Source organism: Marinobacter alexandrii (genome assembly GCA_039984955.1).
Lineage (GTDB): Bacteria > Bacteroidota > Bacteroidia > Cytophagales > Cyclobacteriaceae > Ekhidna.
Map to the genome: position 1 here is coordinate 634,385 of JBDWTN010000007.1, position 57,671 is coordinate 692,055.

Consider the following 57,671-nt stretch of genomic DNA (forward strand, 5'->3'; position numbering starts at 1 on the left):
TCCTAGACGGAAGTCATTTCCAGCAGATGCAATACTTGACCTCAGCATGTCTGCATGCTCATGCACAGCCTTAATGGTTGTCACAAAGAAGGTTAAGAAAAGTAAATTGTCTTTCGCGCTGCTGCTTGGCTGATAAAGATTTACACCTGTATCCGTGACAAGCGACCAGTTGTTATGCTTACCACTTCCATTGAGTTCAGCAAAAGGTTTTTCATGAAAAAGAACTCTTAAATCATGCTTATTCGCCACCTTATCCATCACATCCATCAACAATTGATTTTGATCTGTGGCTTCATTCACAGAGCCATACATTGGAGCTGCTTCATACTGCGCAGGAGCAACCTCATTATGTCGTGTCATCAATGGAATACCCAATCTGTGTGATTCAATTTCATAGTCTTTCATGAAATCGTAAATACGACTTGGAATAGATCCAAAATAGTGATCGTCTAGTTGTTGCCCTCTTGCAGGGTTGTGGCCAAACAATGTTCTTCCTCCCATTACCAAATCAGGGCGAGCATTATAAAGTGCCTTATCTATTACAAAATACTCTTGTTCCCATCCCAACGAAGCATTTACTTTTGATATGTTTCGGTCAAACAAGCGGCATACCTTAACGGCAGCTTTATCTACTGCTTCTAGTGCTTTGAGCAAAGGTGCCTTGTGATCTAGCGCTTCTCCTGTGTAGGCAACAAAAATGGTTGGGATACAAAGCGTCTTCCCGTAAATGAAAATAGGAGAAGAAGGATCCCAAGCTGTATACCCTCTGGCCTCAAACGTACTTCGAATACCTCCATTGGGAAATGATGATGCATCGGGCTCCTGCTGTACTAATGCTTCTGCTTTAAAATTTTCTATGCCTTTGCTTGGATCAAAGAAGGAATCATGCTTTTCAGCGGTTGCTCCCGTCAGTGGTTGAAACCAGTGAGTATAATGAGTTACACCGAGTTCCATGGCCCAATTTTTCACTGCAACAGCTACTGCGTCGGCCGTTTCAATGTCAATCTTCTTTCGGTTCTGAATACAATCGGTTACTCGCTTAAAAACATCTGGTGACAAAGCGGATTGCATTTGCGACTTGGTGAAAGCCATTTCTCCAAAATAATCGGAGATGCGTTTTGAAGGTGCCTGAACGTCTACCTTCTCTCGGGTTTGAACTAAATTAAGCGCTTGGTGTCTAAGTAATGCCATGGTTTATTATTTTCCAATAAATTTTACACTCAAAATTATGCATTTTTTGCAAATCAAAAGTTTTTAGGTTCATTTTTAGATCAAAAATTATTGAATTTGCAAAAAATCATTCTTTTAAAATCAAAAAAGAGACATTAAATGGCCATTTTTTACGAAAAAGAGCTAAGTAAAGAGAATAATTCCCTCTCAGAAGAGGAATCCAGACACTGTTCTCAGGTTTTAAGGCATCAAGAAGGGGATGAAATCATGATTTATGATGGAAATGGCGGTAAACATCGTGCGAATTTGACTCGAGTCTCAAAAAAGGTATGTGATTTTAAGATTATTGAATCCAATATCACACCTGAGAAAGAATTCGAAATTCATCTGGGTATCGCTCCAACTAAAAGCATTGACAGAATGGAATGGCTGATTGAAAAACTAAGTGAAATAGGAGTAGATCAAGTGACATTCATTCAAACCAAACATAGTGAGAGAAAAAAAATACGATTGGATAGGCTAGAAAAAAAAGCTGTGAGTGCGATGAAACAATCTGGTAATCCCTTTTTAATGAAAATAAATGAGCTCATTTCTATAGATCAATTCCTCAAGAACGACTCAAGTGATATTAAATTAATAGCTCATGTGGATAAAACTCATCAATACATAACAAAGGAAGTAGAACCTTCAAAATCAATTTCTGTTTTGATAGGACCAGAAGGGGACTTTTCAATAGAAGAAGTTAACATGGCCAAAGCAACAGGTTTTAAAGCAGTCTCAATTGGAGAGAATACGCTAAGAACAGAAACAGCAGGCTTTGTAGCCTGCTGTTTCGTCAATACAATCAATCAGTATTAGTTATCTAATAACTATTTTCTTCTTCTTAGTGTCGTCTCCTTGCTGAATTACCATGAAGTAAACTCCCGGAATCATTCGCTCATCAGGTAGAATTTGTTCATCCATATTCAAAGAACTATTCATCGTTCGACTATAATGAACTTTTCCTTTTAAGTCAAAAACTCTAATATTAATAGGAGTATGATCATCTCCAGTTTGAATTCTTAAGTGAAGATTTTCATTCGTTGCAGGATTTGGATAAATGGTTACATCCATTGACGCTCTAAAGTGATCATTATATACCCTGACGATATCGTAAAAAGTCTCGGTACCATCAAAATCCACTTGCCTCAACTTGTAATAGTTATCCCCTAAAGCTGGCTTCTCATGTGTGAATCCATACTCTATCAGTTCATTGGTAGTTCCATTACCTTCTACAGTTCCTATTGAAACAAATTCCACTCCATCTGTTGAATGGAATAGTTCAAAATAGTCATTGTTCAACTCGGTGACCGTTGACCAGAATAAATTCACACGGTTTTCAATAGCGATTGCCGAGAAGTCCAGGAGTTCAACCGGTAATACAGTTTCGGGAGCATATCCAAGAGCTACTTGTCTAGTACTAAAAATTACACTGCTTTCAGATGTCACAGTACCAGAAGATGCAGTTCCTGAAATCTGACCTCCTTGGTTTTCCCATCTAGCTTGAGCTGCATCGACATCACCATCTGCTATTTCAGCATCATCCCACCAAACAAGTCTTATACTTGCAGAATTGTCAAAACTGTTATGAGATCCATAGGTAGCCTGAACTTGTGCCGAATTAGACCCTGCACTGGAAACCTCCCATCTATCAGTACTCAGTACTCTTATCAACGCATTGAATCCAGAACCAGGATCATCTGTATCGAAAGATGAATTTGGATATGTAGCGCTTGTAGAAGTGTAATATTCGGCTGTCCAATCATCGCCACCTGTATCTACATTAACAACCGATACTGGTGCATATCTTACCGATTTACCCACTGGAAATTCATAAGTAGAAGTCGCTGCAATATCTTCTTTTTGCATTGGTCCAGTGACATAACTTGCTGTGCTAGCTCCTGTCCAATCACCAGAAGATGTTAGTGTCAATGTTTCTGAAGAGGTAGTGTTCACCAAACCATCTGTCAATGTAAGTGTACCACCTATCTCTACATCTCCACTATTTACCGTCACACCTGTACCTGAATTATTTATCGTTAAATCATCAAAACCTGCTACTCCGATAAATGACCCATCTACTAATTGCTCACTAGACCCATTTAATGTTACATCTGTCCCATTCCAATTTAGGGTTCCTCCAGACAAGGTCATATCATCGGTCACATTCAAATCAGTATTCTCTGTCCCTGTAAATGTTCCTCCAGACAACTCAAAGTCACCAGTTATATTAATGCTGGAACCATTGGATAGAATGACAGCCCCTGCCTGAACATTGAAAAGATCCGTATCGGCATCCCCTACTGCATAGGTAAGACCGGAGTTAAGGACAACCGTTGGTCCGTTGATTTCTAATGTATCACAAACGGTTAGAAGATTATTAGGCAATGTTCTTGATCCAGACCCATCTAAAATAACTTTTCTTACTTGGGATATACCTGAAAGCACGTTGTATGAAGTAGTCCCTGAATACTGAAGAGCTCCCCCATCGCATTGAAAGAAATCAGTGTACTCACCTGTAGGAAGTAATTCATTGTCTTCTAAAACAATAGTGCCTGATCCTGTCACCGTTCCTAATCTTACTCCAACCGTGCCTGAAGGCACTCTCAAAATTCCGCCTGCTTCAATTTCTGTTGCATATAAACGAATGTTATCAAGATTTAAAGTAAGATCATCTCCACTCCTCACAATTATTTGAGCTCCTACTGGTCCAACACCATCTGTCACAGTCGGAGATCCACTCAATGGATTCCAATTGCTTGCCAAACTATAATTACCTGTTCCAGCAAAAGAAGTCTCATATTGAGCTAACTGATCCGGAATGGCTCCTTCAATGTCGTTATTAACACCGTCTGAACTACCTACTCCTGCTGTATAATCCCCAGTGATCTCAGAAGCAGAAAACGAACTTAAAGGAACCTCAAACGTTTGATTTACGCCCCTAAACAAAGTAGGAGCAAACTTATCCCAGTTTACATCATTCGATAGAAGTCTTGCAGAAATGTAATGTGTTGTATCGTAAGGCGCAGTTACACTTATATCATCATGATCATAAAAGAAAATAGCTGAACCACTTGCGTTAGTCACATTCTCAGAAACGACTATCCAATGATAGTTTAAGACATTTTGAGTATCGTCAATTTCGGTCTCAGTCATTGGCTCTGCGTCATCCACTATGGTCGGGTGAGGCTCATTTGCCGGCCTTACTCTGATACTACCAGTAGTCGTTCCAGCATCCAGGTCAAATTCTACGGGAGTGTATTTTAATTCACCGATTGGAAAAAAGACTACTGTGTCTGCTGCAACTGTAAAAAATTCAATTCTTAGACCGTTATCAGTAAATGAGCTGTTGGTTTGCACCATGTTATTTACATTAAATGTAGAAACTTCAGTCACTGGAGCTCCAGAACTCAATGTAACCAAGCTCCCTCCGATATTAAATACACCTCCATTGAGTCTAAGTTCCTGGGTGATGTTAAAATCGAACCCATTTCCATCTGGGATATCGACTCCTGACGGATTGTTTATGGTTATCGTTCCAATGTCAATGGCATTATTGGTTAAGCCATTTAAGTCTTGATTTGCCGTACCATTGAACATTAGTCCATTTCCTCCGCTATTTAGAAAAGTACTTTGTACAAATGCATCATTTTGTAGGCTCAATGAGTTAGAACCTACATCGAACGTGCCTGATGTAAGGTAAAAGTCACTATCTAAATCTAATGCGACATTTGATGTGGTGGTACCTGAACCATTTTTACGTAAAGTAAAGATCGTGAATGCTCCCGATCCACTTATGGTTTGAGCTCCTGAGCCAGCGAAAATTGTTTCAGAATTTGTATTACCGTAAGTTCCATTATTTGTAAAATCCCCATTTAAGGTTAGGTCGAATCCATTCGTCAAAAGAGATTGATTGGCATTTATCGTTAAATTATTCACCTCCAAATCCCGATTAAAGAGCTGTACATCTGGAAGATCAATGGTGTTAGCTATAATCAGATCGTTTAATAGTATTGAAGACGAAACATTGAAGAAGTTAGCACCATAGTCTCCTCCTAGGTTTTCAAAAATGGTGATCGTTGATCCCGAGATATCCGTAGTTGTTGGATCTAATTCCAACGAGATATTTGCATCCCCTGTAACTCCCCTTTCAATATTAAATGTTCCGCCAGTAAGTGTAAATTCACTCCCGCTGTTAAGCACTTCAAACGCTCCTCTCGAAGAAGTGGAAATTCCATCTGTAGCAATATCTACGTCACCTCCGGTCTGCCTATATTTGAGTATTCCTGTTGTAGATGACGTTGCTCTTCTAACTTGCCCACCGACATTCAATGTACCACTGAGCACATCTATCAATGAAGTCCCTGAGTTTGTGTATTCGATATCACTTGTACCAAGATTCACAGTCCCTCCATTAACCCTCAATAAACCGTCTAGGATGATATTTGAACCTGTAGTAGAAATAGTTCCCTGCAGAACCTCTACTCCAGCTGATGCAGGAATTAAATAGTCAATACCATCAGCCACAACCGCATTTATCAAAGCACTATTTATAATTAGTTTCCCGTTTTGCAATTCTACTGCTGGTGGCTCAACTGAATTATCTCCGCTTATTAACACGGGTGCATCAAGGCTAAATGTACTTGTTGTATCCACACCCTTATTTACTACAATACGATATAACTCAGGAACTATAGAAGATGTGTTCGTAAAAGCATGTTGTCCTGTCCCAGCCAATTCTAAAATAGCTTGAGAAGAAGGGTCTGCGTTTGACAAATCGAACAATGCACCTTGTACCAAATTTAGTCCTCCATTAACCCTTAAAGTGTGGATATCCGCACCAGCATCAACTACAGACACTCCGTTATTATTGTTACTTGTCAAGATAAGTGAATCGCACTCAAAGATTACGTTAGACCCAACTGCTCCCCCGGCCGCAGCACCAAAAATCAGTTCCCCACCTCCATTCAATCCTATCCTTGCTGTTCCATTTATCGTGAAATTATGGTCAAGAAATAGATCTGCATTATTATCAACAACTAACCCTTTTGCTGTGACATCCTGTGTGTAGCTTACATCTCTACCTCCCCCAAAAACTCTGAGGGTCGGAAATTCAAATCTGTCAGATATCACTATTGACGTACCACCTGTTACTTGTAGAAACCAGCCGTTATCCTCGTCTTTATTAAATTCATTGAAGTCCGCATTAATTGTTCCAATATTACTAGCATTTACTCTTTGAAACATTGTACCACGACCAGTTACCCTAGCAGCATTTAATACAGCAGTCTCAAATACCCTAATACGAGTATCATTGTTGCTTAATGCGTTAGCTGCAGGATTTTGATCAAAAATAATTTCTGCCACGGTTATCGTTTCACCGGATCGTACCCTATGATCATGTCTAACACTATTCACAATCGTACAAGGATTACACGTATTGAAATCTTCTCCAGCATCAATTCCTCCAAACCCCACTACCGCAACATCACTAGTACTATTCTCACCAGGATAAGAGCTTGCCGCTTGTCCAGCATGCTTATTTACATCATCTGTAGACCAACTAAACCGTGAAGTCCAATTTTTCTGATCATCTCCTACTTGCTTTCTGGAATAAAAAACAGTTACTCCACCAGCAAAGGCATCAGCCTCACCTGCAGTATAATTAGCAGCTCTTGCCGTTGTTCCTAATATAAATGTAATCTGATTACTAGCTACATCTGCAGTGCTCCCAACAGCAGTTCTTGTGAACGAATCTGCATCCAAATCTGCATCGGTACCATCCTCCACAAATCCTGGCTGAAGATTTCCTTCGGTTCCACTAACGTCAGCTGAACTATATGAAAAAACATAGCTATTTACTGTTGGTAAATCAACAAAATCAGACACTCCAATTTTCCAATAATAATTCAGAAAGTCAATAACACCTGCTCCGTCATCTATGGTACCTAATTTATCATTTACTGGATTTGTTCGAATATATCCAACATCACCACTTGTAAGATTTATATCGGCAACAAGTGGTGTGTAATTTCCTGAAATCCCGAATGGATATGTCAAGGTCTCATCAGCATCAAAAAGGTATTCTAATCCCCCATCAGTAGGATTTCCACCTGTTTGGATCATTAAACTTGTACCAAAAGTGCCTGTTGTTAAAACCTCAGCACCTGTTGTCAGCTTGGATGTATTGATATCAAAAATTCCATCGTTAAGATTCAATTGATTGATTATCCCAAAATCACCATCTAAGCTTACGCCGTTTGTGTTATCAATTTCCAAATCATAAATAGCTCCATTGGTAGATGTGATCGATTGAGTGGCTGCTCCGTTCATATAGATTTGGCCAGTACTTATTGCTGTTCCAATGGTATCTAAAGCATCGATGTTGCCATTGACAGTAATATCAAACGTGCTTACATCGAAATTACCACTAGCAACATTGAGTAAATCATCGACTTGAATGGCTGTAGACTGACCATTTGTAACAATAACATTTACATTCTCATTGTTCTTGTTAATTTCTAGACTGTCTAACACCAGAGTGGATGCAATACCTATGTCAATGTTTGAGGAGCCTGTACCCTCAAACGTGAGATTCATATTGCTTAAATCAACTGAAGATCCATTTTCGATTAATAAGGATCCAGTAATACCTAAGTCTATTCCCCCTGCATTAAAAGTGGTTGTATTCCCACCGCTGTTATCAATATGCAAGTCATTAAGCACCTGGAATTTATCCATGTTGACAGTGGTCAAACCACCGCCAGTTCCTGAACTGCCGTTGGATACTAGAACACTAGCTGCAGAAGCATTCGATTCTAATACATTTAAGTTAAAAAATGGAGCCCTGGAAGTGATCGTTAGGTTATTACCATTGGTAACATCCAAATTAACCGTACCACCAGTAACGCTTATGTTTTCGTCTGAACTATTGATGTAAATGCCTCCGGTTGCATTCGCGCCAGAAACATTGATAACCCCTCCAGACATGTTAAAGACATTACCTGGGTATGTTAGACTGAATGTATAATAATTTGCACTGGTGTTTTCTCCGATAATGTTAAATATTCCTCCTGTCATCACTAAACCTCCCAAAGCAGATACTCCATTAATGGAAGTTCTGAACTGGTTTACGGTGACAGTTCCTCCTTCTATTGTTAATTGCCCATTATCTCTAGTTGTAATTCCACTATTGATTGGTGCATTAAGTGCACCAGATGAAACTCGTATTGAGCCATATGGTACTATTGCAGTTCCAGCAGTCTTTTCAACTGTACCTCCGTCTACCCATATTTGAGCACCTTCAAAAATGCTGTAATTTCCTCCTGCATTGAGAGGAGATACTGTTACATTATTGCCAATCTTCGCTGTTCCATAAATTAGCCCAAAAGCATTGTCATTTGTTGACCCTTGTGGATTGTCGATTCCTTGATTTGCGTAACCATACAAATTGAAAAAACTTGGATCATCGGCAATAAATTCCACTATATATGTATCATCAACTCCTTTGTTTATCTCTACCCGATAAAAATCAGTTACATTCTGAAGGACTACTGTTTGATCTTGGCTTGAGCTTAAAAAGTTAACGTCTACAATACCGTTCGTTGCTTCACTTCCTGTTGCCTGAGAAGTTCTATTTGTAAAATCCACATCTCCTTGGTTGGTGAAGTTTCCATAAAGATTGAATTCATGTCGGGCGTTAGTAGTCCCAACATCTATTCCACCGGATGATTCAATTAGCACATTTCCATCAACGGTTACATTTAAATTACTAGTTGATAAATTGTCATTGAACTGAAAAATCCCTCTACTTATTGTCAAGTTACCATTTAAATCAAAATCGGCTAAAGTAGTTACCATATCTGTTGTATTAATCATATTGATCAATAGATTATTGGCGCTTCGATCTGAATTGACTGAAAGTCCGGCTCCATAGTACTCCAGTGTACCCCCTTCATCAGAATCGATAAACAATGCATCATTCGTAACAGGGTAATTTTCATTACCTGCTGCACCTGAAAGCCTTAATGTTCCAGACCCATCAAGTACGCCGAATATATGACCTGTAGTAGCTACCAAGTCTAGCGTTCCAATAATTTCTAAACGTGTTACAGCAACGTCATTAACATCCATGGTAACCGTTCTACCGGTATTAATCACAACAGAATCACTTACTCCCGGTACTTCACTAGAGGGGTTCAGATAAAGAGGGGAAATAGCTCCATCTAATGTCCATGTATTTGGGTCGCTCCAATCATCTGATATGTAACTATACCAGATTTGTGATGGTGTACCAGGCTCAAATGAAATTGCAATTCTGTCATTTGTATTCAAATCAATATTTACGAATGCTCCTCCGGCCCCATCTGAAATCATAAGATAAGGAGTAGCATCCGAGAAGTCTGCATCATTATTCGTATCAACCAATAGATAGTATTGAGGATTAGAAATTCCTGTGCTGGGCAATTCACTTCCATCAACTTGTACGGTAACAGATCCTGTTTCGCCATTTTCTTCAATTAACCATTCTCTAGCAAGTCTTTGCTGTGCTCCTGGCACTTCGCTAGCTACCCAAACTGAAGCATCACCATTGTCATGGCCCCAAAAAACCCAATCATTATCATCAAAATCGGTTGATTCCGAGATTCGCATCAAATCGGAAGATGCTGTAGTAGCTTCAGAGCTGTATGCTAAATCTTGTCCTATACCTGCTAGGCCATTGGAGTAAGTTGCATTATCAGTCCAAAAGTCGTTACCTGAAAGTGTTATACTGTATTTATTGGCAAGGTAATTCTCAATCACTATTCTCTCAGCCTGAGTTAATCCATTGCCATAAATGATCACCTCCGCCAGATATCCATCGAAATAGGTCCCATAATTATTGTTAAGTGCGCCAAGAATTAAGTCGGAGGAGGCATCAGTAAGGTTACCTGTTTCGCCTCGTGTATCTGGTGCATTACTATTGATAGAAGTATATTGAAAAATTTCATCATATACAGCTGAAAGAATATAATCTGTGCTTGCTGTGAGCGTAGTTGCATCACTTAGTCTATTATCATCCGTGGTTCGAACATCGAAGTTCATTCTAGAACCTGTGTGAGTAAATATGCTGTAAACCTCCTCTGAGCTGGAACTATTTCTTTTCGAAATTATTCCTCTTGGGTTATCATCTACTGTAGAAAAATTAGTGACAAGAATGATGGAGACCCCATCAGCAAAGCCATCTAATGTAGCATTATCTAGAATGCGTAAGTATCTTTCAGTACCATCAAATCGAATGGCATCTAATCCAGTTCCGAAGGCATTTTCAGCAAATGTTGGAACAGCATCGGCTCCCTGCTGAGTAAGATCGTTACCATTCCCTGATAAGTCACTCCATGTTAAAACATTTGCACCATCGCCAAGCCCCAAGGTTGAGGCATCTAACCAAAGGACGTTTCTTGGCCCATTGGTTCCAGTTCCATCTCCTATCCCTCCAGGCCCATTCTGGGCATGGGTAATTAAGGATGTTCCCCCTACTATTAGTAGGCTAAACAATAATCTTTCAATACGTCTCATGGCGGAATTCAATTAAATGAATCAATTAATGCAAAATAGCAAAGCTTTTCATCCTTAATTCAGTTTTTCGGCGAAATGCATATTGCGAATCTAAGAAAGTAAAAATGTCCAGTTGAACGCACTAAATATTTCGACTAATTGCTTTGAAAAACTTCGTTTGACTTGTTTTGTTTAACTCTTGAGATGTGATTGGGGTCTCTACACAAGAGCTTCCTAACGAAAAAGAAGTGAATCTGCAATGATACATCTCTATCTGAAAACAGACTCGCCTGCTCATCCTTAACAAGTTGAATCATAAGAAATACGACTTTTGATTAGCTATTCTTGATATCAATAGAATCCCTAATGTTATTCTTCGATCGCTGGGGGATTTTCCGCCTACTTAACAATCAACCTTTTTGTACTGGTAATATCACCTTGCTTGATAGTAGCTATGTAAATCCCTATTGGCAAATTCAAGGACAAAATTTTGCGATTTCGATAACCACGAGATTATCGATAAGGAAGATCGCAATAAACTCTACAAACAGTTTATTCGCCTATCAAGTAATCTATACTTTGACCATTAATGCGAAATCGTAATTGCTGGGAAGTAATTAGATCAACCATCCAAAAATCGCCTGACGAAAAGAGAAGTGAGTCAGTAAAGAGTATTCTACCATCTGGAAAGGACGCATCAGCTCTTCCTATATAAATAGTTTCAAATGAAGTGCAAGTCTGATTAGACACAAGTCTGGATATGTCTAGTGAGTCTCCAGTATTATTTTCTACCAATTCTATTTGCAGTTTCACAGAATCAGCGCAGCTTCCAGAATCAATAATCTGAATCCACGTTTTAGTTCCTGATTCGCCAGTAAGTAAACGCTCTACTTGATAGTCATATAAACCATCTGGTAGATCCTCTTCTGAACAGCTAACTAAAAATAGAAAAACAAAAAGGGAGATAAGCTTACCTCGCATTTCCAGTTCGATCAATCACTACATAGCCCAATTCATCCGAATCTAAAGGAAGTTGCTCTTCAGGATATAAGAATATGGTTAATTCTTGTGTTAGGTCATCAAACTTGAAATCGACAGGCTTTTTATCTACTGTCACCACCGTTCCCCAATTGAGTTGCCCAACTGAATTATAGCTGACAACAACTAGATTATTCTCAACAGCAGCAGAATTATAAATGTAAAAGCTCTCTGAACCTGAGACTGTTGGTATTGAATCACTTTCATATTGAATTTTTTCAGCTCCCGGGAGTTCAAATTCTTGCTTCCATTTTGTGATTCTATCCGGGCCAAAAGAAGCAACGTATCCTTTCTTCGCATTTAGATTTGCTCCATAGGCTATCACCTCCTCAGCTGTTTTTACTGGAACACCCATGGTCATAAAACCTCCTTCTGGAGCATCTTGAATAAACAATGGATACTGTATTTCTTCATCTTCCGCATCAAGTCCCCACCTATTCTTATCGAGCCAATATTCAACAGAATTTCCCAACCAGTCAACATTTCTTCTGGACCAGGTCTGCATATCAGTGACATATTTAGATGCGGTCACGTACTTCTGAAAAAAGCTTTCTATATAGTCTTCATATTTTTTCTTCGCCAACTCCAGGTCATCCGTTGTAATAGATTCCACTAACACATTCATGTTCTTCGCATCATCTAACGCACCTTGATAAATTTCCAATTGCGAACCAATAAGTGACGAATCCATTAGTGATGGATTCAATTGTAAATCCACTTGTTTGATGATTCTAGCTTCATACATCTCTATCTTCAATAGCTTTTCAGCTGTTGATTCAGGATCGTACTTATCAAATTGCTCTATCAGTTCTGTTGGAAAATATCCTACTTCCACATTCTGACTTTTCTTAGCCTTGGCTTTTTTCTCTCTGATCTCATCAGAATAATTCTTGATCATGGTCTTGAAAAGACCTACACCTCCTACAATTTCGGATTGTGCAGACCTTGCCCATTCTTCGAAATTCCAAATTTCGATAACTCCTGATCTTATATTGGCAGCATCCATTCCATCTACTCCAAATTGATCGATAGATTTAATTGTTGGCTCTGATGCATACTTAGTTGATGCCAACCTTTGCGCTTGTTCTTTTATACCTCTCGCACTTTCAGCACCTTTACGTCCATTGGATTCAATTTCCATTAATGTTGCTTGAATTTCCTGATCAGCAGCTATTAGCATAGCATTATATGCTGTAAACTGACTTGTAAGAGTTTTATAAGCTGCCATAGCTGCAGCTTGATTTTCCTCAATCAATACCACATTGCGATGCATTCCTTTTACATCTGCTACGCGAGTCTCAATGTTTTCAACCTTCTTTTCTATATCCAGATGTACATCTGAGACTTTTATTCCAAACTCACCTGTTCTCAAATCTCTTCTGAAGAAAGTTTGATAGTACTCATCTTTCTTTTTCAATTCCTTCTCATCGATTAAGCCTTTTGCTTTCTCAAAAAAGAATACCGCAGAATCTCCTACGAGATAAAGTTTTGATGAATCATCAACAATATCATAAGCCATAAAGCGATCCTCCAACCATAAAGCCATTTGAAGATTAGCATTCGCTTCTTCAGCATTCTTAGGGTCAGATAAAAAAGTTTTTAATTGAGGTCCTCCTTCCTCATAGTTTTTTGCCGCAAGTATGGGATACAAATCTTTGTATTTAATTTTTTGAGAATACCCAAAAACGGAAAGGACTAATAAAATAACTGTGACTGCTGATTTAAATTTCATGACTAAGTGGAGAGGTTTTCAAATGCTAATTTATAAAAATACTAAGTGGATTTATAAAAATACTATGAATCTGTATTTAGCATCCAAGTGGGAATCTTTTAATGTACTTGAGTGTATTATACTTTGAAACCCCCAATAGTGAAGCAAAAAATAAGGAAGGAGTTCATCGAATGGATTGTTATTATCTCAGTCTTTGGAATCATCTATTTGACTGGCTGGCATACTGAAGTAATTGGCAGAGTTCAACAAGTAGTCCTTTCATCTGGCATTATATCTCCAAATATTACCACTGAGAACAAATTAGCATCTTATAATTTTCGGATTGAAGATATGAATGGAAACAGAATTCTATTTAATCAATTCAAAGAAAAAGTGGTTTTTATTAATTTTTGGGCTACCTGGTGTCCCCCTTGTATTGCCGAGATGCCAGACATTCATTCACTTTATCAAGAAACTAAAAATAACGTGTCTTTTGTGATGATTTCTTTGGACAAAGATGAAAACAAGGCTAGAGAATTTATCGAAAGAAAGGAGTTTGACTTTCCCGTATATTTTTTAAGATCTTCATTACCTGCAGTATACGATACTCATTCTATACCCACTACATATCTTTTAGATAAAAAAGGAAGGATTAAGGCTGAGAATCACGGAATGGCGAAATATAATACTGAAGAATTCAAAGAATTACTTACCAAATTGAGTGAAGAAAAAATTACAAATTAAATGTCACTTTGATTGCATCAGTTTTTGGATCTCATCCATCTTGTTTTCAATGTCTAAATGAACATCTGAAACCTTGATTAAAAACTTACCACTTCTTAGGTCTCTCCTCAAGTATGATTGATAGTAGTCGTCCTTTTTCTTGAGCTCTTTTACATCGATTAGTCCTTTGGCTTTTTCAAGAAAAAACAAAGCTGAATCTCCAATTTGAGTTAATTGATTAGATTCATTATCATCTAGTTTCATAAACCTCTCATGCAACCACAATCCCATCTGTAAATTAGCGTTCGCTTCATTTATATTTTCTTCAATGGCCATATATTCAATTAATCGTGGAATGCCTACATCATACTGCTTTGCTGCAAGAACAGGATATATCTCCTTGTATTTAATTTTTTGAGCGGCCAAACTCCATGATAACACCGATAAAAGTAGGAAGGAAACTAATTTGATTTGCATTTTAAAAATTAAATTTAGTTTGATTTACTTTTCATTTAAAATCGATAAGCTTTGCTGAAACACCTGTCAAAGCAGCCAACCGATAAATAACTCTTGCTGCCACGTTAGCATCCCAAGGATGATTCCCTGCCTCACAAACATCAAACCCAATGATTTTTTTCCCTGATCTAACTACTTGTTCTAAGAGGTAAATGACTTGATTGAATTGTAAACCTCCAACGACAGGGGTTCCTGTATTGGGGCATAGTGAAGGATCTAATCCGTCCATATCAAAGCTTACGTAAACATCATCAGGTAAAGTCTTAATAATGTCACATACTTGCTTTTTCCATGAAATACCTTCAAGCTCATTTTTAAAGATGTCTTCATCGTAAAAAACATGAATGGGCTTTTTAGACCTATTCACATAATCTTCCTCCTCTTCGCAAAAATCCCGGATTCCTATCTGAGTCAAGGAAGTAATCCCCTCTTCTTTCAGCGCGTTGTTCATAATACTTGCATGAGAATACTTAAATTCTTCGTATGCATTTCTCAAATCCATGTGAGCATCTATTTGAAGTATTCCATAACTTCCTTTTTTTGCCAAGGCTCTCATTAAACCCAATGGGGAGGAATGATCACCTCCTATTACGCATACGATTTTGTCTAGTCTGAGCAATGAGGTAACAACCTCTTCTATTTTTTTATGCACGGAATCACAAAACTCATTTACAAATTCCAATTGATCAAGATCTGGTTTTTTCCCTGACTCTATTGCTTTAATTACATTGATGGCTCGTCCTCTGTGAATTTCATTCTGGGTATTGATAACCAAACGATCATACATGGCCATTTTCAATTTCCACGGTTTTTCGATTGAAAGAAGGGATAAATCCAACTGAGACGACTCATCCAAGATAATGTCCGGTGCTCTCGAAGTTCCCTGCCCATAAGATACCGTAACATCCAAATGAACCGGAAGAATGATCATATCGGATTCCTCTAAACCATAAGGTAATCCAAAAATGCTTCCTTTTACTCCTGCTTTGCTAGGGTTGTACATCAATGACTTGGATGATAATATGATTCAAAAATTCCCAAATTCTGAGAAATTTCACTCCAATTAAGTCTTTCAAATCTAATTCTTACCACTCCTGAAGGTTGCATATTTCCAATATTGGCTCCAGTCAAGTATTCCCCAAAATACGTAATGGTCGGGTTATGACCAATGATGGCAACTTCTTTGTGACTCTCATCAACATTGGTAAGAACACTCAGTATTTCTCTAACAGATGCATTGTAAATCACATCCTGATAGTCGATGATTTGTTCATTAATTTCTAATTCTTCGACAAGATTTATTGCGGTTTCCGTAGTTCTTTGAGAAGAACTGCACAGAATAATATCAGGATTAAAGCTTTCATTTATTAAATATCTTCCAAGTGCTCTGACAGTACTCTGACCTTCGAGTGTAAGATTTCTATCAAAGTCTTTCTTTCCATTAGAGTCTTCAGCATATGAATGCCTGATTAGGTAAAGTTTTTTATTCATTTGGTGAGTGGGTTATTAGGCGTACTAGAAGAATTATTTAATAGACAAATTTACTTTTTTTCAATTTTCTCTAGAACAGGATTTAAATAGTCGTGTTATGTTTACGCATTCAATGAGTTTTGCTCATTGCCGAATAGACTTAAACTTATCATCATGGGGAAAAATCTTGTCATAGTAGAATCACCAGCTAAAGCTAAAACCATAGAGGGATATTTAGGTAAAGACTTTGAGGTGAAATCATCATATGGTCATGTAAGGGATTTACCAAAAGACGATTCTGCAATCGACATTAAAAATGGATTCAAGCCCACATACGAGATTTCTAAAGATAAGAAAGATGTCGTTAAGGAGCTTAAAAAACTAGCAAAGGCAGCCGAAACAATCTATCTAGCATCGGATGATGACCGTGAAGGAGAGGCTATCTCCTGGCATCTATCAGAGGCTTTAGACCTTGACAATGCCAAAACCAGGAGGATCGTTTTTAGAGAGATTACCAAGAATGCTATTCAAAATGCTATTCAAAACCCTCGAGGCATTGATATAGACTTGGTTAATGCGCAGCAAGCGCGAAGAATTCTGGACAGACTAGTGGGGTTTGAGTTATCCCCTATCCTGTGGAAAAAAATTAAAGGTGGACTCTCCGCTGGAAGAGTGCAATCCGTGGCAGTAAGATTGGTAGTGGAACGTGAAAGAGAAATAGCAAACTTCAAACCCGAGTCTTCTTTTAGAATCACAGCTGAGTTTAATCTGGAAGGTGGGAAAATTCTAAAAGCTGAATTGCCCAAAAAATTTAAGACGGAAGAAGAAGCGATGAATTTCCTTCAGAAATGCACCAATGCTGATTTTTCCATTGAAAATCTTGAGACAAAACCAGCAAAGAAGTCACCTGCTCCTCCATTCACTACTTCTACTTTGCAGCAAGAAGCAAGTAGAAAAATTGGATTCTCGGTAGCCAGAACAATGTCTGTTGCTCAAAAATTATATGAAGCAGGTAAGATCTCTTACATGAGAACTGACTCATTAAATCTTTCTGATGAGGCCTTGACTGGGGCTGCTGATGCCATCAAATCAAACTATGGCGATAAATATGCTAATAGACGAATTTTCAAAACCAAAAATGCGGGTGCACAGGAAGCTCACGAAGCAATAAGACCTACGAATTTCGGTGTACAATCTGCTGGAAAAGATGATGCCGAGCAACGACTTTATGATCTGATATGGAAAAGAGCCATAGCCTCTCAAATGTCAGATGCTCAATTAGAAAAAACAACTGCTACAATTGGACTATCTACGACCGATGAAAAACTAGTCGCGAAAGGTGAAGTAATAAAATTTGAGGGATTTCTAAAAGTGTATATTGAATCGACTGACGATGAAAATACTGAAGAAGAAAACACCAATATGCTTCCTCCTCTTAGTGTTGGACAAGTGTTGGATCTAAAAGAGATATTGGGTAAGCAAGGATTCACACGTCATCCAGCAAGATATACTGAAGCAAGTCTGGTGAAAAAATTGGAAGAAATGGGAATTGGTAGACCTTCCACCTATGCTCCGACTATTTCAACTGTGCAAAAGAGAAACTATGTTGAAAAAGATGCAAGAGAAGGTCATGAGCGAATCTCTATCGAATGTCGATTAAAATCGGGAAAGATCAATAGAGAAGAAGTGACTGAAATAACGGGAGCAGAGAAAAACAAGCTTTTCCCTACGAATACCGCCATGGTAGTAAATGACTTTCTTGTTGATCACTTCCCCAATGTGATTGATTATCATTTTACAGCGGATGTAGAACAACAATTTGACGACATAGCACATGGTAAAACGGTTTGGAATAAGATGATTGACAACTTTTATGGTGGATTTCACTCTACTGTAGAAAAGTCAGCTGATCTTGACCGAGCGACTGTTAACCAAGTAAGAGAAATTGGAGAAGATCCTAAATCTGGTGAAAAAATTTATGCGCGACATGGTAAATACGGAGCATACGTACAGAAAGGTGAGCTAGTAGAAGGGGAAGAAAAACCCAAATATGCAAGTCTCAAGCATGGGCAATTCATGGATACCATCACCATAGAAGAAGCTCTTGAGCTATTTAAACTACCTCGCGAGGTAGGAGATTTTGAAGAAAAGCCTATGGTAGCAGCTGTCGGTCGATTTGGCCCATATATTCGTCATGATGGAAAATTTGTTTCAATCAAGAAAGAACAAGATCCATTAACTATTACAGAAGATGAGGCTGTTCAACTTATTTTAGAAAAACGAGAAGCTGACGCCAATAAGTATATCAAAACATTTGATGAGGATGAAAACGTGGCTGTCCTAAATGGACGATGGGGACCTTATATCAAGTTCGGTAAGAAAAATGTTAAAATTCCAAAGGATGTAGTTCCCGAGGAACTCACTTTTGAGCAATGTAAAGAGCTCGCCGAAAAAGCACCAGAAAAGAAAGGTCGTGGAGGTAAAAAAGCAGCTCCGAAAAAAAAATAACCGTTCGACTGAAATAAATCGGACTTTCTGAAAACTAACCACTGAGTACGTGTCAGAAGATTTCTTCAAATCGTATGTAGAAGAGAACATGTCCTTGATCATGCACATATGTAGGGCATATTCAAGAGGTGAGGATTCTCTGAAAGATCTGGTACAGGAAGTTTCGTTACAACTTTGGCGATCTCACAAATCGTTTAAAGGCAACTCTCAACTATCCACCTGGGTCTACAGAGTGACATTAAATGTTTGTCTTTCTCATTCTAAAAAATTGAAGAGGAAACCTGAAACGGTTCCTTTAGAATTTGGAGGATCAAAGTTTGAAGAAAATGACCCTGAAAAAGAGCAGATTGAAAAACTCTACACGGGAATTAAGAAACTAAATGAATCAGATAGAGCAATTGTACTACTCTACTTGGAAGACAAAAGCTACAAAGAAATGAGTGATATTTTGGGTATTACCGTTACCAACGTAGGTGTAAAAGTGAATAGATTAAAAGATAGGCTAAAGAAAATAATCAATGGCTGAAGATCTCGACATACAATCACTTTGGAAGAGAAGTATGGAGAAAGAAGATCCAGCTTCACTACATATCAATACTCTGAAGAAAAAGGGCACCAAAACAACGCTTTACTGGGTGAAGTTTATTCTTTGGATAGAATTCTGGCTTAGCGTTGTTGGACTTCCTCTAATGATCTACTATCAGCAAAATAGAAATGATCCTGAATGGTTTGTGGCTTTCTATGTAGTCCTGACAATTGGCTATCTCTTTTACTACCAATTCTTAATTAGAGCCATCAATAGGTTTAGTTACGATGGGAATGTAATTCAAAGTCTAAAAAAGGTCTATGGATACCTTCGCTTTTACATACTTCACTATAAAGTTGTTATTTGGATATCTGTGATTGTCGGATTGATTTATGGATTCTTAGCAGAAGAGAATAGAGAAGCCATGGAAAAACTTACTACAGCTAAGCATTGGTTGATTGCAATTGGCATAAGTTCCTTGATTATGGGAGCCATCGGTGGAATCATGCACTGGTTGATTCATCTGATTTACGGTCGCAAGATCAAACGATTGAGAAAAATGGTCAAAGACTTAGAAAGCGAAGAATAGCTATTTCCAACTCAATTAAACATTAGTATTTATTTATGACTTTCATAAGAAACATAAATAAAAATTAATAAGAAATATGTTCCAAATTTGTGCTAATAAATCTTAAGCATATGGAATTCGACATTATACCCAAAAGAAAGTCAACTATTAAAACCTCTTCCGAAGAGGATAAATTAGCTGGAAAAAAGGCTGGAGAGAGTTTACTCAGAGAGGCCACATCTATACTCAACCCTAAGTCTACAAAAAGATTTGTTTGGAAATATGAGCTTTCTTTTTATCTCGGACTAATTGGTCTTGGGTCACTTGTTTTTATGGCATTTACGACATCTGATGTCGCTACGAGAAAATTATTTGTTTCTCTAGCTATCCTTTTATCAATTAGTATTACTAAAAGGTTTTCTTAGACATAAAAAAAGTGACACTTCTCAGTGTCACTAATATTTCATATAATTCTGTGTTTACACCTGATTATTAAGCATTACAGGCATCACAAGCATAAGTATATCTTCTTCCTCATCTTTATCGTTTGGAGTGATGATACCTGCTTTATTAGGAGCGCTTAATTTTAGTGTAATATCATCCGAATCAATATTGGCAAGCATCTCAACTAAGAACTTCGCATTGAATCCTATTTCTAGATCCTCTCCATCATGTTCGCATGATAAACGCTCATTCGCTTCATTGGAGAAATCAAGATCCTCAGCAGAGATCATCAACTCACTTCCAGTAATCTTCAGTCTCACCTGATGTGTTGTCTTATTTGCGTAGATCGCTATTCGCTTCAATGAACTCAAAAGTTCATCCTTCTTTACAACGACGTTATTGTTGTTGTCAAGTGGAATCACGTTTTCATAATCAGGAAAACGCTCATCAATCAAACGGCAAATCATTTTCACTTGATTGAAATTAAAGAAAGCATTCGATGCATTGAATTCAACATTCACATTCGTAAGTTCAGAAGGTAGTGTAGCTTTCAAAAGTGTAAGTGCCTTACGAGGAATAATCATGCTGTGAGCCATATCGGCAACTACATCCACTCTTCTGTATCTAATTAATCTATGACTATCTGTTGCTACAAAAGTGGTGTTTGTTTCATCTAATTTTACGAATACTCCTGTCATAGCAGGCCTCAATTCATCATTAGAAGTAGCAAAAATTGTATTGTTGATCGCTCTGCCTAATACTTCAGAGGAAATATTTACTGAGTAGCCGTCTGATACTGTAGGAATCTTTGGAAAGTCTGTTGCATTCTCTCCAGCGAGTTTATAGCGGCCATTATCTGAATTGATTTCAATGCTATACGTATTGCTATCAATTGAAAAAGTGACTGGTTGTTCAGGTAAATTCCTTAACGTTTCTAGTAAAATCTTTGCAGGAATTGCAATGCTTCCGTCCTCTTTAGCTTCTACTTGAAGCTCAGTGATCATGCTTGTTTGTAAGTCTGAAGCAGTAACTGTTAGATTTCCATCACTGATTTCAAACAAGAAGTTTTCCAGAATTGGCACTACCGGATTGGTAGTAATCACACCATTGATAGCTGAAAGTTGCTTTAGTAGGTAAGATGATGATACTATGAATTTCATGTGAGTTTAATATGTTTTTCAATGGCATACATGGAATTTGCAAGAAAGAAACTATTTTCAATCAATGATCTTCCTGTCATACTCATTTCATGTGAGTTATAAAGCTTTGTGACAATGGACAACTGTCCTATTTTTTCGGGACGCTAATTTAAACACAAAAACCGAGATAAGTGCCTTGAAATCTAATCAGTTAAGTTTGTCTGGGTTTCTGAGTATTTGCTGAATTCTTCTAGCATCTACCACCATTCTTTGCCCATCGCTATCCACCACAAGATGAAAAGGTTGTCTTTGCTGATTTGAGTAAATTTTTAATATAACCAGATCATCATTTTTGATGTCGTCTATGGATAGCTCCGCAAAAGGTTCCAACTGAGAAAGACTATCTAGCTCAGGAAACCTCCCCTGTGACACCATTTCATTCGCCTGAAATTGCTGAAATTGATTTAGGTAATTGATTACTGCAGTACTGTCCACAGGTGGTTGGCCATTCACCATGAAAAAATCATTTTGAAAAGTAATTTCAAAATCTTCATCCAATCGATTTACGATCTGGATACGTTGAATAGTACGCCAGCTTCCATCTATTATTATCCTATCTCTCCATTGGTCAGGATGTAAAGTGAATATATCTACCACATTATCCCGATATCCTGGCACAGCTACTTCTTTTGCTTTGCCTTCAGTGATGAAATATGATTTTGTCTTATTAGCGTTACTCGCAAATTGAAATTTATACCTTGAGTTAAAATCAAATTCAACCTCCACAGTTCCCATAATCTCTCTATCCCACTCTTCAATCGTTCTTCCTACTTCTACTCTTTCCAAAACTGAAATGAGCGTGTTCATGAATCCTTCATCTGCTTTAAACTCATCATTTAATGTCCAACCTTGCTCTGATCTTTCGATTTTTGTTGTATCCTCATCGACCATAAACATTACTCTGCTAATACCCTGAATATCTTTCAAATTAAAGTAGTTCTCCGAGCTCACAGTATCATCGTCTGAACCTGTAGAGAATAGGATCAAGTTAGCTACCATAAGTGCTGCAATTGCAATGATGTATTTTGTCTTTCTAGTCAAGGTTTGCAAATTTTTTCTTTCTGAGATACCACTTGATTCCGCCAATCAACAATACTAAAAGTACTGGAATCACTAAGTTGATTACCTGCCACTTAGCCCGTTCTTTTTGAACTTTAACCCGATCAAGCGGGCGGATTTTCACTTCTCTTGATCTTGTTTCTATTAAGCCAGAATCATCCGTCATGTAATCCAGAATATTGAGAATGAAATCATCATTCGCATAAGTCGTCTTAGTAAAGGGTTCTACTCCCAGTCTTAATGGCTCTCCAGTATCTGGATCAAGGCCATTACGTATGACATCTCCGTCTCCAATCACAATAACCTTACCCGGCTGTCCTTTTTCAATAAATAAAGACTTATCAAATCCTTTCGGCACCAATCTTTTAGCATATAGTGAAGTGAATTTTCCTTCTAGTAAATAGCCTATCGTTTTTGGTCCATCTGTAAATTTCTCTGGTCTTAGCTTATCCCCTATGTCATTAAAAGCGACCCTTACCGGTGGGCCCAAAAGTTTAGTATACTGACTCGTACTGATCAGAGGAGTCTTTATGATCCCCTCCGCTTTCACCGTATCGATTTCTGAAACAAATTGACCTAAGATTGCATCTAAGTTCCTCACGGATGGGTGCTTAGAAAAATTTGTAAGCACTGGAAAAAATGGCCATGGGAGCATTTGAATCTGAGGTTGATTGCCCATATTTCCAGATACTACCGGGAACTGACCACTATTGACGTCAAGTACAAAATTCTGATTGATCCGAACACCATACCTGAAAAGCTGATCAGTTAAATTTGTTTCATAGGGAATTGCTACTGTACCCTCCCCATGAGCACTATCCATACTTACAGCCAAAGCATCTATAAAATAGATGAGGTTTCCTCCCCTCATGAGGTATTGATCTATCAAATATTTTTCTCGTTCAGTAAAAGGTTTCGTAGGCTTGCCAATCACAATTACGTCATATCCACCTAACTCTTGTGTACCCTCGAGAGAAATGTCGAAAAGCTCAAAACGAGACAAAACGGTATTCTTAAAGCCTGCAATATCCAATGAATCAAGAGAACTATGACCATTCACATAAGCTACGCGCTTACTACCTCCTCCGTTCATTTGAGAAATAGCAGATGCTAATTCATACTCCAAGCCTTCGATGCTTTGATTCAAAATACCTTCAGGCCCGGCCGCACTGCTTCCATTTAATAAATTGACAGGAATCTCATTTATTCCCTGAGAGGCCAGTGCTCCTGGGAATATCCACTTTTCCATTTTATCACCATCCGAATTCTTATAGTTTAAATTAGTAGCCTGAACTCCCTTATCTATCAGCGATTGGTAAAATTGCTTTCTGGCCTGCGTATTAGTAGCCTGTGCGGGATCGGTAAACTTGAATTGAATTCTATTTCCACTTTCAATGGCAAACTGCTCTAGCATTTCACCAATTGATTTTTGAAAGCGCTCAAAATTAGACGGGAGTTCTCCCGCTAGATACACTTCAAAAAAGACATCTTCTTTAAGATTTTTCAATAAGGTCTTGGTAGCCTCAGAAATGGTATATCTCTTTTCTTCAGTTAGATCTAATTGAATACGAAATCTATTTGCTAACTGATTAATCAGCAGAATTGAAAGTAAAACTGTGATGGTTTGTAACCAGACTATACCTTTCCCCCTATTCATCCTTTCTGTACGTTTAGTATTATCCGAGTGAGATAAATAAATAACACAATCATGGAAAGGAAATAGGTCACATCACTTAGATCAATCAAACCTTTGCTCAGAACCTCATAATGAGATAAGATTCCGATTTGTTCAATGATGTAAGAAGTTTCCGACCATATATTAATTGCGGCAATCGAATCAAATCCGGTGTAGAAGACAAAACACAAGAAAGCTGCTAATATGAATGATACAATTTGATTACCAGTCAAGGCAGATGATAGCACTCCTATTGCTGTGAAAATTCCCCCTAATAAAATCAAACCAATGTAGGATCCAATTATTCCAGCTGTATCTATATTTCCAACAGGATTCCCTAGATAAGACAATGAGAAGTAGTAGACCAAAGTTGGTAGAACTGAAAAAATCACCAGTAAAAATCCAGCAAGAAATTTCCCTATTACTATTTCAATATCTCTAAAAGGAAGTGTGTACAGTAGCTCAATAGTCCCTCCTCTTTTCTCTTCGGCAAAAGACTTCATGGTGATGGCAGGAATCAAGAACATAAAAACATAGGGTGCTAGAGAAAACAAAGTTTCCATACTTGCATAGCCATAATCCAGCACATTCGTGTCAGGAAAAATCCACATCAGCAAACCAATACCAGTTAAGAAAATACCGATTACTACGTAAGCAATGAGTGAATCTAGAAATTCATTTATCTCTTTTTTTAGGATAGTAATCATAGAATTAGTTTACTTGAATACACCCCTATAATCCCCTCAAGGGGATAATCGCCAAGTTCAAATAATTCATTAATAGAACGAATTCCTCCCTTGAGGGAGGTTAGGTGGGTGTCCAATTTACTTCTCATTGATTCTATGATAAATTTCATTAACCACCCATGTGATATTGTTCTTAACATCAAGATCATCAAATATTAAAACCTTGATTCCTTTAGATTCCAAATGGTTAGTCCTCTTCTTATCATAAGAAACCTTCCATTCATGCGTAGCTCCATTTATTTCAATTGCTAATTTCTTTTCATGGCAATAAAGATCAACTATGTAGTTAAGTATTGGAACCTGCCTATGAAATTGAACTCCCAATTGTCGCTTCCTCACTTCCTGCCAAAGAAGTACTTCAGAAAGCGTACTGTCCTTTCTTAGTGCTCGAGCTTTTTCTTTTAAGTCTTTCCTGTATGGAATTATTTCATTTCTCATTTCTCTTTGGTCAGTTCTTGAAAAATTCCTTCCAATGATTGCTCTTCTTTTAAGATATTAATCAAGGGTAGAGCATGCTCCCCTGATATTTTCATGATTTTCTTTCTAGGATCTTCCTTGGAGTTTATTTGATAAATCCATTCTTCCCTGAGGGTAATTTCGAGATCTTCATTTTCAAATAGATCTGTATCAATACCTTCTTCAAATTCTACTCGATACCCGACTTTATCGTTTGTAGATGATTTAAGGTTTCTCACCTCATCGTCTGCTACTATTTGGCCCTTATTTATAATCACCACCTTATCACAAAGAGCTTCCACTTCTTGCATGATATGAGTAGATAGTATTACGGTCTTGTCCCTACTAGCCTCTTTAATCACTTTTCTAATCTCAACAAGCTGATTTGGGTCTAATCCACTTGTAGGTTCATCTAGTATTAAAACCTTAGGATCATGTATCAGTGCCTGAGCTAATCCAACTCGTTGGCGATAGCCTTTTGAAAGTGTTCCAATCTTTTTTTGCTGTTCACGTTCCAATCCACACATTTCAATCATCTCTTTAATCCTACTATTCTTATTTTTTAATTTATAGGATGAGGCGACAAAACCAAGATACTCCTTGATATACATTTCAAGATACAGTGGGTTATGTTCTGGCAGATACCCCGTGAGTTTTTTTACCTCCAGCGGATCGACTGAAACGTCTATTCCGTCAACACATACTGATCCAGATGTCAGACCAATGTATCCTGTGGCGATTTTCATGGTGGTAGATTTTCCTGCTCCATTCGGACCCAGGAATCCTGTAATCTTACCTTTTGATGCCTCAAAAGATATATTATCTAGTGCTTTTTGTGCTCCGTAAGTTTTGGTTAGATGATCTACTTTAATAGACATTGAACTAAAAGTCGCTCTGACAGTTTACAGGTTTGATGTTTCTTTGCGATCAATAGATCAGAAAACGCAATTATCGGGCAAATATTTCTATATGCGCTCATAACTACAATATTGATTTTATAAAATCCTGTATGATCACTATAATCAGCGGTACAAACCGTAAAAATTCTATCTCAAAACAAGTTGCTCTTCAATATCAACAAATATTGAAAGATCATGATACAGACTCCACCCTTGTAGATTTGAAAGAACTTCCTTCAGACTTTATGGCGACTGCTTTATACGAGAATCAAGGTACAAATGTAGAATTCAATCCCTTGAGAGATCACATGAAACAAGCTCAAAAATTTGTATTCATCGTGCCAGAGTATAATGGTTCATTTCCAGGGATATTAAAGGTCTTTCTTGATGCACTAGAGTTTCCTGGTACATTAACAGGGAAAAAGTGCGCACTAGTTGGTCTTTCATCGGGCATTCAGGGAGGAGTGATGGCCATGAGTCATTTGACAGATATTTTCAATTACTTAGGAATGCACGTCATGGCTTCCAAGCCTAAGTTAATTCAGATCAATAATAAAATGGAAAACGGTAAGATTGCAGATGAATCTTACGTTAAAAGACTGACTGATCAAGCTCAAGCCCTAATAAACTTTTAATATGCTGGAAAATCTCATCAAACTTCTCTTGTACTACAAATCATTAGGAGAAAAATCTTTCGAATCATTATCCGATGAGGAGTTGCACCTTATCCCTGGAGATGGATCGAATAGTATTCCGACTATTGTGAAACACTTATGGGGAAATATGATGTCTCGCTGGACGAATTTTCTAACTGAAGATGGAGAAAAAGACTGGCGAGATCGTGAAGGAGAGTTTGAGATAACCATTAAAAACCGAGATGAGTTGATTGTAAAATGGGAGGAAGGTTGGTCATGTTTTCTTGGTGCAATCCAAAACTTAAATAAAGATGATTTGAATCGCACCGTATATATCAGAAATGAAGGTCATACGGTCATAGATGCAATCCATCGTCAACTTGCACATTACAGCTATCACATCGGTCAGATTGTGTATTTGGCCAAAATAATTAAAGGAGATGATTGGAAATCTTTATCGATCCCAAAGGGCGAAACTGAAAAATACAATCAAGAGAAATTTTCCAAAGAAAAGGATGCAAAGCACTTTACCGATGAGGTTTGAATAGTGATTTATCCACTTCATCGTCAAAGCATTAGGGTTTGTAGTAAAAGTCAAAAGAGGAACCACAGAATGCGATATCCTTGCTAACTTAAACAGTTAATAGCTGAAGGGTAAGTATGCGTAGAATAGGTTTAGTCACCACATTTTTCATCTTAATTTCACCACTTTTTGGACAGTCGTGTTTGCAAAAGCTTGATAGTGCAGAATATTTTAAATACTCTTATCCATTAAAGTCTAAATTCTACGCTAATTCACTGTTAACAGATCTTGACTCAGGACTCTGTGTGACAGAAATAGGTATTTCAGGACTCTATAATAACGTAGGACTCATTCTGTGGGAAGTCAACGATAAGCAAAGGAGTCTTAATGCTTTGCATAATGGCCTCACTTATGAAACTGAAAGTAAGGATTCCATAAATCAGGACTTATTAGGCATTTATTATAATCTATCAGCTCTGTATCAAGAACTAGGAAAGTTTGATGAAGCAGGTAAATATCTCAATCTGGCAGGGAGAGTTACAGAAAAACATCTCAGAAAAGAGGCCAAGGCACAAATCAGGTATTTATATCGGTCTGGTATTTATCATCGAGAAGTAGGGAATTTTCAAGAAAGTCTTACTGCTCTAAATGAGGCATTGGAAGTGGGGAATAGTTTCAATGATTCTTCTAAAATCGCTTTACAAATTGAACTTGGCACAACTTATCGTCATTTTGGTGATCTTCCAAAAAGCGAAGTTGAATTGCTAAAGGCCATAGAAATGGCTAAGGGGAAGGATGAAATTCAATATTTCCGAGCAATTGATCGTTTGTCCGCTCTCAAAATAGAGCAAGGAGAATACTCTGATTCTGAAAATTATCTACTTCACAACCTTGAGAAAAAAAGTGACAACTACAAGGACGATAAGGTAGTGATGCTGGAAACACTTAATGGCTTAAGTATACTCTATTACCGACTTAACGACTTAAAAACTGCGAATAACTATATGGATCAGGCTCTGAATGTAGCTGGTGATATTCGAACCATTCGTCCATACATGATTAATAACCTTGGAACGATATATAAAAGGCAAGGTGAGATTGAAAAAGCCGAAGAGTGCTTTAAGGAAAGTTCAGAAGGGTTTTTGAATCTCTTTGGATCAATGAATCCAGACTATGCAAGTAGTCTTAGCAACCTTGCTAGTGTGTATAAGGACAAAGGTGAATTAGGAAAAGCACTTGATTTATACATGAAAGTGCTAGACATGGACAAAGTAATTTATGGTACTGAGCATGCGAATTATGCAACCTCACTAAATAATGTAGCGCTCCTCTATCTTCAATTCGGGAATTACTCTCTAGCGGGAAAGCTCTTAGTGGACGCCAAAAGGATTCGTGCCAAAACATTGGGAAACTATCACCCATTGTATATCAAGACTGTAAATGATCTTGGACTTTATTACATGATTATAAAAGATTACCAGTCTGCCATGGAGTCATTTGATCATGCGCTTTCTGCCGAAATTAAACATATGCAGGATATTTTTCCTGTGCTTACGGACAATCAGCGAAAGTTATACTTTGATGAAACACGCTATAACATTGAACGATTTTGTTCACTTGCCTTTACTGATGAAAATATTGGAAGTGAATATGCTGAAAATGCGCTCAATCATTTTTTGAATACCAGGGGGATACTATTCTATGCTTCAGAAAAGATGAGAAAACTCATTCAAAATAGTGGGGACGATAGAATTAAGAAAGACTATAATACCTGGAGGGAAAAGAAATACGGACTAGCACAAGCCTATCTACTCACTGAAGAAGACAGAAGAAATAAGGGACTTTCTATCACATTACTAGAGGATGAATGTGCCCGATTAGAGAAAGATCTCTCAAGAAAGTTTAAGGTTTTTGCTGATCAGGAAAAAACCACCTATCATCACTGGGCTGAAATAAGCAATTCACTGGAGGATAGCACGGCGATGGTCGATATTATACAATATCGAGATTACAAAGTGGCTGTAGTAGATGCGAAAATAGATCAAGCCTTTGAGGACGAATCACATTATGTTGCATTTGTTATCAAGCGCGATAGCGTGCTAGCCCCAGTCAAGCTTGCTGCAATTGATTTTACGAAAGGGTTTGCAACCTATCGAAATGCGTTAAAGTATGGCGTGAAAGACAAACTAAGCTATGGGATTTTTTGGGAACCCATTGACAGGCAACTTAGCGATATAAATAAACTCTACATTTCTCCTGATGGAATCTATCACAAATTAAACCCTGTGGTTTTTTACAATGCAAACGCAAATGAGTACATGTCTGACAAGTATGACGTAATCAACATCACAAGTGGTAAAGATTTACTTTATCGAAATCAAAGGGATTTAGTTACAGATGCAAAGATCTTTGGTAATCCAGACTTTTCTCAAATCGAAGGTTATAACTTAAAACAACTACCCGGAGCTGAGAGGGAGGCTAGTGATATCAGTGAGATTCTGGATGTTAGAAGATGGAAGACAGATACCTATTACTTCACAGATGCTACAGAAGACCAGATCAAAAGCTTTTCAAACCCTGGAATTATTCATATTGCTACGCATGGGTATTTCATTGAAGATCCTAACCACACGGATCCATTGCATAGCTCGGGATTATTCTTAAGTAAAAATGAATCAAGCGAAAATGATGGGCTTCTCTCCGCATATGAAGCGATGAATCTAGTCCTAGATCAAACCAATCTTGTAGTGCTTGCGGCTTGCGAAACAGGTTTAGGAAAAGTTCAAAATGGTGAAGGGGTATTCGGACTTCAGCGTGCATTTCTAGTTGCAGGTGCAGAGAACGTTCTCTTATCACTTGTCAAAATTAATGACAATGCTGCTCGAACTTTCATGAACCTATTTTATAAGGAACTTCTGATTGTGAAAGACCCACAACAAGCTTTTTTCAATGCACGGTCTGCATTCAGAAAGGTGGATTCAAATCCGTATAACTGGGGTGCATATATTTTGGTATCTAAAGGCTAAAGACCTTTAGAATTTGCGAATAAATCAAAGTCTTCTTCATCCACAAAAGACTCGACGGGTCTTTTTACATTTTCGGACTCAAACACCCGTATCGTATTTCCAGCCAATATTTGACCATCAATATCTCCATTCCATTCAATAAGTTGTTGCTTTGATACGCCGAGCTTCTTAGCCATAGTTTCAAGAGTAGCAGATTTTCGAACGATATAGGTTTTAGCTTTTTCTATTGTAAGTGTGTTGCTTGTTTTGATGATTATCTCGACTCTTCTTCTAAAGATTCGCTTAAACCAATGATCCTTTTCTTCTGAAGGGATCTCCCCTCTTGGAAACACATTGATTCTTGATGGATCTATACCTGCCAAAATCAAAAAAGCTCTTGCCTCATCTCCTCTATTTTGACTCAATTCTAAATTCGCAGCGTCTGGGCCAATACTATCGGTAAATGCTAAAATATCTATCGATTCAATTGATTGTCCTTCCAACTGAGCAACCAAACTTTCTAAGGCTGCTTTAGCTTCAGATCGCAGAGAGGCTAAACCATAGTCAAAATACAATCTCTCATAAGCTACCTCTCCTACTTCTCCGGTTATATCCAGATCATCTTCCAATATTTTAGGTTTGGGTTTTGAAGGTCTAATAGGTTCAAAAAGATCGTATCCTGCATAGTCCTCTACTCGAAATGTAACCAAATCAAGTGACTGAATATCTTTAAACTTTGAAGCTAGTCTGGCATCAATTAATGATTCACCTGAGATTAGTAGCGATAGAAATAATCGTTCGTCACTCACATTGAAATTGTAGATATTCAAAATTTCATTATCCAGTCGGTTCGAAGATAAAAAACCCACAGTGTCTGATATAGCGAAGTATAAATCATCCCAAGTGGAATTAAATGGATCGCCCAGATTATATATCTGTGGTTCGAAAAAGGATTCTCCTTTTGCAGCATATGTATCATAACCTCCGTATCCCACATGACCATCACTTGCAAAAAGTAGGCACTCAAAAGCGGAAGAATAATACGGTGTTATTTCATTTTCAGGAGTATTTATAACTGCTCCCATATTAATGGCAGGTGTCCAGGATTCTTTTTCCAATCCTTTCAAACTCATCCAAATATCACTACCTCCCGTTCCTCCGGTTCTGTTAGAGCTGAAGAACAATGTATCTCCCGTAGTAGAAATTGAAGGATGCTTATTTTGTGATCCAGGCTCATTGATGTATGCATTCAAAGCAACCGGGCTAGTCCACCTATCATTTTCTAAATAGCTTACCATAATCGTACATGCTGAGCCATCTTCACAGGTAGAGAAATAAAAAGTCTGACCATCGCGAGTAAAGGATCCTGACCCCTCGCCCCATTTGGTATTCAAATTTGAAAACCGCTGATCCGAAGATGAAATTCTCCACCGCCCATTTCCTCGACTCTCAAAGGAAACCAAATCAGGGAGTAAGCCTTCATACTGTATATCCTCATTCTGTATTCCGGATAAGTTTCTGGTGGTGGCCAATACTACCTGCTTATTTACTGGGTTCACAACTGCTCCAAAATCATGAAAATCAGAGTTTATTCCTTCAAAAATCTCAATGGAAAACCCTTTATTTAGCTGTTTCTGACGTAGTGCGAGCTGGCAACCTTCTCGTTGTTTTCTTGATAACTCCACGAGATACGGTTCTGCATCTGGAATAGATATTAAAAAAAAGTAAAGCGAATCAGCCTCTCCAAATCGACTTTCTTTTTTAAGCAAGTTCGCATAGTTATAGATAGAACGAGCTCGATATTCGTGTCCAACCGAGGTACTTAACTCTAAGAAAGTCTCTTTAGCTTTTTCATATAGAAGTGCTTTATTGTAGCAATTAGCCAATCTGAAACGAGCCAGATAATTTTCTTTATCAATACCAGCAATTTTGTCGTAGTACTCAATAGCGTCTGTAAATCGGTCATTCTGGTAGAGTTCATCCGCGATTTTAATGAGCTTGGGAACTGACTGTGCAAGCAGTGGACCGGAAAGTACTGAAATGATAAAAGCGATACAGAAAATTCTCATATCAGAATATAGGGCTTGAAATATTTCGAAGTGGGTTCGAAAGGTCCAAGTTGTAAGCTAGTGAAATCTCATAAGTTGGCAAGTTAGCCCCGAGTTGATCGTTGATATCGAAAGATTGTGTATTTAAATCAAAGCTGAAACCAATCTTCAGGTTATCTATTTCAAATCCTGCTAATACGATAACAGAATCTTCTAATCGGTACCATGAACCAATTTGTAGGTTAACGGCTGTGTTTGATCTAGGCGAACTAACCAATGTTGAAAAGTACAATCCTGCATTGATCTGCTGACTGCCTTGAGAATAAAGCACATATGCAGACGGGTGTATGTACCATCTGGGTGATAAGTTCAATTTAGATGAACCAAAGGCTTTAAACAATAAGCTTTTCTGTGCACCATCAAGACCATCTATCGAAACATTTGGTTTATTGAGGTTATCTACGCTTACACCTAGTATTAAACTTTTATCTCTTACATATCTATTTTCGTTATCGAAAGCGGTGTAGATAATGCCAAAATTGAACGTTGGATAAAAAACAGGATCTGAACCCAAAGATTCACCCACTTTAGTGTTATCATGGCCTATGTATTTACTAAACTGAGAACCCCACGTTAAACTGTTACCATCTATTCTATGTTCAACTAGTCCACCTTGCAACCCGAACACAATTTTTCTATTGATAAGTCGACTAAGTCGGATAGCATAGGATCCTGTTAGTAAGATTTTCTTTGAAGAATAGATTCCTTCAAACCCTCTCCTCTCATTAAAAAATGTGATACCAGCACCTCCTACCTGAAAGTCTTTGCTTGTGGTTTTTTTGAAAGGGTAGGTGAATGTCACTTGCATCAATTCGATAAATGAATCTGAGCTTGGCGAACCACCTCTTTTATAATTGGAATTGAATGATAAATTGGGAATAGTACCGGTAAAGGCAGGGTTAAGAACGCTTGAACTTGCAAAATACTGGGAAAACTGTCCTTCTTGCCCAAACAGGAAAACGACATTCAATAACAGCGATATGATGATTAAATACTTTTTCATTTCACAAGCAATACAGATCCTGTTCTTGTGTACTCTACTGATTCTGCAACTACACTCATAGCATACAAATAAACTCCTTCAGGGGCTTCTTGCCCTGAGGCTAAAGTGCCATTCCATCCAAACTGGGAAATATCAAGTTCATCGCCACTCTCAGTCAAACTATATACCTCCTGATTGAAAGAATCAAAAATTCTAACAGAAATGGAACTAACAACTGGAAGTGAAAAATATGCCTTAAAAACCCTATTCTCTTCTAATATAGCGTTTGGAGCAAAAGCCTTTGGAGCCCATAGTTCAGGTTCAACAATAATTGGAATCCAAGCAATACCCAACCTTCTTCCTTCATTGGTAATTAGAATATTATCCGAAGAAGTAATCACTGCTGACGAAAAATCAGCATTTGCGTCTCTCACTGTTCCATTCAATGAGTGATACAACGTATCTTCTTTTGAAAAAAGCACTATTGCTGGCTCATATTCACGAGCTTGGATAGGATCTCCATTGGAGAAATTCTGCAGATCAACACCAGAGAAATTTACAGAAACTTGTGCTGTAGTAGAATCTCCTGTTACTCGCAATATCCATTCTACCTCATCACTAATTCCTACGATATCTTCATCGGGGAGTAAGCTTTCCTGATTTGGAATACGACACTCGACACTGACAAGACTTCCGGATGCCAAACTGGATACTGTCATATAATTTGGCGATCCATTGACTCCCATTGGAAAAGTAATGGGTCCTCCTTGCGAGATACCTACTAATTTTCCTTCCACATAGCCTGCCCCTGCTTCCATCGTGCTTCCACTTACTAAAAGGTCATCTTCATCTTGCGCGTCTATCACTCCGTTTGTGGTCTCTAGCGCGCCCGATACGATTATTCGGTCTGTTAATAGAGACAATTTTCCTTGCTTGTCTACAACAAAATTGCCTACCCGCAAAGTATCCCCTGATACATTCTGATCTGCTCTCCCTGTAAATTTGATATTCCCAACATCTGTATTGAGAACAAAGTCTATATCAGTGTAGCTAACGATAGTGCCATTATTTGAAACAGTCCCATCAAGGCTTGTATTTCCACCAAAAAAGAATACCGTCTCATCACCAAGATAAAGTGAGGTTTGCTCACCAAAAGTGATGTTTTGTGCGGATAACACATATATCTGAAACAGTAATACTAGTTGCAATAGGTACTTCATAATCTCTGTTACCTTATTGTTCTACTTATTTCAGTCCATCTAGACCCAATGAAAACCAGATGTAACGTACTCCTCGCATTCGGAGCAATCATTGGTGAGGTTACTAAGTCGATCGAAGCACTCTCATTAAAAGTAGCATCACCGTCTGTAATCAATATGATTTCTTGACCATCAGCTCCTGCTGCTATGTTATTAATATTTGCACTTGCAGCTATCCGAATGATTCTTGAGGCAGGGATAAATCCATCGTTTGCTGGTCCGGAAGGTGGTGAAATAAAATTACTTACCACCCTCAATTGCCCGTTTACGTTGATAGTATTGGCACCTGAAGAGCCCAACGCTACATCCTCATCAAAATTTGCTCCATTTGCGACACTTAATGTGGTTCCCACCATCACACTACCATTGACATCTAGCTTAGCTCCAGGGGTAGCAGTCCCGATCCCTACTCTATTATTAGTATTATCAATAATCAAGTTTTGTGTTGAGCTACTACCTAGTGCAATATTTGCATCTTCGTAGTGTCTGAAGTCCACTCTTTGATCAGTGTCATTGTAATCGATTACAAATCCATTATTCGGTGAAGGAGGTCCACTAACTGAATTAGTCATTTGGAGAGATATTCCTCCTGTGCTATTGTCAAGATGTAGTTCACGATTCGGATTAGAAGTTCCTATGCCGACGGCTCCATCGGTAGTAATTGAAGGCCCGTTGCTATTCAATATCTCAATCGCTGGAGCGGAACTTCCGGAATTCATATCTATTCTCACGCCATTTCCATTGGTCCCTGTGTGATTGATATTTAAAACAGAACCTGTACCATTTGTAGAAGCAAAGATAGCGGAACCAGTACTCGTGGCGTTGTTAATTGTTGCGCTTAAAGCTCCTCCTACACCCGCTGTTGTGACTACTACAGTGTTAGAAGTGTTAGAAGCATTTGTGATTGCGAAAGAACCTGCTACTCCTGTGCCATCCGTATTACCTTGTATAGCAGCTCCATTACCTCCCCCTGTAATTGAAAATTCACCTGCGTCACCTGCACCAGTATGAACCACATGCATAGCTCTTGAAGTAACAGCTCCATTTGATTCGACAGCTAGAGCAGTAACCGCACTGGTTGCATTGCTTACTTGGAATCTTCCCGCTCCTCCTACTCCAGTTTGTTGTAGAAAGAATAAGTCTCCAGCATCTGCTGTTGGGCCAGGATTAAACGGAAGTGAAAAACCTCCGCCAGTAAGGCTCACCCATCCTCCGGGAGAACCATCGGTATTTCCTTCAAAATCAGACCCTGTCCATTGAATCATTCCTGCTTCTTCATCTCCTGGATCTGGTGAACCGATTTTGATTGCCTCACTTATATCTATGTTTCCATCGTTTCGCATTTCCATCCAACTACGAACATCGCCACCATCTGATATATCAACTACTGAGTTCGCGACACCATCCGGAACATTTAAAAACAAAATCTCTCCATCTTCAAAAAAGATAAAACTTGCAGAATCGGTATTAGTCCTTCTTAGTTGATTATCCGTGGCATTAGTATAATCAGGATAAACATTTGAAAGGATAGCATCTCCGAAAATATCTTCAGTGACATTCTCAAAATGGCTCAAACCAAGTTCGCCTCCAATTTGCAAAGCTGACCTTGGGTCATTCGTACCAATACCCACATTATACGTAGAATTTGGGGCTATACCATCTCCTAAAACGATGGTGCGATCCAGAGTTGCATTAGTGTTTGAACCAATGGCAACTGACCTGAGTCCAGTCGAAACAGTATTGAATCCAAGTGCTATTGAATTGGAACCTCCTACTTCTGCTTGGCGACCAATGGCTATTCCATTTCCGGTAAGTGGGCCACTTGCTGTAGCTCCAGATCCTATAATCGTATTTCCACTTCCAGTTGCTAAAGGTGCTGCTGCATTTGTTCCAAAAATAACATTATCTGTTCCTGTAGTCAATCCTGATGCCGCATTTATCCCATATATAGTGTTTTCAGTACCAGAAGATAAAGCTGCCCCTGCACCAGTACCTCCTACTATGGAAGTGGCATTGGGCTCTGAAACTAAACCTGGTGTCAAGTCACTTAGAAGTGCAATGGTTTCTGTATTTCCACCTAAATCTGGAAAAACAAGTATACCACTAGGACCTCCAGTTTGATCAGACACATCCAATAGAAGATTATTTGTCGCTTCATTGAATGTGATTCCGCCTGTTACATTTATATTATCTGCAGCTGCATCCCCCAGGTTGATAACTGGACTATTTAAGTTTGTCTCGATGGCTGCATTGGAAGTAAATCGGCCCGCCCCATCAACAATTAGATCATTACCACCAGCACCAGTTGTAATATTCGCAGGAGTTGAGAGTGTTCCTCCAAGATCAATGAAATTAGTATTGATCGTTATACCATTTCCTGAAGTCAAACTTGTTGAAGGAACGGCATCCCACACCCCGGCATTGAAAGTCAAAACATTTCCATCTGAAGGAGCTGTTGGTGTATTCAGATTATTTGGATCAAGGTCTGTTAAAGCACTACCGTCTAAGGCTGGTAATGTATTTACTGCAAACAATGTCACTACATTTCCAGCTGCTGTTCCAACATCCGCTGTGGTTAAATCATCCGTACCATCTAAATCTAGGTTTGGTGCTCCATTAACTACGGTCGTCGCGGCACTCACTTGAGCTGCAGTAGACCCTCCTACATTGTTTACTACCGTAGCGCCTTGTGTGCCAGTCACATCTCCTACGAGAGTCCCTGAAAAATTGGTGGTTGTTATATTCGTTAAGTTACTTCCATCTAATGCTGGAAGTAGACCTCCTGTTTGAACTTGGACAACATTTAAGTCTGCTACACCCACATCTAGTGTCGCTGAAGTGCCTAAACCAGTAACTTTCACAGAAGATACGTCCCCGATATCTATATCGGTAATACTTCCGTCTAATATTTCCGTAGAACCAACTGCATCGTTGGCCAATTCTGTATCTGTTATTGAATTGGCAGGTATTGTAGCAGTTACTCCCGTAAGGGCACTTCCATCTAACGCAGGCAAAGTATTCGTCCCGGATAATGTAACCACATTCCCAGGCGCAGTACCAATATCTGCTGTTGTCAGGTCATCCGTTGCATCTAAATCAAGGTTAGGCGCTCCATTTACCACGGTCGTTGCTGTATTCACTTGAACTGCAGTAGAACCTCCTACATTGTTTACTACCGTAGCACCTTGTGTGCCGGTCACATCTCCTACTAAAGCTCCCGAAAAATTGGTTGTGGTTACATTCGTTAAGTTGCTTCCATCCAATGCTGGAAGAAGACCTCCAGTCTGCACTTGCACAACATTGCCGTCCGCTACTCCCACGTTTTGTGTCGCTGAGGTGCCTAAGCCAGTCACTTTGCCAGCAGCTACATCTCCGATATCTATGTCAGTTATACTACCGTCTAATATTTCCGTAGAGCCTACTGCGTCATTAGCTAGTTCAGTCCCAGTTATTGAATTTACAGGTATTGTAGCGGTTACATTCGTTAAGTTGCTACCGTCTAGTGGAGGAAGAAAACCTCCGGACTGTACTTGTACAACATCCAAGTCCGCTGTTCCTACATTTAGCGTAGCAGATGTACCCAATCCCGTCACTTTGCCAGCAGATACGTCCCCAATATCTATATCTGTAATACTTCCGTCTAATATTTCTGTGGAGCCTACAGCATCATTGGCTAGTTCTGTACCTGTTATTGAATTGGCGGGGATAGTTGCAGTCACTCCAGTAAGGGCGCTTCCATCTAACGCGGGCAAAGTATTCGTTCCGGATAGTGTAACCACATTTCCAGGTGCAGTACCAATATCTGCTGTCGTCAGGTCATCCGTTTCATCTAAATCAAGGTTAGGGGCTCCTGTAATTTTACCAACTGCTACATCTGCGATATCAGCATTCAAAATTGTCCCATCTAAGATATTGCTCCCCTGAACTGCATCTGCCCCTAAATCTGCATTGCTAATAGTACCGTCTGTAATTTCAAGTGACGAAACAACCCCTGGGTTAATTTGAAATCCATTAGAATAATCCCCAGAGATATCACCAACAGCTGGCAATGTAGTTAGTGTAAGATCATCTGTATCATCTAAATCCAGGTTTGGTGGTAGATTGATTACATCAGCAAAGTCCACATTTCCTAGAAAAGCACCTCCATCACCTCCTGTTAAGAGAATATTCCCACCGTCCGTAGAAACAGGATCTTGTGAGGGGCGAGTATCAACATAATTCTTGGTTGCTACGTCTTGTGGATTAACTGGATCTGCTACATTCTCAATCCCCACTCCTCCAGCATCGTTATTTTGACCTAGTACATTCGCCAAGTCTTGATTATCCGTATTTGTTGTTGCTACCCAGCCCGGATTTACCCAGAAAAAGAATGCGTTTATATCACTGTCAAACACCATCAGGCCATTGTCAGTAGCAGTCAGTGACATACTAGTTCGTTGAGTAGTTGTTAGGCTAGGAATCAATAATCCTTGATTCCCATTTGGTGCTACAAGATGCAAAACTGCATTGGGATTAGGTGTTTCCGTGTTGATACCTGCTGTAAACTCCTGACCTATTACAGGAGCTGCACTACACATGAATATCGAAATTGATAGAATCTGAAAGAGCTTCTTTGTAGATTTCATAGCTAAGGTTTTGACTAGTAGAATAGTCAAAATTAAAGAAATCAAATGGCTGAAAATCAGCTTCTAACGTCTATTCGATATAGGATTGAATTTGTTAGACAGGAGATTAATATGGGGGAATGAACAGGTCTCATTTTGAAACGAATACCGTGTATTACGAAGATGAAATAGCAAATTCACGGTATTGAAAATTGGTTAATCTGATCATGAACGGGTCTGCAAATTAAATCACAGTAACCGATGTTTCATTGAAGTAGTAGCCGAACAATAATTAAATAGTAAAATCCAATTAGGTGTCTCACTATTGAGACGCTTTTTTGTATTTCTTCAAAATCCCTTCCATGCATCGCTCTCCATCCATTGCAGCTGACACAATACCTCCTGCATAACCTGCTCCTTCTGCACATGGAAATAGACGTTTGATCTCAGTATGCTCACACGTATCTCTTTCTCTCGGTATCCTGACAGGTGATGAAGTACGGCTTTCAACACCGACAATTTGGGCATCATTTGTTAAGTATCCCCTCATTTTTTGACCAAAGAATTGAAACCCTTGTCTCAAGCGCTTACCAATAAAGTGAGGTAATACCTCCATCATATCTTGAGATTCAAGACCTGGCTGATAGGAAGTTTTCAATAGTTGGTTAGATACTTTACCATCTACAAAGTCTTGCATTCGCTGTGCAGGAGCCTTCTGAGTTTGGCCTCCAAGCCTCCATGCATTTTTTTCAACTGAAGCTTGAAATTCCATCGCGGCTAGCTCTTCATATTTAGCGTATTCAGGAATATCATCAAGTTCAATTGCAACCACCATCCCCGAATTAGCAAATTGACTATCCCTTCTAGATGGGCTCATGCCATTCACAACTAATTCTCCAGGAGAAGTAGCAGCTGGCACAATAAATCCTCCCGGGCACATACAAAATGAGAATACTCCCCTCTCAATACCTTTAATCTTTGTTTGAGATACCAAGGAATATGCGGATGAAGGAAGATACTCTCCACGATCGTCGCATTTATATTGAATCTGATCTATAAGTTGTTGTGAGTGTTCAATTCTAACTCCAAGCGCAAAAGGTTTAGCTTCGATTTTCACTTTTCGATCTTTGCAAATACGGAAGACATCTCTCGCCGAATGTCCTGTAGCAAGTAAAACAGCTACTCCCTTGAATTCTTCTTGGCTAGTCTTGACTCCCAGCATTTCTCCATTTTCAATGACAAAGTCAGTCACTTTGGTATCGAAGTGTATTTCCCCTCCAGCTGCTTCAATGGTTTCTCTTAGGGCTGTCACCAATTTGGGAAGCTTATTAGTTCCAATATGTGGGTGTGCTTCAAACAAAATTTCAGGAGTGGCTCCATGAGCAACCAGAATTTCAAATACACGTCGGATACTTCCACGTTTCTTTGATCTGGTGTACAGCTTCCCATCAGAATAAGTGCCTGCTCCTCCTTCTCCGAAACAGTAATTGCTTTCGGGGTTTACTACATGATCTTTATTAATAGCTGCCAAATCCCTTCGACGAGCCCTCACATCTTTTCCACGCTCTAGAATAATAGGCTTCAAACCTCCTTCTATTGCTTTGATTGCAGCAAAAAGCCCTGCGGGACCTGCTCCCACTATGATTACAGGGTCAGCACTTCTTACATCCCTTGCTTCCTTAGAATATTCCACATAATCCACTTCAGGTGGAGTGTCTTTAATCTCCACCCTCAGGTTTACTCTGATTGTCTTCTGTCTTGCATCCACAGACCTTCTTAAAAGATCTACATATTGACCTTTTCTTAAGTGGCCAATTGAGGATAGGTGTGTTTCTAGCGCTTTAGGATTAAATCCTATTTCAGGCGATGTTACAAGATCAATAATGGGCATGTTACAAAAGTAGTATTAGACAAGTTCAGACAAACAATACAGTTATATTTATGCTATGAATATCCAAAATTATCTATCCAAAATTGATCAATATTTTTCTCCAAAAGTGATTGGTGAGGTAAATGACGTATTTGTGAAAGTGGCCAAAATAAAAGGAGAAGACATTCCATGGCACAATCATGCTAAAGAAGATGAGGCGTTCTTCATTCTCAATGGAGAATTACTTTTTGAGGAAGAAGGAAAAGAACCTTTCACCATGAAGAAGGGTGATTTTTATGTAGTGAAAAAAGCTGTAAACCATCGTGTATCAGCCAATGAGGAATGTCAAATCATGTTGATAGAGAATAAAAGCACGGCTCATACAGGAGAGGTAGAATCGGCTGTTACTAAGAGTATTGAAGAGCAATTGAAGTCGACCTAGCGGATATATATATGATCAACATCAACTAATGTATTTACACTTAAGTACCATGTTTTCTTATTCCTTATCTAATGAATTATTTTTCTAAACTAAAAAAGGCTGTCCTCCATATTGAAGACAGCCTTTTTAACATTTAAATGTTCATAGCTAATCCTTGAAAATTTTAACTTTCTTTAGAAACCCATCTTGGCTCACTTCTAACAAGTAAAGTCCTTTTTTAAGGGCACTAATATCTAGTGTTGCTTTGGCTGTTTCTACATCCATTTCATGAAGAATTTTACCATTTAAATCAAGCAATTTCAACTGCCCTCCGTTTTTATCTTCAAAAAGAACGACCAGTTGGTTTTCTACTGGATTCGGATAAAAGCTAAATCCATCTAATTCATTTTGAGTTGCTAAGATGTCTTCAGCTACATGACCTATTCGAGCAGACGTAATATCTATCTCACCTCCAGCCCATAAAATAGCTTGCTCCATCATGGTTATAAAATCGCTATTACTTGAGTAGTCTCCTCCATTATGACCTAACGCTGTGTAGAATGATCGACCTCCATCGTATTCTTTGTACCAGGTAATTGGACGTGCTACATCATACGTCTGACTACCTGTAGATCTCACTCGCAATAGATCAATATTACCGCTAAACAAGAATCCTCCATTCAGTTCCCAGTAGTAGTATTCTTCCGATTTGTTCCACTCTACACCTAAGTGGCTGACAGCCGGATGGCTACCTATCACATCCATGGTCGCATTGAAGTTATTGCTGGTATGATTTGGCCCGGTTTGCACAATAGCTCCTACCAACTCATTGTACCAAGGCCAGCTACCATTTCGGTAGGTATCTGTAGCTGCATGAACGCCTACAAAACCTCCTCCGCTTTGAATATAATTTTCGAAGGCATCTTGTTCGGTAGCAGTAAGCAAACCATTACCAGAAGTATTCATCCATATCACCACATCAACTGTACTAAGATTGGCATCATTGAATATATCACTTGATTGAGAAGCTTCAACTGTCCAGCCATTCGTGGTACCAAAATCCTGTACCATCTGAATTCCGGCATTGATCGAACCGTGTCTAAATCCTGCTGTTTCGTGATATACTAATACTCGCAATGGTGCTTCATCTTGAACAGTAACTAGTGCTACCCAATCGCTAGAAGGATCAGACGGAGGTAAGCCGATGGAGACAGATCCCCCACCTGAAATGGATGTAAGAGAACCATCTTGCAACGCACCTCCATTCCTAGGATCATACCATTTCACTTCATATGAACCCGTTTGACTACTCAGATTCAGTGTAGCACTTCCTCCTGATGGAAGATATATGGCATAGATTTCACCTTCTTTAGCAAATACGTAATCACCATTATCAGTAGTCAATTCATCATTGCTAATCATCTCTATAACTGAAGACTGTAAGTAAGTATTGAAGAAATCCAGAGCAATTTTCGCATCTTCCCACTTACTCTGCCGAGTTCTATGATCTTGACAATCCAAATCATCACAGCCGGTTTGATAGCCATAGTAGTATTCTACACCTGCGCCTCCAGCTAACATTGTGCCCCACAAAACCTGATTACGAACTGCTACTCGGTTATCTGAATTATTTCTAGGTTCTGGTAGTTGGCTATCTGGATAGGATGCATCAACGGTTACACCGCTTTGAGCTCCACCTTGTTCGTCATTAGCTACCACCCATTTTTTTCCGGCGTTCCGTGAGTCAAGAACCCAACGTTTCACATCATTATGAACATTTCCTATTCCGGTTTGCACAGAAGCTCCAGTCAAAACGGATTGAGGTCCTACCAATTCATCATAAACTTCATCCTGCTGACCTGGGTAGGTGTGGATAACGATATTATGATCATATGGATCAAGCTCCTGAATGTATTGAGCATAGCTTTTTACTATATCATTGTTTGGATCACTAAGCTCCTGCCAGATATCATTTTCTTCTCCCAGGTTCCAATTCAATGCAAGGTGATGTCCAAATCGTGAAATCAGCTCGCGATAGTAAAGTTTGCGTTCGCGACCTAATTGACCTCCATCCATTTTTTGGTCATTTTCAGTCTCTTGGGTTTTGAAATGCATATACATGCCCTTCTTATCTGCATACTCCAAGATTCTTTCCCATTGAGCCAGTTTTGAAACATCAAATCGATCATGATACACATCATCATAGCTTAGCGCATCATTTACGAGTTGCAAGTGAGGGTACACATTGTCATCATCTCCATCCAGGCTGAAAGTAAGAAATGAGAACACATTCATTCCTTCATTAGCGAGATAATTCACAACTCCCAATAATTCGCGTCCGTCTGCTCTGGCACTATCTCCCTGAATAGCTCCCCATGTATAATCGCCAGCATCGTTTAAATCGAAATCTGCAGCATGCAAAGACCAACTTTTTCTTCTACCTGATTTATTTGGAGTTGCATCAAAATCCTCATAAGCGAACGTATTTTCAGGTGCATCTGCCCCTACTTTGAAGAAGTATTCGCCTGTTTCAGCAAACTGCATATAATGCTCTCCTACATACTCAAGCCTTCCAGTACTTCTAAAATCTCTTCCTGTCTTATCAGAAGGAGCTATATCAAATGTGCCTGTCTGACCATCGAAAGATGTTGGTATTCCTTGTGTGGGACTTGTAGAAATAGCTATATCAGTCCCTTCTCTAAAAGAGGTCGTATATGTCCATGTACCTGTTTCATCAGGCGAGAAATGTGCTTGCCATATGTTCCCAGAGGATGCTGAAGAATTGGCTGCATCACCATCTGCTGCATAAAATCCTGGAACTGTATAAGACTTGCTTCCATTTGCAAAAGTGACATTTAGTCTATAGTCTGCAAACGGGTTCTTTACCGATGCTTCGTTTAATTCTGGTCCTTCGAAAGATAAGGTTACTTTATGCCACTTTTTCAATTCTCCTGAAACCAACGGATCACTACTAATCACTTCCGGTTCTATACCGATTGAAATCGTTTCGCTTTTAGGACAGCATACACCATCTTCTCCTCCATTAGCCACAATCAGTTGATCTCCAAATACCTTGGCTGATGGTGCCAACAAGTTAGTTGGCAATTCACAACGTTCTGTCCATGTATCAGTAGCTGGATCATACTCCGAAACATCATCAAAGAAAAAATTACCATTTCTTCCACCTACAATGATGATTTTATCATTGTGAACAATCGTTCCAGGCTCAAAATGTGAACGTGGAGTAGGTAAATCTGTTAGTTGCGTCCACGTATTTGTGGTTGGGTTGTATGTATGCAAAAAAGACTGGTCTTGTGTGCCCCCGTCATGACCAAACTGGCCTCCGACTGCATATATTTTCCCATTAACTGCCGCTCCACTTAAATGATTTCTAGGCTCGGGCATATCGGCAGCAACCTGCCACCCGGTGGCTTGATCATTAACATTCAGGATGTAATGCTCACCAACATCTGTCATACGATCTGGAAGTAATCCTCCGAAAAAATGAATCTTTCCATCGCTGAAGGCTGCTGCTCCTGACCCACGTGGATTGGGGAGAGACGGCCCAGCTGACCATGTATCTGTGACTGTATTGTATATCTGGACTTGATCCGTAGCTACGCCAGGATGATTTCCTACAAAACCTGCTAATATCCAAATCTCATCTCCTACTGCTACTGCTCCCATGTGTGTCACAGCGGTAGGCATAGGTGCTCCTAGTGACCAAGCGTCAGTCATAGGATCATAGATTTCCGTAGCTGCAGTGATTTGCAAACCTGATAGAAAACCAGCTAATACATATAGTTTATCATTGACTTTCACACTTTGTGCTTCCACCTTGCTAAGCGAAGAATTGGCCAATGTATTCCAGACACAAGTATCTGGCTCTATAATCAAACTTCCTTCGCCGTAAACTTCAATGGCAGATACTTTAGGTTGATTTACTGTGGCACTAAATGTCAAGTTCAACTCTTCATCTGTCACTATTGTAGAATATGTCTCAATGAGGGCGGTCATTGGACTTACTTCTGCATTGATATCAAAATCTATCAGGACAGGCTGTCCTTCTACAGTGACATCAAACACTCTCTTACCTACTCCTCCTGCTCCTCCTCCGGTTGCTCCGAAATAGATTTCAGCAAAGTGTAAATTGATGCTGTACTCTCCATTTGTCACTGGAATATCATAGCTGAATGACTGAAGGTTTGCATTGGTACTTCGCTCCGTTTTGTATATATCATCCTGACTTGTTCCTAAAATATTGGTGATACTGTTGTTGACATAAGATTTTCCGTTTCCTGCAAAAAAATCATCAGTGATAAACGTAGAATCTCCATAACTTATAGACGGTCCTCCAGCATTGATTCGAATGATTGCGGGCAGTGGAGCAGGAATAGTATCAGAAATAGTGATCGCACATTGATCAAAAACACTTCCATCACTGAAACTGGTAGCTGTCACAGTGATTTCGCCTGGCTCACTAGCAATGAACTCTCCAGAAAGGAAATCTACACTTAATCCATCACTTGCAGTAAAGGCTATGGTTTGATTTGTTGTATTGCCTGGGGTAATTAAAACATCTAGATCAATTGTATCTCCTACATTTATTGGTTCTGTTGGACAATTGATGAAACTAAGATCTTCAATAACTACATCTGATGGATTGAAAGAGAATTCATCTACATCAAATAAAAACCCACTACCTCCTTTAAATACTAGAAACAAAGTCTTAGTTCCTAGAAATAAGGTTCCATCTTCATAAGATGAAGCATTGGGAACAGTAATAGGAAAATTCTGATAATCTGTCCATCCTCCTGTATTAGTAATTGTAGCGCTTGCTAGTAAAGGGCCATCTACACTATCCGTCCTAAACTCAACAGTACCTCCCACTCTGTCACTGGATCCTCGTAACGAACCGAAAGAAGGTCCTCGACCAAATGCTACATTTTCAAAACTGATGTAATCATTGTTATTAATATAGCCTACAACAGTTCCTCCCGCTGCTAATTGAATTCCGTTCTGATCATCAAAATCGATCGCTTGTACTGTGTCATAAGGATCAATCGGAGTAATTGGCTCAGCAATATTGATCACACATTGATCAAATACTCCACCATCACTAAAGCTGGTGGCTGTCACAGTAATTTGACCTGATACACTTGCAATAAACTTGCCGCTTAAAAAACCCACACTTGTTCCATCACTTGCCGTAAAAGCAATATTTTTATTGGTTGCATTGGCAGGCAATATTTCCACATCCAGATCGATTGTATCTCCAACCATTAAATCAATCATAGGACAATTGATGAAATTAACACCTGTAACAAGGACCTCTACTGGCTCATCCACGAAAGTGATTGTAATAGAAGACGAGTCTAGTACTGCCCCATTGCCTCCAGAGGAAGCATAGGCTACTGCTAGCAATTGAGTAGTGCCAAGTGGCGGTGTATAGATTTTAAAATCACCTCCTGTGTCTCCAGCTAACGCATAAGGAGTCACATTTTCAGTACTAAATAAATTTCCGTTCAGAAAAAACGACACACTTCCAATCGTTCCAGTCGTATTAGCTACGACGTTGAGATTTGAAGTAGGCAATTCCTGAAAATTGATCTCATCTCCATCATTTAACAAAAAAAGAGAAGTATCTGATTCTGCATCGACAAGCGTAAAGCTTGTTACTGACTGTGCCAGTGTTTCATTGACCATCAAAAAGGTCATTAGTACCATGGCATAGACCATAATACTTTTAGTGAGTGTATTTCTGTTTTCCATAACTATAAATATTTAAGGAAAAATTAGTACTTTTTCACTATAAAATCTTTTTTTCCATGTGACTTAATTGTGAAGAATTGATAATTGGCGGATCAAAAAAAATTGATTGCATAAAATATTTTCCTTTTCTTGTAAGAAATCTCTCGCTTACAGTACTAGTGCAGTAACGATTCGAAAATGAAAGAAAGCGAACAGCGAAAAATTTTTGACGAATGGCTTGAAGGATATCGAGCGTTACTGTTTAAGATCATCAAGGCATATGCATCTAATGAAGCAGACCAGAATGATCTTTTCCAGGATGTCTGTCTACAGATGTATCGTTCCATTCCCAGTTTCAAAGGTAAGTCTGCCGTTTCTACCTGGCTCTACAGAATAGCATTAAATACTGCAATCAAATGGAGCACCAAGGAAAAGAAACATATTGCAGGCCATCAAGAGGTGGAGAAAATGACCAATATACTAGTGGTTAAAGATGAACCAAAGGATGAACGGATAGCTTGGCTATACAATGAAATCAAGCAATTCAACGAAATTGATCGATCGCTCACGTTACTTCTACTCGATGGGTATAGCTACAAAGAGATGGCCGAAATAATGGGTATCTCCGAAAGCAACATCGGGGTGAAGATTCACCGAATCAAAAAGCAATTAGTAAACAACTCTAAACAATACGAATATGATGGAGTTTGAAGAAATGCAAAAAATTTGGGACGAACAAAAAGGAGAAACTATGTACGCAATTAATGAAATGGCTCTTCACAAGAGTGTAACAAGAAAAAAGAATGCTGCCAGTAAACGAATTAACAAGGTAGAAATTGGGCTTGTATTAGTAAACGGATTCTGTAGCGGCTTACTATTTATTGATGCACTGGATGATCCTCACTATTGGGATTTTATTGGATCTGCTATGATGCTCGGAACCGTGATTTACATGTTGTTTTTGAGACGAAGAAGAAAAAAAGCGGAAAATACGTTTGATAGGAACATGATTGGAGAACTAGATCATGCCATTGCTAATACCAATTCCATTATTCATGTTTCCCGAATGATGATCATTGGCTACCTAATTCCATTTTCTATTTTCTATATAGGAAAAATGATCTCTCTTGGTGCCCCTCTTGATAAATGGCTCCTCATAGGTGGAATGTATTTGCTAGCATTCATTCTGATCCAATGGGAGCGAAAAAGTATGCATCTTCCAAGAAAAGAGCACTTGCTTGCATTAAAGAGAAAGTTGATGGAAGAATGAATTTAAAAAGGTAGTCAGTATCTCTTTAAGGTACTGACTACCTTACTTCCAAATTCCCGGGCAATCTTGCTTGCAGTCCCTTCAATTGGTTCAACTGCTTCACTTGCTTCAATACAGGGTCTGCATCTATTCCGAATAGCGTAAACTGAACTTTCGCATTCATGCGCTCTAGAAATTCTTCTACAAATGGCTTCTCTTTTGGGTAGTATGAAACACTGTAATCGTTTTCAATTCCAGCGGCTTTTGCTGCTAATTCAATCGCATCGTTGAAGCTCCCAAGTTTATCTATCAGACCATTGTCTAACGCCTGCTCACCACTCCAAACTCTCCCACTTGCGATTTTTTTCAATTCCGATTGTGTCATACCTCTGGCATCTGCCGCCTTTTGTGTAAATACTTCATACCCTTCGTTTACTCCACGTTGAATGATTGCCCTTTCAGAATTACGCAATGGACGTGTGACCGTATAAATGTCTGAATACTCTCCAGTCTTTACTACATCATGCGTAATGCCTATTTTATTTTCCAAAAATTCACCAAAGTTGAACCACATACCGAAGATTCCTATAGATCCGGTAATTGTGTTAGGTTGTGCAATGATGGTATCTGCTGGCATTGCAATATAGTATCCTCCGGAAGCGGCAGCTCCTCCCATAGAAGCAATGATCGGTTTCTTACCTTTCGTCAGCATCAGTTCCCTCCAAATCATATCTGAGGCTGTCATACTACCTCCACCAGAATTGACTCTCATGACGATTGCTTTGACCTTATCGTTTTCACGAGCCTTCCTGATCTCTTTCGCAAAGATAGATCCTACAATTCCTTCATCGCCACCCATTACAATATCTCCCTCAGCCACGATAACAGCAATCCTATTACTTGCGTATGTCCCTTCTTTGATAGTGGCTTGAATATACTTGTTCATCTTCATGATTCGCAGATCCTTACTCTCCTTTAAGCCAAGTTTCTTCTTCATGACACTTTTCAATTCATCCTCATATCCAATTTTATGCACAAGTCCTACATCTGCTGCATCCTGAGGTAGTGATATTTTCATTTGATCTGAAATCTCAGCTAGTTTTTTTACAGGGATTTGAATAGAGTTTGATACGTTTTCTAGGTAGGTTCCATACATAGAACCAAGCAGCTCGGTATATTGTAGCCTGTTTTCCTTACTAAGATCTTTTCGAATATAAGGTTCAACATAGCTTTTGAAATCCCCTACTCTAAAAATTTGCGGTTCTATGTCCAGTTTATCAAACATGCCTTTCAAAAAGGTAATATTGACATCCATCCCATTAAACTCAATGGAACCTGTAGGATTTAAGAAAAGGCTATCAGCCACTGAAACTACGTAATAATCTGATTCGCTTATATATTCTCCATAGGCATAAACAAATTTTCCAGACTCTTTGAAATCTAATAGTACATCTCTAATCTCTTGTAACCCGGCATAGCTACCCGCCATATACATCGGTTCGATATAGATTCCTTTGATTCTATCATCCGTCTTTGCCTTTTTTATTGCCGAAATAATATCTAAAAGACTTTGTGCTGGTGGAGCATCCGAAAAAGCGGTTAAAAATGGATCTTCTACAGCTTTGTCTTCCAATATCCCAGACATGGGAAAGTATAGGACTGAATTGGTCTTCACAGAGGGTGCCTCATCAGCAGAGGCGGATGCCACAACTCCTACGAGCATAAAAAAGCCTAGAATCGTGAAAATGAAAAGGCCCAAAAGTGTAGCAAGAAGATTTCGTAAAAAAGCCATTTATTTTTTATTAGTGCGTTTAGTTTGTCTTTGAAACACGCAAAAGTAAGACGAGGTTTGCAAACATTAGATTTAGAAACTAGATGAACGGAATTTATATCCTATTAGGCAGCAATATGGGCAATCGGCTGGAATATCTGAGAGAGGCCGAATACGCGCTCATTGAAGAAGGCATACAAGTCATAGATGAATCATCCATCTATGAAACAGAGCCATGGGGCAAAAAAGATCAAGACTGGTTTCTCAATGTCGTCTTGCAGATAGAAACAGTTCAAAAACCCTCGAACCTTCTCAAATTAGCGTTGAAGGTTGAAGAAAGACTAGGAAGAATAAGAAAGGGGAAATGGGGAGAGCGGTGTATTGATATAGATATTCTATACTACCATGATATCGTTCTGCAATCAGATGAACTAGTCATCCCTCATCCAGGTATTCCGCAAAGAAAATTTACGTTGGTATTACTTGCAGAGATGTGTCCATTAGAAACGCATCCAATAACGATGCAAACACAAATTGAATTGCTAGCAGAATGTACAGATGAACTAGATTGCAGACTTACTGATTACAAACTCTAATGAGCGTCATAGAAGGCACTTTTTTAATAGCTGTAGGAGTTTTTGCAGGTTTCATAAATACGGTGGCTGGAGGTGGTTCCTTACTTACTTTACCTCTTTTGATTTTTCTGGGACTTCCATCTGCTGAGGCAAACGCTTCGAATAGAGTGGCGATCTTCGTTCAGAATATTTTCTCTGTAGCTGGCTTCCAGAGTAAGGGGGTAAAAATATTTCCTTTTGCTATTTGGGTTGCTCTTCCAGCAATTGTAGGAGCAATCATTGGTTCAAAAATAGCAGTAGATATCAACGAAGAAATATTCAACAAAATACTCGCCGTAATCATGCTGATGGTTATGGGAGTTACGATCTTTAAGCCAGGAGCGAAGAATCAAGCAGAATCCATTCTGACGCCCAAAAAATTATGGCTTAGCATCATTATATTCTTCTTCCTGGGCATGTATGGAGGCTTTATTCAGGCAGGTATAGGCTTCCTTATAATTGCAAGTCTGACAGCTATTCATGGGTTTAACATGGCAAAAACAAATGCGATAAAAGTATTTGTAGCCCTCACATATACAGTAGCTGCTTTGGTCGTTTTCTACCTCAGTGGAAAAATACAATGGGAATATGGACTGGTATTAGCTATCGGGAATGCAACTGGAGGATGGATTGCAAGTCGCTGGTCTGTTGGAGTAAATGATAAACTGATTAGGAAGATATTGCTAGTAACTGTAATAGCTCTTTCAATTAAATTGTGGTTCTTTTAAAGTAATCCTGTGGGTGTAGTTATTAAGCAAAGTTTCTGGGGGACTCTTATGACCTATGTAGGAGTCGCTATAGGGTATCTAAATACCTTATATGTTAGAGCGGAATATTTTGAATTAGATCAAATAGGGCTTTTTACACTTATTACTGCCAATGCAATGATCATTTCATCATTTGCATCTTTCGGTATGAGCAGCTCCTTTCTAAAATATTTTTCTACATTTTCAGAACGTGACAGGGCTAGTTTTTTTAGTTTTTTACTCCTAGTAGCTATCATTGGAAATATACTTGTTTTCGGCATTTGTTATGCATTGCAAGATCTCATTGTAGAGCGATATATTGATTCTGCCCCGGCATATATTGAATACTTATTTGTTACCGCTATAGTAATATTTGCTAATTCAATGTTTGAGTTGTTCATGAATTACAGTCGTACCATCATGAATGTAGTTTTTCCAGTCTTCTTAAGAGAGATATTCTTAAGAGCAGGATCCCTTCTAATGGTACTAGGCTATTCACTAACTTGGTGGAGTTTTGATGGTGCAATTTTTGGGCTTGGTATTATTTACACTGCTGCATTTATCCTTCTCAGCTTTCAACTAGTTGTTATTCACAATCTTCGATTTATATTCAACTTCAGTATCATTTCTAAAACCGTCAAATCAAACCTAGTGAAATATGGGACATACTCAATGCTTTTAGCTGGTAGTTTTGCTTTGATAAATAATATTTCCAATGATCAGCTCACCACTATTGTAGGAACAAGTGCTGCAGGTATCTTCAACACTTGTTTTTTTATAGCAGTCGTAGTAGAATTACCAAGAAGAAACATGGCTAATTTGATAGCACCAATACTGTCTACTGAGATGGAGAAAGGAGCAATAAAGGAAGTCAGCTCTTTGTATAAGCGAAGTTCAATAACAATGTCGGTTCTAGGATCATTGCTGTTTATTGGGATTACCACAAATCTCTCTGACCTATTTGCTTATATACCTCAAGGGGAATCTTTTCAAACTGGGTTTTGGGTAGTAATCAGTGTTTGTTTGGCCAAATTATTCATTATGCTTTCGAGTTTTTCAGGTGAAATAATAAATTTCTCTAACTTCTATAAGTTTAATCTGTTATTCCAAGTTTTGACTGCCTTTCTTTTAGTTGTTCTTAATTACCTATTGATCCCCATTTATGGGTTAAATGGTGCAGCTATCAGCTATCTATCTGCCATATTATTTCATATTATACTCAAGGGCACCTTTGTATGGAGGAAGTTTAAAATTCACCCATTTGTAAGTACTCATTTTAAGCTCTTCTTAATTGCTTGCTCCGTGGGGATTGTAGCATTTTTATTCACAACTAATCTGCACCCGATTTTAAGCATAGCTATAAGATCAATTTCAACGAGTATACTGTTCATAGCTCTTATTTATCAATTTAAGATATCAGTAGATATCAATAACCTCATTCGATCTACCTTTGAAAGAGTGAAAAAAATTAAACACTTCCGATGAGACCTGACCTGAAGAAAACAATTCTCACCCATGCTTTAATAATAATAGGGTTCTACGTCGTAACCCTACTGCTTCACACACCTACGATTCTCGATGGCATGAATCTCAGCCAACACGATATTCTTCAAGCTGATGGCATGAGTAATCAAATAAAAAGTTTTAAAAAAGAGACTGGCGAAGTTGGCTTATGGAATAATTATTTATTCAGCGGTATGCCTTCCTACTTTACAGGAATCAATTTTTCCGGTGATCTACTCACTTATGCCCATCTCTTCCTAAGCCTTGGACTGTCCAAACCTTTCAATGTTATTTTTATAGCAATGGTAGGGTTCTACTCACTTCTTCTCACTTTCAAAGTCCGACCAATTATTGCAGCGGCGGGTGCTGTTGCATTCAGCTTAAATGGATTCAATATTATAGGACTCATGGCAGGGCACAATTCTAAAATAGCTGCCGTGGCTTACATGCCATTAGTTTTAGCCGGAATCAAGTTAGTATTTGATGGTAGAAAATTCCTGGGATTAGGTCTGGCTACCTTAGCATTAGGACTGGAAATTAAGTCAAATCACCCTCAAATCACTTATTACCTTGTGCTTATTACAGTAGCTTTCGGAATCAATGAACTGATTAAAGCTCTTAAAGACAAAGATGTCAAGAATTTTGCGATAAAGACTAGTCTAATAGTGCTAGCATCTGCTTTAGCCGTAGGTGCAAATTTTGGAAGGTTGGCTACTACTCTAGAGTATAGTAAGTATTCAATTCGAGGAAAGTCCGAACTATCTGCAGCTAAGGCTAGCTCATCTGGACTTGACAAAGAATATGCTTTTAGGTACAGCAACGGCATTGTGGAACCGCTCTTCTTATTTGTTCCCAATATATTTGGAGGGTCTTCTCAAGAGCCGTTATCAGAAAAGTCTGCTGTCGCAAAAGCACTAAGAAGTGCCGGGTATAATAGATCTCAAATTGCTCAGCAAGTAAAGTCCGTACCTACCTACTGGGGAGATCAGCCACTTACGGCTCCATACTATGCCGGTACTCTTACTTTTATTCTTTTCATCCTGGGAATATTAATACTCCCTAAAAAACAAAAAATATGGCTTGTTACGCTTGTCATTCTTGGGATCATCATGAGTTGGGGTAAAAATTTTGAAGCTTTCAATAATTTCTTATTTGATTACCTGCCAGGCTATAACAAGTTTAGGTCTGTTACATTCACTATCATCATCACCATTTTTTCAATGAATCTATTAGGATTTGTCGCTCTTGAAAAATTGGTTAATACTGAATGGAAGAAAGAGCTGAAGAAAAAAATTTACATGTTGTTTGGTATTGGGGGAGGATTCTTAATAGTCTTATTGGTATTCTCAGGAGCACTCGGATTTAGAGGAGCGGTAGACGGTCAACTGCCCGAATGGTTTGTAAATGCCGTTCGTGAAGATCGTCAATCGTTACTCATAAAAGATAGCCTAAGAGCCCTCATGTTCGTAGTGGCTTTTGCAGTTCTAATATGGGCCATATTTAAAAAGAAATTAAAAATGAGCCAGGCCATGCTGGGTCTTGCTCTGCTAGTTTTTATTGATAATTTCTCACTTAGTAAACGTTTCTTAGGGAAGGAAAAGTTTGAAAAAGATCCTTCTGGTAGCTTTTTTCAAATGACTGAAGCTGATCAAGTACTTGCCTCCCAAACAGCTTCAGGAGATAGAGTCCTAAACTTACAAAACCCGTTCAATGAAAATAGAACTTCATATCATCATGAATCTATTGGTGGTTATCATGGTGCAAAAATTCGTCGCTATCAGGACTTGATAGATCGCTGTATCCAAAACGAACTCCAATCTGCTTTTCAAACATTACAAAATCAGTCAATGGACTTTTCAGATCTTTCGGTATTGAATATGCTTAATACTAAATTCATGTATGCAGGAGCTCAGCGAAACGCTGTATTTCCCAATCGGTTTGCAAATGGCAATGCCTGGACAATTTCAGAGATCATAACTGTTGATTCTCCCGACAATGAAATTGGTAGCGTATGTTCCATAGACACAAAACGCCAAGCAATCATTGATGAAAGTAAGTTTGAAGTGCCTCAAATTTCCGGCAATGGAACGATCGTGCTTACAGAAAAAACGCCTAACAAAGTTGTGTATTCAGCAAATATCAGTGGTGGGAACGCACTCGGTGTGTTTTCCGAAATATATTATGCCGAAGGATGGACCGCAAGAATTAACGATAATGAGGTCAATATTCTACGAGCAAACTACATATTGCGTGCATTAGACATCCCTGAAGGACAAAGTGAAATCATCTTCGAGTTTAAACCAGCTAACTACTATACCGGTAACAGAGTCATGATGATCAGTTCCATTTTAGTCTTTCTTGTTTTTGCAGGTGGTTTATTTGTTCATACCAAAGGATTAAAATCCTAATAATGCTCTTACCTAGATTAAAATTCAGTTCCAAACCAGAACTATCACTTAACGCTCTCCAAAGAGAAGCTAAGAAGCAAATTGAAGAAAAATTAAGACAAGGAGTATATACGTTCGAAAGTATCAATTGTCCCATATGCCTACGTGACGATAAAGAGCTTATTGGAGAAAAAGATCGATATGGACTGTCTTACATAACTAATATTTGTAAATCATGTGGGCTAGTTTATACGAGCCCTAGGATGAATGAGGACTCATACAGCCAATTTTATGATGGTGAATACAGGAAACTTTATGTAGGAACTGATAAACCTACAAGTATTTTTTTCGAATCTCAAACCCGAAGAGGAAAAAAAATTCATGACTTTCTTTTAAAAGAAAAGTGTATCTCAACTAAAAAACTATCAGTGTTAGAAGTGGGCTGTGGTGCTGGAGGAATACTAGAATACTTCCGATCAGAAGGTCATGATGTAATGGGGATAGATTTGGGAGCTGAGTACATCAATTATGGAAAAGAAAAACATGATCTAACACTACATACAGGCTCATTACATAACTTAGATTTGTCAATAAAGCCTGATTTAGTGATCTATTCTCACGTACTAGAGCATATATTAGACTTGAATGAGGAGCTTAAATTGATAAAACAAATATCCCATCAACATACAATTATATATATTGAAGTCCCAGGAGTTAAGCATATCCACAAAAGTTATCGATCAAATATTCTTAGATACTTTCAAAATGCTCATACCTTCCATTTTTCGTTGGAATCATTGGGAAATATCATGAAAAAAAATGGTTTTGAATTGATTTCGGGAAATCAAACGATTCAATCAATCTTCAAGGTCAAGGAACATTCCCCGCAAATCATCAACGATTACGATAAGATCAAAAATTACATCATCTATATTGAAAAAAAACGTAAACTCTACCTCCTAAGTCCTAGTGGAATCAAAGAGAATTTGATACGTGTAATACTTTGGTGGCTAAGAGTTACTCATACTAAGAAAATAGCGAGTGCTTTAAAGAGAAAAATTTCTAAGGGTTAGCTCTCATTATAAACTCTGCTATCTGAAAGTCCAATTCTGTATCGATATCAATAGAGTTTTCTTCACTCATTTCTACTTTTACAATCCGTTCCATCAGGGTTATCTCCTTTTCTCTCAAAGTATCAATTCTTATTGCATATATAGCCCCGTTTAACTCATAAACAGGTGGACAATCCTGTCTTCTTTGAAAGAATCCTTTCTTAGATTTTTCTAAAAAACCACTCTTATTTTCTTCAAACAATACGTAATAAGGATTTGATTTAGTTTCAACCACTGAAACTACACAATCTACATCTTTATTAAAGGCATTTAAAGCTCTTAGGATATCAGAGGATTTTCGCAAAGGGCTTGTTGGTTGTAACATGACTACACTTTGATAATCAATTCCATTAGTGCTATAGTAATCAACAGCATGTAATAAGACTTCCCTGCTTGAGGAGTTGTCCTGAGCTAAGTCTATAGATCTTATAAATGGCACCTCTAAGCCCATCTCCTTTGCTATTTCTACTATATCAAGATCATCAGTTGAAACACAAATATTTTTCTTGTCAGTGACTTTCAATGTCTCTTCAAGGGTATAAGCAATCAAAGGCTTTCCATTGAGCAAACGTTTATTTTTATTAGGAACGCCTTTAGATCCAGCCCTGGCTGGAATAACAAATAAAGATTCGCTAGTCATAAAATTTTTTAATTGCGGCTATGATTAAATCCACCTCTGAGTTCTTCAAAGTAGGAAAAGAAGGTAAACTAAGTCCAGATTTTGAAACAGACTCTGACACATCGTATCCACCCTTTTTAAAATCTGAATATACAGGCATAGTACTAATAGGGTAAAAAGCTGGTCTTGTTTCTACTCCATGCTTATGTAGATATTGACTTAAGTCAT

The 57,671-nt window shown here is 38.6% G+C and carries 39 protein-coding genes (2 of these 39 running past the window's edge); 17 read left to right on the top strand and 22 right to left on the bottom strand.

The window, feature by feature from the left end; translation table 11 throughout:
* Positions 1-1,191: the 5' portion of a glutamine synthetase III gene (locus ABJQ32_09170; GenBank protein ID MEP5289808.1), read on the bottom strand. The gene continues 972 nt to the left of window position 1, outside the view; only the first 1,191 of its 2,163 coding nucleotides appear in the window; the start codon lies at positions 1,189-1,191; the stop codon falls past the left edge of the window.
* Between the two features lie 138 nt (positions 1,192-1,329).
* On the opposite strand from ABJQ32_09170, the gene ABJQ32_09175 reads away from it, so the two are divergent.
* On the top strand, positions 1,330-2,028 hold the full coding sequence (locus tag ABJQ32_09175) for a 16S rRNA (uracil(1498)-N(3))-methyltransferase (GenBank protein MEP5289809.1): 699 nt from the start codon (positions 1,330-1,332) through the stop codon (positions 2,026-2,028).
* Here ABJQ32_09175 and ABJQ32_09180 read toward each other — a convergent pair whose 3' ends face one another.
* The 3 genes from ABJQ32_09180 to ABJQ32_09190 form a co-directional block, all read right to left on the bottom strand.
* Positions 2,029-10,767: a T9SS type A sorting domain-containing protein gene (locus ABJQ32_09180; protein ID MEP5289810.1), complete on the bottom strand. Its 8,739-nt coding sequence runs from the start codon at positions 10,765-10,767 to the stop codon at positions 2,029-2,031.
* 531 nt (positions 10,768-11,298) lie between these two features.
* Positions 11,299-11,727, bottom strand: a complete 429-nt coding sequence (locus ABJQ32_09185) for a hypothetical protein (protein ID MEP5289811.1) — start codon at positions 11,725-11,727, stop codon at positions 11,299-11,301.
* Positions 11,717-13,516, bottom strand: a complete 1,800-nt coding sequence (locus ABJQ32_09190) for a hypothetical protein (GenBank protein ID MEP5289812.1) — start codon at positions 13,514-13,516, stop codon at positions 11,717-11,719. Before ABJQ32_09190 ends, ABJQ32_09185 begins: the two co-directional genes overlap by 11 nt.
* 138 nt (positions 13,517-13,654) lie before the next feature.
* Between ABJQ32_09190 and ABJQ32_09195 the strand changes: the two genes are divergently transcribed.
* Complete coding sequence (locus ABJQ32_09195) at positions 13,655-14,239, top strand: TlpA disulfide reductase family protein (protein MEP5289813.1); 585 nt, start codon at positions 13,655-13,657, stop codon at positions 14,237-14,239.
* A gap of 3 nt (positions 14,240-14,242) precedes the next feature.
* Here ABJQ32_09195 and ABJQ32_09200 read toward each other — a convergent pair whose 3' ends face one another.
* The 3 genes from ABJQ32_09200 to ABJQ32_09210 are packed head-to-tail and all read right to left on the bottom strand — an operon-like array spanning position 14,243 to position 16,225.
* Positions 14,243-14,695 (bottom strand): hypothetical protein, encoded by a 453-nt coding sequence (locus ABJQ32_09200; protein ID MEP5289814.1) that lies wholly within the window; start codon positions 14,693-14,695, stop codon positions 14,243-14,245.
* Positions 14,696-14,726: 31 nt separating this feature from the next.
* Complete coding sequence (locus tag ABJQ32_09205) at positions 14,727-15,737, bottom strand: agmatinase family protein (GenBank protein MEP5289815.1); 1,011 nt, start codon at positions 15,735-15,737, stop codon at positions 14,727-14,729.
* Complete coding sequence (locus tag ABJQ32_09210) at positions 15,737-16,225, bottom strand: histidine phosphatase family protein (GenBank protein ID MEP5289816.1); 489 nt, start codon at positions 16,223-16,225, stop codon at positions 15,737-15,739. The genes ABJQ32_09205 and ABJQ32_09210 overlap by 1 nt, the downstream gene beginning before the upstream one ends.
* Before the next feature lie 153 nt (positions 16,226-16,378).
* On the opposite strand from ABJQ32_09210, the gene topA reads away from it, so the two are divergent.
* The 4 genes from topA (at position 16,379) to ABJQ32_09230 (ending at position 20,231) form a co-directional block, all read left to right on the top strand.
* Positions 16,379-18,712, top strand: coding sequence for a type I DNA topoisomerase (gene topA, locus ABJQ32_09215; protein MEP5289817.1), 2,334 nt, complete (start codon positions 16,379-16,381; stop codon positions 18,710-18,712).
* 49 nt (positions 18,713-18,761) lie between these two features.
* Positions 18,762-19,238: a sigma-70 family RNA polymerase sigma factor gene (locus ABJQ32_09220; protein ID MEP5289818.1), complete on the top strand. Its 477-nt coding sequence runs from the start codon at positions 18,762-18,764 to the stop codon at positions 19,236-19,238.
* Positions 19,231-19,827 (top strand): hypothetical protein, encoded by a 597-nt coding sequence (locus tag ABJQ32_09225; protein ID MEP5289819.1) that lies wholly within the window; start codon positions 19,231-19,233, stop codon positions 19,825-19,827. The genes ABJQ32_09220 and ABJQ32_09225 overlap by 8 nt, the downstream gene beginning before the upstream one ends.
* 110 nt (positions 19,828-19,937) lie before the next feature.
* Positions 19,938-20,231, top strand: coding sequence for a hypothetical protein (locus tag ABJQ32_09230; protein MEP5289820.1), 294 nt, complete (start codon positions 19,938-19,940; stop codon positions 20,229-20,231).
* A 54-nt stretch (positions 20,232-20,285) separates the two neighbouring features.
* Here ABJQ32_09230 and dnaN read toward each other — a convergent pair whose 3' ends face one another.
* The 6 genes from dnaN to gldA all read right to left on the bottom strand — a co-directional run bounded on the left by dnaN (position 20,286) and on the right by gldA (position 26,263).
* Positions 20,286-21,410 carry a DNA polymerase III subunit beta gene (gene dnaN, locus ABJQ32_09235; GenBank protein MEP5289821.1) on the bottom strand — a complete coding sequence of 375 codons (1,125 nt, stop codon included), beginning with the start codon at positions 21,408-21,410 and terminating at the stop codon, positions 20,286-20,288.
* Between the two features lie 186 nt (positions 21,411-21,596).
* On the bottom strand, positions 21,597-22,490 hold the full coding sequence (locus ABJQ32_09240) for a hypothetical protein (protein MEP5289822.1): 894 nt from the start codon (positions 22,488-22,490) through the stop codon (positions 21,597-21,599).
* On the bottom strand, positions 22,483-24,165 hold the full coding sequence (gene gldG, locus ABJQ32_09245; protein MEP5289823.1) for a gliding motility-associated ABC transporter substrate-binding protein GldG: 1,683 nt from the start codon (positions 24,163-24,165) through the stop codon (positions 22,483-22,485). Before gldG ends, ABJQ32_09240 begins: the two co-directional genes overlap by 8 nt.
* Positions 24,162-24,890: a gliding motility-associated ABC transporter permease subunit GldF gene (gene gldF / locus ABJQ32_09250; GenBank protein ID MEP5289824.1), complete on the bottom strand. Its 729-nt coding sequence runs from the start codon at positions 24,888-24,890 to the stop codon at positions 24,162-24,164. The genes gldG and gldF overlap by 4 nt, the downstream gene beginning before the upstream one ends.
* A gap of 117 nt (positions 24,891-25,007) precedes the next feature.
* Positions 25,008-25,367, bottom strand: coding sequence for a DUF559 domain-containing protein (locus ABJQ32_09255; protein ID MEP5289825.1), 360 nt, complete (start codon positions 25,365-25,367; stop codon positions 25,008-25,010).
* The gene (gene gldA / locus ABJQ32_09260; GenBank protein MEP5289826.1) at positions 25,364-26,263 is read right to left on the bottom strand and encodes a gliding motility-associated ABC transporter ATP-binding subunit GldA; all 900 of its coding nucleotides are present in this window, start codon (positions 26,261-26,263) and stop codon (positions 25,364-25,366) included. Before gldA ends, ABJQ32_09255 begins: the two co-directional genes overlap by 4 nt.
* Before the next feature lie 131 nt (positions 26,264-26,394).
* Between gldA and ABJQ32_09265 the strand changes: the two genes are divergently transcribed.
* The 3 genes from ABJQ32_09265 to ABJQ32_09275 all read left to right on the top strand — a co-directional run bounded on the left by ABJQ32_09265 (position 26,395) and on the right by ABJQ32_09275 (position 30,468).
* Positions 26,395-26,919, top strand: a complete 525-nt coding sequence (locus tag ABJQ32_09265; GenBank protein ID MEP5289827.1) for an NAD(P)H-dependent oxidoreductase — start codon at positions 26,395-26,397, stop codon at positions 26,917-26,919.
* A gap of 1 nt (position 26,920) precedes the next feature.
* Complete coding sequence (locus tag ABJQ32_09270) at positions 26,921-27,463, top strand: DUF1572 family protein (GenBank protein ID MEP5289828.1); 543 nt, start codon at positions 26,921-26,923, stop codon at positions 27,461-27,463.
* 116 nt (positions 27,464-27,579) lie between these two features.
* Entirely contained in the window at positions 27,580-30,468 is a 2,889-nt protein-coding gene (locus ABJQ32_09275) for a CHAT domain-containing tetratricopeptide repeat protein (GenBank protein ID MEP5289829.1), read from the top strand.
* Here ABJQ32_09275 and ABJQ32_09280 read toward each other — a convergent pair.
* The 5 genes from ABJQ32_09280 to ABJQ32_09300 all read right to left on the bottom strand — a co-directional run bounded on the left by ABJQ32_09280 (position 30,465) and on the right by ABJQ32_09300 (position 41,291).
* Complete coding sequence (locus tag ABJQ32_09280) at positions 30,465-32,516, bottom strand: OmpA family protein (GenBank protein MEP5289830.1); 2,052 nt, start codon at positions 32,514-32,516, stop codon at positions 30,465-30,467. The two genes, ABJQ32_09275 and ABJQ32_09280, sit on opposite strands and share 4 nt — an antisense overlap.
* Before the next feature lies 1 nt (position 32,517).
* Entirely contained in the window at positions 32,518-33,558 is a 1,041-nt protein-coding gene (locus ABJQ32_09285) for a PorP/SprF family type IX secretion system membrane protein (protein MEP5289831.1), read from the bottom strand.
* Positions 33,555-34,757, bottom strand: a complete 1,203-nt coding sequence (locus tag ABJQ32_09290; GenBank protein ID MEP5289832.1) for a hypothetical protein — start codon at positions 34,755-34,757, stop codon at positions 33,555-33,557. The genes ABJQ32_09285 and ABJQ32_09290 overlap by 4 nt, the downstream gene beginning before the upstream one ends.
* A gap of 8 nt (positions 34,758-34,765) precedes the next feature.
* Complete coding sequence (locus ABJQ32_09295) at positions 34,766-39,421, bottom strand: hypothetical protein (protein MEP5289833.1); 4,656 nt, start codon at positions 39,419-39,421, stop codon at positions 34,766-34,768.
* 301 nt (positions 39,422-39,722) lie between these two features.
* Positions 39,723-41,291, bottom strand: a complete 1,569-nt coding sequence (locus tag ABJQ32_09300) for an FAD-dependent oxidoreductase (GenBank protein MEP5289834.1) — start codon at positions 41,289-41,291, stop codon at positions 39,723-39,725.
* Between the two features lie 55 nt (positions 41,292-41,346).
* Between ABJQ32_09300 and ABJQ32_09305 the strand changes: the two genes are divergently transcribed.
* On the top strand, positions 41,347-41,712 hold the full coding sequence (locus ABJQ32_09305) for a cupin domain-containing protein (protein MEP5289835.1): 366 nt from the start codon (positions 41,347-41,349) through the stop codon (positions 41,710-41,712).
* A 147-nt stretch (positions 41,713-41,859) separates the two neighbouring features.
* On the opposite strand, the gene ABJQ32_09310 is transcribed toward ABJQ32_09305, so the two are convergent.
* Entirely contained in the window at positions 41,860-47,463 is a 5,604-nt protein-coding gene (locus ABJQ32_09310; GenBank protein MEP5289836.1) for a ThuA domain-containing protein, read from the bottom strand.
* Positions 47,464-47,640: 177 nt separating this feature from the next.
* Here ABJQ32_09310 and ABJQ32_09315 point away from each other — a divergent pair, with 177 nt between their 5' ends.
* Positions 47,641-48,153, top strand: a complete 513-nt coding sequence (locus tag ABJQ32_09315; GenBank protein MEP5289837.1) for an RNA polymerase sigma factor — start codon at positions 47,641-47,643, stop codon at positions 48,151-48,153.
* Positions 48,140-48,712, top strand: coding sequence for a hypothetical protein (locus tag ABJQ32_09320; protein MEP5289838.1), 573 nt, complete (start codon positions 48,140-48,142; stop codon positions 48,710-48,712). The genes ABJQ32_09315 and ABJQ32_09320 overlap by 14 nt, the downstream gene beginning before the upstream one ends.
* Before the next feature lie 37 nt (positions 48,713-48,749).
* Here the strand turns inward: ABJQ32_09320 and sppA are convergent, their stop codons facing one another.
* On the bottom strand, positions 48,750-50,483 hold the full coding sequence (sppA, locus tag ABJQ32_09325; GenBank protein MEP5289839.1) for a signal peptide peptidase SppA: 1,734 nt from the start codon (positions 50,481-50,483) through the stop codon (positions 48,750-48,752).
* A gap of 83 nt (positions 50,484-50,566) precedes the next feature.
* On the opposite strand from sppA, the gene folK reads away from it, so the two are divergent.
* The 5 genes from folK to ABJQ32_09350 are packed head-to-tail and all read left to right on the top strand — an operon-like array spanning position 50,567 to position 56,785.
* Positions 50,567-51,058, top strand: a complete 492-nt coding sequence (folK, locus tag ABJQ32_09330; GenBank protein MEP5289840.1) for a 2-amino-4-hydroxy-6-hydroxymethyldihydropteridine diphosphokinase — start codon at positions 50,567-50,569, stop codon at positions 51,056-51,058.
* Entirely contained in the window at positions 51,058-51,804 is a 747-nt protein-coding gene (locus ABJQ32_09335; protein MEP5289841.1) for a sulfite exporter TauE/SafE family protein, read from the top strand. The genes folK and ABJQ32_09335 overlap by 1 nt, the downstream gene beginning before the upstream one ends.
* Positions 51,805-51,813: 9 nt before the next feature.
* The gene (locus tag ABJQ32_09340) at positions 51,814-53,307 is read left to right on the top strand and encodes an oligosaccharide flippase family protein (protein ID MEP5289842.1); all 1,494 of its coding nucleotides are present in this window, start codon (positions 51,814-51,816) and stop codon (positions 53,305-53,307) included.
* Positions 53,304-55,733, top strand: coding sequence for a hypothetical protein (locus tag ABJQ32_09345; GenBank protein MEP5289843.1), 2,430 nt, complete (start codon positions 53,304-53,306; stop codon positions 55,731-55,733). The genes ABJQ32_09340 and ABJQ32_09345 overlap by 4 nt, the downstream gene beginning before the upstream one ends.
* Before the next feature lie 2 nt (positions 55,734-55,735).
* Entirely contained in the window at positions 55,736-56,785 is a 1,050-nt protein-coding gene (locus ABJQ32_09350; protein ID MEP5289844.1) for a class I SAM-dependent methyltransferase, read from the top strand.
* Here ABJQ32_09350 and ABJQ32_09355 read toward each other — a convergent pair.
* Positions 56,775-57,464 (bottom strand): acylneuraminate cytidylyltransferase family protein, encoded by a 690-nt coding sequence (locus ABJQ32_09355; GenBank protein ID MEP5289845.1) that lies wholly within the window; start codon positions 57,462-57,464, stop codon positions 56,775-56,777. The genes ABJQ32_09350 and ABJQ32_09355 overlap by 11 nt on opposite strands.
* Positions 57,457-57,671, bottom strand: the 3' end of a protein-coding gene (locus ABJQ32_09360) for a DegT/DnrJ/EryC1/StrS family aminotransferase (GenBank protein MEP5289846.1). It continues 892 nt past the right edge of the window; 215 of the gene's 1,107 nt are visible here — the last part of the coding sequence; its start codon lies off the right edge, out of view; the stop codon is at positions 57,457-57,459. The genes ABJQ32_09355 and ABJQ32_09360 overlap by 8 nt, the downstream gene beginning before the upstream one ends.

Coding starts and splice junctions, on each gene's coding strand:
- ABJQ32_09345 (MEP5289843.1), top strand. CDS start 53,304: ATGAGACCTGACCTGAAGAAAACAATTCTCACCCATGCTTTAATAATA.
- gldF (MEP5289824.1), bottom strand. CDS start 24,890: ATGATTACTATCCTAAAAAAAGAGATAAATGAATTTCTAGATTCACTC.
- ABJQ32_09310 (MEP5289836.1), bottom strand. CDS start 47,463: ATGGAAAACAGAAATACACTCACTAAAAGTATTATGGTCTATGCCATG.
- ABJQ32_09320 (MEP5289838.1), top strand. CDS start 48,140: ATGATGGAGTTTGAAGAAATGCAAAAAATTTGGGACGAACAAAAAGGA.
- ABJQ32_09200 (MEP5289814.1), bottom strand. CDS start 14,695: ATGCAAATCAAATTAGTTTCCTTCCTACTTTTATCGGTGTTATCATGG.
- gldA (MEP5289826.1), bottom strand. CDS start 26,263: ATGTCTATTAAAGTAGATCATCTAACCAAAACTTACGGAGCACAAAAA.
- ABJQ32_09295 (MEP5289833.1), bottom strand. CDS start 39,421: ATGAAATCTACAAAGAAGCTCTTTCAGATTCTATCAATTTCGATATTC.
- ABJQ32_09205 (MEP5289815.1), bottom strand. CDS start 15,737: ATGTACAACCCTAGCAAAGCAGGAGTAAAAGGAAGCATTTTTGGATTA.
- ABJQ32_09300 (MEP5289834.1), bottom strand. CDS start 41,291: ATGCCCATTATTGATCTTGTAACATCGCCTGAAATAGGATTTAATCCT.
- ABJQ32_09275 (MEP5289829.1), top strand. CDS start 27,580: ATGCGTAGAATAGGTTTAGTCACCACATTTTTCATCTTAATTTCACCA.
- ABJQ32_09265 (MEP5289827.1), top strand. CDS start 26,395: ATGATCACTATAATCAGCGGTACAAACCGTAAAAATTCTATCTCAAAA.
- dnaN (MEP5289821.1), bottom strand. CDS start 21,410: ATGAAATTCATAGTATCATCATCTTACCTACTAAAGCAACTTTCAGCT.
- ABJQ32_09225 (MEP5289819.1), top strand. CDS start 19,231: ATGGCTGAAGATCTCGACATACAATCACTTTGGAAGAGAAGTATGGAG.
- ABJQ32_09190 (MEP5289812.1), bottom strand. CDS start 13,516: ATGAAATTTAAATCAGCAGTCACAGTTATTTTATTAGTCCTTTCCGTT.
- ABJQ32_09210 (MEP5289816.1), bottom strand. CDS start 16,225: ATGAATAAAAAACTTTACCTAATCAGGCATTCATATGCTGAAGACTCT.
- folK (MEP5289840.1), top strand. CDS start 50,567: ATGAACGGAATTTATATCCTATTAGGCAGCAATATGGGCAATCGGCTG.
- ABJQ32_09305 (MEP5289835.1), top strand. CDS start 41,347: ATGAATATCCAAAATTATCTATCCAAAATTGATCAATATTTTTCTCCA.
- ABJQ32_09180 (MEP5289810.1), bottom strand. CDS start 10,767: ATGAGACGTATTGAAAGATTATTGTTTAGCCTACTAATAGTAGGGGGA.
- ABJQ32_09285 (MEP5289831.1), bottom strand. CDS start 33,558: ATGAAAAAGTATTTAATCATCATATCGCTGTTATTGAATGTCGTTTTC.
- ABJQ32_09280 (MEP5289830.1), bottom strand. CDS start 32,516: ATGAGAATTTTCTGTATCGCTTTTATCATTTCAGTACTTTCCGGTCCA.
- ABJQ32_09290 (MEP5289832.1), bottom strand. CDS start 34,757: ATGAAGTACCTATTGCAACTAGTATTACTGTTTCAGATATATGTGTTA.
- ABJQ32_09185 (MEP5289811.1), bottom strand. CDS start 11,727: ATGCGAGGTAAGCTTATCTCCCTTTTTGTTTTTCTATTTTTAGTTAGC.
- ABJQ32_09230 (MEP5289820.1), top strand. CDS start 19,938: ATGGAATTCGACATTATACCCAAAAGAAAGTCAACTATTAAAACCTCT.
- sppA (MEP5289839.1), bottom strand. CDS start 50,483: ATGGCTTTTTTACGAAATCTTCTTGCTACACTTTTGGGCCTTTTCATT.
- ABJQ32_09315 (MEP5289837.1), top strand. CDS start 47,641: ATGAAAGAAAGCGAACAGCGAAAAATTTTTGACGAATGGCTTGAAGGA.
- ABJQ32_09355 (MEP5289845.1), bottom strand. CDS start 57,464: ATGACTAGCGAATCTTTATTTGTTATTCCAGCCAGGGCTGGATCTAAA.
- ABJQ32_09255 (MEP5289825.1), bottom strand. CDS start 25,367: ATGAGAAATGAAATAATTCCATACAGGAAAGACTTAAAAGAAAAAGCT.
- ABJQ32_09175 (MEP5289809.1), top strand. CDS start 1,330: ATGGCCATTTTTTACGAAAAAGAGCTAAGTAAAGAGAATAATTCCCTC.
- gldG (MEP5289823.1), bottom strand. CDS start 24,165: ATGAATAGGGGGAAAGGTATAGTCTGGTTACAAACCATCACAGTTTTA.
- ABJQ32_09350 (MEP5289844.1), top strand. CDS start 55,736: ATGCTCTTACCTAGATTAAAATTCAGTTCCAAACCAGAACTATCACTT.
- topA (MEP5289817.1), top strand. CDS start 16,379: ATGGGGAAAAATCTTGTCATAGTAGAATCACCAGCTAAAGCTAAAACC.
- ABJQ32_09270 (MEP5289828.1), top strand. CDS start 26,921: ATGCTGGAAAATCTCATCAAACTTCTCTTGTACTACAAATCATTAGGA.
- ABJQ32_09335 (MEP5289841.1), top strand. CDS start 51,058: ATGAGCGTCATAGAAGGCACTTTTTTAATAGCTGTAGGAGTTTTTGCA.